44 protein-coding genes and 1 other annotated feature are annotated in these 57,671 nt (G+C 47.0%); of the genes, 9 read left to right on the plus strand and 35 right to left on the minus strand.

The genetic code is table 11. The features are described from left to right. Positions 1-129 precede the first annotated feature (129 nt). Both HNR77_RS25520 and HNR77_RS25525 read right to left on the minus strand, forming a co-directional pair. Positions 130-885, minus strand: a complete 756-nt coding sequence (locus HNR77_RS25520) for an SDR family NAD(P)-dependent oxidoreductase (protein ID WP_184190349.1) — start codon at positions 883-885, stop codon at positions 130-132. A gap of 218 nt (positions 886-1,103) precedes the next feature. After that, positions 1,104-1,574 carry a DUF6376 family protein gene (locus HNR77_RS25525; RefSeq protein ID WP_184190351.1) on the minus strand — a complete coding sequence of 157 codons (471 nt, stop codon included), beginning with the start codon at positions 1,572-1,574 and terminating at the stop codon, positions 1,104-1,106. A 139-nt stretch (positions 1,575-1,713) separates the two neighbouring features. Here HNR77_RS25525 and HNR77_RS25530 point away from each other — a divergent pair, with 139 nt between their 5' ends. After that, positions 1,714-2,682, plus strand: coding sequence for a bile acid:sodium symporter family protein (locus tag HNR77_RS25530; protein WP_184190353.1), 969 nt, complete (start codon positions 1,714-1,716; stop codon positions 2,680-2,682). Positions 2,683-2,787: 105 nt separating this feature from the next. On the opposite strand, the gene HNR77_RS25535 is transcribed toward HNR77_RS25530, so the two are convergent. From HNR77_RS25535 to HNR77_RS25555, 5 genes are all read right to left on the minus strand, one after another. Next, a complete protein-coding gene (locus HNR77_RS25535; RefSeq protein WP_260410893.1) occupies positions 2,788-3,051 on the minus strand; it encodes a hypothetical protein in 264 nt (87 codons plus the stop codon). A gap of 255 nt (positions 3,052-3,306) precedes the next feature. After that, complete coding sequence (gene asd / locus HNR77_RS25540) at positions 3,307-4,392, minus strand: aspartate-semialdehyde dehydrogenase (RefSeq protein WP_184190355.1); 1,086 nt, start codon at positions 4,390-4,392, stop codon at positions 3,307-3,309. A 168-nt stretch (positions 4,393-4,560) separates the two neighbouring features. After that, positions 4,561-4,832: a binding site (T-box leader), on the minus strand. Positions 4,833-5,116: 284 nt separating this feature from the next. After that, a complete protein-coding gene (locus HNR77_RS25545; RefSeq protein WP_184190357.1) occupies positions 5,117-5,419 on the minus strand; it encodes a hypothetical protein in 303 nt (100 codons plus the stop codon). A 140-nt stretch (positions 5,420-5,559) separates the two neighbouring features. Next, complete coding sequence (locus HNR77_RS25550) at positions 5,560-7,278, minus strand: ATP-binding cassette domain-containing protein (protein ID WP_221444002.1); 1,719 nt, start codon at positions 7,276-7,278, stop codon at positions 5,560-5,562. After that, on the minus strand, positions 7,278-8,183 hold the full coding sequence (locus HNR77_RS25555; protein ID WP_184190361.1) for an energy-coupling factor ABC transporter ATP-binding protein: 906 nt from the start codon (positions 8,181-8,183) through the stop codon (positions 7,278-7,280). The genes HNR77_RS25550 and HNR77_RS25555 overlap by 1 nt, the downstream gene beginning before the upstream one ends. A gap of 113 nt (positions 8,184-8,296) precedes the next feature. On the opposite strand from HNR77_RS25555, the gene HNR77_RS25560 reads away from it, so the two are divergent. Further along, on the plus strand, positions 8,297-8,884 hold the full coding sequence (locus HNR77_RS25560; protein ID WP_184190363.1) for a biotin transporter BioY: 588 nt from the start codon (positions 8,297-8,299) through the stop codon (positions 8,882-8,884). Between the two features lie 169 nt (positions 8,885-9,053). On the opposite strand, the gene HNR77_RS25565 is transcribed toward HNR77_RS25560, so the two are convergent. The 4 genes from HNR77_RS25565 to HNR77_RS25580 all read right to left on the minus strand — a co-directional run bounded on the left by HNR77_RS25565 (position 9,054) and on the right by HNR77_RS25580 (position 14,815). Beyond that, complete coding sequence (locus HNR77_RS25565; RefSeq protein ID WP_184190365.1) at positions 9,054-10,961, minus strand: beta-glucoside-specific PTS transporter subunit IIABC; 1,908 nt, start codon at positions 10,959-10,961, stop codon at positions 9,054-9,056. A 212-nt stretch (positions 10,962-11,173) separates the two neighbouring features. Further along, positions 11,174-12,004: a BglG family transcription antiterminator LicT gene (gene licT, locus HNR77_RS25570; RefSeq protein ID WP_184190367.1), complete on the minus strand. Its 831-nt coding sequence runs from the start codon at positions 12,002-12,004 to the stop codon at positions 11,174-11,176. A 293-nt stretch (positions 12,005-12,297) separates the two neighbouring features. Further along, positions 12,298-13,740, minus strand: coding sequence for a 6-phospho-beta-glucosidase (locus tag HNR77_RS25575; RefSeq protein WP_184190369.1), 1,443 nt, complete (start codon positions 13,738-13,740; stop codon positions 12,298-12,300). Between the two features lie 247 nt (positions 13,741-13,987). Then, the gene (locus HNR77_RS25580; protein WP_184190371.1) at positions 13,988-14,815 is read right to left on the minus strand and encodes an amidohydrolase family protein; all 828 of its coding nucleotides are present in this window, start codon (positions 14,813-14,815) and stop codon (positions 13,988-13,990) included. A 174-nt stretch (positions 14,816-14,989) separates the two neighbouring features. On the opposite strand from HNR77_RS25580, the gene HNR77_RS25585 reads away from it, so the two are divergent. Further along, positions 14,990-15,889, plus strand: a complete 900-nt coding sequence (locus HNR77_RS25585) for a manganese catalase family protein (RefSeq protein ID WP_184190373.1) — start codon at positions 14,990-14,992, stop codon at positions 15,887-15,889. A 136-nt stretch (positions 15,890-16,025) separates the two neighbouring features. Here the strand turns inward: HNR77_RS25585 and HNR77_RS25590 are convergent, their stop codons facing one another. From HNR77_RS25590 to HNR77_RS25670, 17 genes are all read right to left on the minus strand, one after another. Beyond that, on the minus strand, positions 16,026-17,990 hold the full coding sequence (locus HNR77_RS25590) for a sucrose-specific PTS transporter subunit IIBC (protein WP_184190375.1): 1,965 nt from the start codon (positions 17,988-17,990) through the stop codon (positions 16,026-16,028). Between the two features lie 24 nt (positions 17,991-18,014). Beyond that, positions 18,015-19,490: a glycoside hydrolase family 32 protein gene (locus HNR77_RS25595; RefSeq protein WP_184190377.1), complete on the minus strand. Its 1,476-nt coding sequence runs from the start codon at positions 19,488-19,490 to the stop codon at positions 18,015-18,017. 177 nt (positions 19,491-19,667) lie between these two features. Then, complete coding sequence (locus tag HNR77_RS25600; RefSeq protein WP_184190379.1) at positions 19,668-20,651, minus strand: LacI family DNA-binding transcriptional regulator; 984 nt, start codon at positions 20,649-20,651, stop codon at positions 19,668-19,670. 365 nt (positions 20,652-21,016) lie between these two features. Then, positions 21,017-22,690, minus strand: coding sequence for a ribonuclease J (locus HNR77_RS25605; RefSeq protein ID WP_184190381.1), 1,674 nt, complete (start codon positions 22,688-22,690; stop codon positions 21,017-21,019). Between the two features lie 181 nt (positions 22,691-22,871). Then, a complete protein-coding gene (gene rhaA, locus HNR77_RS25610; protein ID WP_184190383.1) occupies positions 22,872-24,131 on the minus strand; it encodes an L-rhamnose isomerase in 1,260 nt (419 codons plus the stop codon). A 14-nt stretch (positions 24,132-24,145) separates the two neighbouring features. Then, positions 24,146-26,215, minus strand: a complete 2,070-nt coding sequence (locus tag HNR77_RS25615) for a bifunctional aldolase/short-chain dehydrogenase (protein ID WP_184190385.1) — start codon at positions 26,213-26,215, stop codon at positions 24,146-24,148. A 246-nt stretch (positions 26,216-26,461) separates the two neighbouring features. Then, positions 26,462-27,418 (minus strand): glycoside hydrolase family 5 protein, encoded by a 957-nt coding sequence (locus HNR77_RS25620; protein WP_397367574.1) that lies wholly within the window; start codon positions 27,416-27,418, stop codon positions 26,462-26,464. A 120-nt stretch (positions 27,419-27,538) separates the two neighbouring features. Further along, entirely contained in the window at positions 27,539-27,769 is a 231-nt protein-coding gene (locus tag HNR77_RS25625; protein WP_184190388.1) for a hypothetical protein, read from the minus strand. Further along, complete coding sequence (locus tag HNR77_RS25630) at positions 27,769-27,939, minus strand: hypothetical protein (RefSeq protein WP_184190390.1); 171 nt, start codon at positions 27,937-27,939, stop codon at positions 27,769-27,771. Before HNR77_RS25630 ends, HNR77_RS25625 begins: the two co-directional genes overlap by 1 nt. 309 nt (positions 27,940-28,248) lie before the next feature. Further along, positions 28,249-28,959, minus strand: coding sequence for a trehalose operon repressor (treR, locus tag HNR77_RS25635; RefSeq protein ID WP_184190392.1), 711 nt, complete (start codon positions 28,957-28,959; stop codon positions 28,249-28,251). Between the two features lie 66 nt (positions 28,960-29,025). After that, positions 29,026-30,048 carry an SDR family oxidoreductase gene (locus HNR77_RS25640; protein ID WP_184190394.1) on the minus strand — a complete coding sequence of 341 codons (1,023 nt, stop codon included), beginning with the start codon at positions 30,046-30,048 and terminating at the stop codon, positions 29,026-29,028. A 99-nt stretch (positions 30,049-30,147) separates the two neighbouring features. Beyond that, complete coding sequence (locus HNR77_RS25645) at positions 30,148-30,573, minus strand: cupredoxin domain-containing protein (protein WP_111272825.1); 426 nt, start codon at positions 30,571-30,573, stop codon at positions 30,148-30,150. A gap of 199 nt (positions 30,574-30,772) precedes the next feature. Continuing rightward, positions 30,773-31,747, minus strand: a complete 975-nt coding sequence (locus HNR77_RS25650) for an EamA family transporter (RefSeq protein WP_184190396.1) — start codon at positions 31,745-31,747, stop codon at positions 30,773-30,775. A 296-nt stretch (positions 31,748-32,043) separates the two neighbouring features. Beyond that, positions 32,044-34,257, minus strand: coding sequence for a DEAD/DEAH box helicase (locus HNR77_RS25655; protein ID WP_184190398.1), 2,214 nt, complete (start codon positions 34,255-34,257; stop codon positions 32,044-32,046). Continuing rightward, entirely contained in the window at positions 34,254-35,642 is a 1,389-nt protein-coding gene (locus tag HNR77_RS25660; RefSeq protein ID WP_311768673.1) for an ATP-binding protein, read from the minus strand. Before HNR77_RS25660 ends, HNR77_RS25655 begins: the two co-directional genes overlap by 4 nt. 2 nt (positions 35,643-35,644) lie before the next feature. Next, positions 35,645-37,309 (minus strand): TerB N-terminal domain-containing protein, encoded by a 1,665-nt coding sequence (locus HNR77_RS25665; protein ID WP_184190400.1) that lies wholly within the window; start codon positions 37,307-37,309, stop codon positions 35,645-35,647. A gap of 212 nt (positions 37,310-37,521) precedes the next feature. Next, positions 37,522-38,118 carry a biliverdin-producing heme oxygenase gene (locus tag HNR77_RS25670; protein WP_184190402.1) on the minus strand — a complete coding sequence of 199 codons (597 nt, stop codon included), beginning with the start codon at positions 38,116-38,118 and terminating at the stop codon, positions 37,522-37,524. Between the two features lie 327 nt (positions 38,119-38,445). Here HNR77_RS25670 and HNR77_RS25675 point away from each other — a divergent pair, with 327 nt between their 5' ends. The 4 genes from HNR77_RS25675 to HNR77_RS25690 all read left to right on the plus strand — a co-directional run bounded on the left by HNR77_RS25675 (position 38,446) and on the right by HNR77_RS25690 (position 42,088). Next, on the plus strand, positions 38,446-39,273 hold the full coding sequence (locus tag HNR77_RS25675; protein ID WP_184190404.1) for a Nif3-like dinuclear metal center hexameric protein: 828 nt from the start codon (positions 38,446-38,448) through the stop codon (positions 39,271-39,273). A gap of 1,147 nt (positions 39,274-40,420) precedes the next feature. Then, the gene (locus HNR77_RS25680) at positions 40,421-40,846 is read left to right on the plus strand and encodes a DMT family transporter (RefSeq protein WP_184190406.1); all 426 of its coding nucleotides are present in this window, start codon (positions 40,421-40,423) and stop codon (positions 40,844-40,846) included. Between the two features lie 28 nt (positions 40,847-40,874). Then, positions 40,875-41,573: a Crp/Fnr family transcriptional regulator gene (locus tag HNR77_RS25685; RefSeq protein ID WP_184190408.1), complete on the plus strand. Its 699-nt coding sequence runs from the start codon at positions 40,875-40,877 to the stop codon at positions 41,571-41,573. Between the two features lie 20 nt (positions 41,574-41,593). Continuing rightward, complete coding sequence (locus HNR77_RS25690; protein WP_184190433.1) at positions 41,594-42,088, plus strand: DMT family transporter; 495 nt, start codon at positions 41,594-41,596, stop codon at positions 42,086-42,088. Positions 42,089-42,460: 372 nt separating this feature from the next. Here the strand turns inward: HNR77_RS25690 and HNR77_RS25695 are convergent, their stop codons facing one another. Beyond that, positions 42,461-42,958 (minus strand): SMI1/KNR4 family protein, encoded by a 498-nt coding sequence (locus HNR77_RS25695; protein ID WP_184190410.1) that lies wholly within the window; start codon positions 42,956-42,958, stop codon positions 42,461-42,463. Positions 42,959-43,022: 64 nt separating this feature from the next. After that, complete coding sequence (locus HNR77_RS25700; protein WP_184190412.1) at positions 43,023-43,982, minus strand: HNH endonuclease signature motif containing protein; 960 nt, start codon at positions 43,980-43,982, stop codon at positions 43,023-43,025. A gap of 299 nt (positions 43,983-44,281) precedes the next feature. Between HNR77_RS25700 and HNR77_RS25705 the strand changes: the two genes are divergently transcribed. Both HNR77_RS25705 and HNR77_RS30860 read left to right on the plus strand, forming a co-directional pair. Continuing rightward, on the plus strand, positions 44,282-44,524 hold the full coding sequence (locus HNR77_RS25705; protein WP_184190414.1) for a DUF3841 domain-containing protein: 243 nt from the start codon (positions 44,282-44,284) through the stop codon (positions 44,522-44,524). Positions 44,525-44,534: 10 nt separating this feature from the next. Beyond that, entirely contained in the window at positions 44,535-44,633 is a 99-nt protein-coding gene (locus HNR77_RS30860; protein WP_483874556.1) for a hypothetical protein, read from the plus strand. A gap of 918 nt (positions 44,634-45,551) precedes the next feature. On the opposite strand, the gene HNR77_RS25715 is transcribed toward HNR77_RS30860, so the two are convergent. The 5 genes from HNR77_RS25715 to HNR77_RS25735 all read right to left on the minus strand — a co-directional run bounded on the left by HNR77_RS25715 (position 45,552) and on the right by HNR77_RS25735 (position 57,646). Further along, complete coding sequence (locus HNR77_RS25715; protein WP_145403727.1) at positions 45,552-46,268, minus strand: YebC/PmpR family DNA-binding transcriptional regulator; 717 nt, start codon at positions 46,266-46,268, stop codon at positions 45,552-45,554. Between the two features lie 193 nt (positions 46,269-46,461). Next, positions 46,462-48,183 carry an assimilatory sulfite reductase (NADPH) hemoprotein subunit gene (cysI, locus tag HNR77_RS25720; protein ID WP_184190416.1) on the minus strand — a complete coding sequence of 574 codons (1,722 nt, stop codon included), beginning with the start codon at positions 48,181-48,183 and terminating at the stop codon, positions 46,462-46,464. Between the two features lie 53 nt (positions 48,184-48,236). Beyond that, positions 48,237-50,081: an assimilatory sulfite reductase (NADPH) flavoprotein subunit gene (locus HNR77_RS25725; RefSeq protein ID WP_184190418.1), complete on the minus strand. Its 1,845-nt coding sequence runs from the start codon at positions 50,079-50,081 to the stop codon at positions 48,237-48,239. Between the two features lie 342 nt (positions 50,082-50,423). Next, positions 50,424-55,706 (minus strand): fibronectin type III domain-containing protein, encoded by a 5,283-nt coding sequence (locus HNR77_RS25730; protein WP_184190420.1) that lies wholly within the window; start codon positions 55,704-55,706, stop codon positions 50,424-50,426. A 383-nt stretch (positions 55,707-56,089) separates the two neighbouring features. Further along, positions 56,090-57,646, minus strand: a complete 1,557-nt coding sequence (locus HNR77_RS25735; protein ID WP_184190422.1) for an ABC-F family ATP-binding cassette domain-containing protein — start codon at positions 57,644-57,646, stop codon at positions 56,090-56,092. Between the last annotated feature and the right edge of the window lie 25 nt (positions 57,647-57,671).

The following is a 57,671-nucleotide window of genomic DNA, read 5'->3' on the forward strand; positions in this document are numbered from 1 at the left end:
AAGAAGACATTCGTTCCGAAATTCGGTACGAATGTCTTCTTTTCTGTAAACTAAATAACATCTGTAGAAAAACTGCTAGTTCTTCAGTGGCCTCTGCATACCCCCGTGCCTTTTTGTATTTCATCACATTTATTTTGTTTTGAAGCTGAGAAAACCATCATCCACAGCTACCGTTGTGCCATTCATCGCACTCGCAGCATCACTGAACAAAAACGTAACTACACTTGCCACTTTTTCGGGCTGAATCAATTCTCCGCGCATGTGCTGGGTTGCCAGTGCGTCCTTCATCGCCTTGTCATTGCCTAATATCGGAGTTTCAATGAAGCCAGGCGTAACCCCGAGAACACGAATGCCATGCTCAGCCAATTCCAGTGCTCCAGATTTGGACATCATGACCACCGCTGCCTTCGCAGCATTGTAGTTGAAGCTGCCCACAGCTGCCACACTTCCGTAGATCGAAGCCGTGTTCACAATCGTACCCTGCACTTTCAGTTCTACCATTTTCTTCGCACCATAATACATGCCGTAGTATACGCTGTGCTGATCAACATCAATAACTTTGTGATACGATTCCGGGTCCATCTCCAGAAACGGCTTTACAAGCCCGATGCCTGCATTATTGAAAATGCCGTTGAATGTGCCATAGGTCTCCACAGTCCAGTCAATCAACGCTTTGATCTCGTCGCCTTTGGATACATCAACTTTATAAGCTCCGGCCTTACCACCATTTGCTTCAATCTGAGCTGCAACCTGTTTGGCACCATCTTCGTTAAAATCCGCGACAACGATCGTCGCCCCTTGTGCAGCCAGCTGCAATGCTGTTTCTTTTCCGATCCCGCTTGCTCCACCCGTGATAATAATGACTTTCCCTGTATGTTCGGACATAACATTGATCTCCTTTGCTGTATAATTTCGATGTAAGGTGAGTAAAAGTTAGGTTATAACTTTTATATATTTAATCATACTAATCTGTCTTTCTTTTGTCAATCCGTGAGCCTTGTCCATGATTTGTAGTTTTTGTTTTTATGGAGTAATTATACAAAGAAAGACGAGCACTCGCTCCGCAAGCTTACTCGTCTTGTTGTATTTATCATTTAAACAAACTATTCACTTTGCAAACCGCTGAGCGGTTCCTTCAAGCTATTAATGTTATTGATTAATTCAGGAATACCTGTCTTTTGCCAGTTCTCTGCGGTGAACCCCTGCTCTGCAATAGTTGTTTCGAACTGATCGACAACTTCGGTAAGCTGGTTATTATAACTCACCAGATTCTCATGGATGTTCTGACCTATTGCAGGGGCATTCAATTGTGAGAATTCCGCTGCTTCCATCTGAATCAAGTCAATCTTTGCTTGAATCTGATCCGTTACATCCGGATTGTTGATCGCATCCGCTGCAAGCTGCTGCAAATCCGTTCCGGCTGTTGATACCTGTTCTATATAATCGGTCGCGCCACTTACATAATTCAAACTTTGATTCGTCTGCTCTACGATTGAACACGCTGAGATCATAAGCACACTGGATGCAACAACTGCGGTCATGACAAGTTTATGTTTTTCTCTTCGCCTGGGCATGATCATCTCCCTCTCCACACTAAGAATGATGGTTGCACGTTTATGATACTTGCTTCCAGGACGCAATTGCAAATGTGTCTGCACGCCACAGCATAACGATGTATAATAGGAGAATCACACAATAAAGGGATGTCATCATATGCTTCAAGCCTTGAATCAACGCTTGAACCGCATCATGCCACTGATTACCCCCAGCAGTATCATCATTGGTGTATTATGCGGCAGTTATTTATCTTCGTACACGTTTTTGTCCCCCTGGCTGTTTGCTTTCATGACGTTTGCAGGCAGTATCAGTCTAAGCGTACGGGATTTTGTGAATGTGCTGAAGAGGCCTTTGCCTTTGTTTATTTGCTTGCTGATCCTGCATCTGGCTATGCCGCTTGTAGCGCTGGGCATGGGGCATCTGGTATTTCCAGCGGATGCCTACACGATTACAGGCCTTGTTCTCGCTGCGGTCATTCCCACTGGAATTAGCAGCTTTATATGGGTGAGCATCTACCGAGGTAATATTGCCCTTACGCTTTCTATTATTCTTATTGATACCTTACTTGCTCCTTTTGTTGTACCCGGCGTGTTATCATTGCTTGTAGGTACAAGTGTTTCCCTTGACATTGGGGCCATGATGAGCAGTCTGTTCTGGATGATTGTGTTTCCATCCCTTCTGGGGATGCTTCTGAATGAGTGGACCAAAGGTGGCATCGTGCCTGTATGGGGGCCACGGCTGAATCCGTTATCCAAGCTGTTCATGGCTTCTGTTGTGGCGATCAACGGCTCGGTTGTCGCACCATATCTGGCTGACTTCAACTTGAAACTGGCAGGTCTGGCTGTAATAATTGTCTTTCTGGCTTCCTTCGGTTATGCTTTGAGTTATTTCATTGCGAAGTGGCTCGGCTGGAATGAAGCGGACCAGGTCGCCCTTGTTTTTAATGGGGGGATGCGCAACATTAGCGCTGGCGCTGTACTCGCAGTCACTTATTTTCCACCGCCTGTTGCCGTGCCTGTTGTGCTTGGCATGGTATTTCAACAGATGCTAGCGTCCCTTTCAGGCTACTTGCTTGGTCGACGTTCTCAGCTTTTGCGCAATACGGATAAAACTTCAGCAGCATGACCGTGCCATAATGATATTAGAAAACGCCGACCCAATGGGTTCGGCGTTTTTGGTTTACTTCTCTTGCTATTAGAGCTATAAGTTAAGGTGTTACTTAGGTAAACCTTAATAGTTTAATCTTGAAATTTCTGATGAGATGCCTAGAGCGATCAATAAGATATAAAAAACGATTACGATAAGTCCCCACATCAATGATGCTTTTGCAAAGTTTGCCTTGGATGGGTTTGAACCGCCGAAAGCCCAGACAAATAACATAATCAGGTTAACGAGCGGGATCATCAAAAGAAACAATGTAAGCATCCAACTTCCAAAGCTAACAGACGGTATAGCTGGTTTTTTATGTATTGCTTGATTAGGAGCTGCTTGCATAAACTTGAGGTCCTCCTTTCTGTTTGTTTTTTGTAAAAGCTATGAGTTGGTTTTTCCATTCAAAAAAACACAGAATGAATTGCCCTTAGTAAAAATACCCTATATTTCTGTAATTTTCAATGCAATATTTTCCATGTTTTCAATTCTGCGAATTCTTTTTGCGTTAGGCATATAACCAACGAAAGAAGCCGACAAAATGTCGGCTTCTTTAACTAAGCTTATATCGTTGATACCACAGCTTCAGGAAATATTATGTTATTTCGGTTGAATATATCCTTCAGCTTTGAGCAATTCAGCGATCAGCACTGCACCGCCTGCAGCTCCGCGAAGTGTGTTATGGGACAGCCCCACAAATTTGTAATCATAGAGTGAATCTTCGCGCAGTCGGCCTGTGGATACACCCATTCCGCGTTCGATGTCACGATCCAACCTCGTCTGTGGTCTGTTCTCTTCTTCAAAATACGTAATGAACTGTTTCGGTGCGCTTGGCAGCGCCAGCTCCTGCGGACGACCTTTGAACTGCTGCCAGCGTTCGAGAATTTCATCCTTGCTCGGTTTTTTCTCAAAGTTCACAAATACCGTCGCCAGATGTCCATCGGTTACCGGTACGCGAATACATTGTGTTGTAATCAATGGTGCAGATGCTTTGACAATCTGGTTATTTTCTACACTTCCCCAGATGCGAAGCGGCTCCTGCTCACTTTTCTCTTCCTCACCGCCGATGTAAGGGATAACGTTATCCAGCATTTCAGGCCAGTCCGTGAAGTTTTTGCCCGCACCAGAGATCGCTTGATACGTGGAAGCAACAACCTGTGTCGGATTAAACTCACGCAAAGCGTGCAGTGCAGGCACGTAACTCTGGATCGAGCAATTCGGTTTCACCGCAATAAAACCAGTTGAGGTGCCCAGCCGTTTTCTTTGAGCTTCAATCACAGCCAGGTGACCCGGGTTAATCTCAGGAATAACCATCGGTACGTCAGCTGTCCAGCGATGAGCCGAGTTATTGGATACAACAGGCGTGCCTGTTTTGGCGTAAGCCTCTTCCAGCGCCTGAATTTCATCTTTTTTCATATCCACCGCGCAGAAAATAAAATCAACCTGGCTCGCAAATGCTTCAACCTGGGATGCATCCTGCACGACAATATTTTTCACCGGCTCTGGAATCGGAACCGCAAGCTTCCATCTTCCTTGCACAGATTCTTCATACGTTTTACCTGCCGAATTGGCACTTGCTGAAATCGCGGTTACTTCAAACCATGGATGTTGATCCAGCAGGTCTACAAAGCGCTGACCCACCATTCCTGTTCCTCCGACAATACCGACTTTTAATTTTGCTGACATGGAATCATCATTTCCTTTCGGTTTAAGTTAGCTCATCTCTTGTTGTCATCGTACATGGGATACTGGAAGCTTGCTTTCATTCCCCTATCATTCACACTATTCAGGCCACTCCAAAGCGTGTAATCACAGCTCTGAAAAACCAAAAAATCCCATCCCCAAGACCAAAGTCTCAGGGACGAGATTGAACACTCGTGGTACCACCCAGATTCGCAAATATGTCACCATATCTGCCTCTTCAAGTATGTGAAGGATGACAGTTTCATCCGTTTTATACTCTAGCTCTATAACAGGAGCGCCTGTCACACCATCCTCCAGGAAAGCGGATTCCGATGTGCTGCTCAGAGTCTTTATTCGATAAAAGTTTCTTTGCCCCTTTTCAGCTGCCGGAGCTCTCTGATGAAAGAATGATTTTTATCTACTCGTCTCGTCTTCGCATTTGATATTGCGATTATAATATCAAAGTTCCAGTACGGAAGTAAACAGTTTTTTTTAATTTGCTGTAATTGGATATATTACAAAAATGAAGTTAGTCCTTCTTTTGCTATAAATTCATCATTCGTTAATCCAAACAAAAGCAGGTCATGGTACCTGCCATCGGTATACACAACTTGACGCCGCACACATCCAATTATACCCAAAAAGTTAAAACCAGAATAGCCTCCGTGCGGAATATTTCCGCCGAAGGCTGTTTATCGTTGACGCTTGTTTCAAATATGAAGAAACATCATTCCATTTTCCCAGGATACTGAGGTTCATGCACATCATCTGGCACCGTTTCATCAAAAACATCCTGACCCGGATAATCCCGCACCTCTCCCTCATGCAGCTCATGATTCTCATAATCGAAACGGTGTGCGGTTCTTTGATCCATCCGCCATGGGGAGCTCTTGCCAAGAGATTCAGATAACAAGGATGAGCCGTAGGGGCCCTCCGGGAACTCCTCAAGAGTAATATCATTTCGCTGCGATTCCACGGTGGATACGTCCGAATACTCCTGCCTGTCCTCCTGCACAAACTTTTCCTTCATCATTCGTCCCTCCTGATCGTCTTGGGATGATCAACGCATCTTTAAGATGAGCGAAACAGAAAGACCTTATGCATTTTTCTTGGAAAACACTGCGTTTCAAGTGCCGATTCATCACTGAATCTGCACCTTTATCCGCGCTGCTAGAACCATCGCATAGATACAAGCAGAGCAAAAACCAGCAGACCGATGATGCCTATTCGCGTATCCCGCCTGCTCCAGACCAGAAGAGAGGAACGAGCGCCTAGCGCAGCGTTTTCTCTCACCTTGCGCATCTCCATGGCAATGGTCATGTCCTCTGCACGCTGGAACAAGGCCATAAGCAGTGGAATGATCAAGGGCCCCAGATCGCGTATGCGTACGGTATTCGGCTTCAAAGCCGCTTTCCCGCGCGATCTTACAATCAGAGAAAACCGCTGCCACTCACTCCAGATCATTGGAATGAATCTGAAAATCAAAGAGACAGCCAGCGCAAACGAAGCGACAGGCAGTTTAATTTTCCGGCCATAGGCAAACACCCAGTTAAGACCCTCAACCATGCGTCCATAAGGTGTTGTTAACGAGAACCACAGGCTTGCCAGGGTTACGATGAACAGACGATACAGGTTCAGCAGCGTGACCTCGGCTTGAATCCATGAAAAGCCGAGCTGAATCCCCCCTTCATCCGTCGATAGTGTGCTGCCCGATAATGCTGTGGACAGGACAAAAAACAGGACGAGCGGTTTCATCAGCTTGATGCATCCCGTTAACATCTGACGGGGCAGCACAGCTAAAGCACCTGCCACCGGAATCAAGGTTAAGGTCAGGCCAAGCCAGTCCTTCTGAAGCATCGCTGCGGTCACGAGCAAGACGTACAACACCCATTTTAGACGCGGGTCGAGCACGCTATATGCTTCGTTAGAAGGAACAGATGCAGCAGTTGATTGTTGAAATTGGGCAGAATCATCATAAGCAGGTGTGGCTTCTGGCATTTCTTTCGCATCATACGTATGTTCAGCACCTGCTGCCTTCTGCCCCCCTGAACGAATAATGGCTTCAGCCATCTCTTCTGCCGTCATCGCTGGATAAGGGAAATCGATCCCGGCCGCTCGCAGCTGCTCTGCAAGGCGCATTGAAGGAGGCAAACCCATTCCAGCTTGCAGCAGCAGCTCAGGGTGTGTGTGCAATTCCAGCGGCGTAACATCCGCAATCAAGCGACCTCCTTTTAACAAAAGCACTCGGTCTGCATACGGCAGAAACGTATCCAGATCATGTGTAGCAATAATTGCCGCACCACCCGACATACGTTGCTTATCGAGAGAATCGAGCAGCAGCTTCATGCTTTGTGCCTCAAGGCCGGCGCTGGGTTCATCCAGCAGCATCCAGTCCGGTTTGGTTACATGACCAAGCGCCAGTCCCAGTCTTCGCTTCTCACCACCACTGAGGGCAAAGGGCGAACGCTCCAGGTGAAAACGCCGCTCCCCTTGATCCCCACGAGGCGGGTCCCACTGCGCCAAAGAATCTTCAATCCGCTGCTCACGGTCGGCTTCATTCAGACGATAAGGACGCAGCGAGTACAGCATCTCCCGCTTGATATCACGCGCAAACAATTGCTGCTCCGGGAATTGAAACACAAGCCCCGTCTGAAGCAGCACCGATTGAGGCACCCTCCCATCACGCCACATCGGTTCGCCTTCCAGCCGAATAACACCGGAATCCGGCGTTCTCAGACCAGCCATGGTCTGCAGCAGTGTTGTCTTGCCTGAGCCAGTGCAGCCCAAGAGAAGCGTAACCTCACCACGTCTCAGCGTGACTGTAATCTGATCCAGCAGTGTGCGCTTGTTCTCACCCGGGACTCGCACGCAAATATTCTTCAGCTCCATCACCAGCGCGCAACCTCCCTGGCCAGCTGCTCAGGCCTTAAAGGCGCAGCATGCTGCAGCTTCCCCTGCCGCTTCAGGATCAGGCATGTCTTGACCGTGAAAGGCGGCTCCAGTCCCAGCTGCTCACAAGGGGATTGCACCCCTTTTTGCTGCAAGGCATCGCCTCGTGTCCCGGTTTCTTCTGATACTCCTGCACCAGTTTCTTCTGATAGATGTTTCTCGTTTCTTTCTGATAATGGATAAAAAAATGACATCGGTGTGTCGTCATAGACACATCGTCCTTTATTCATAGCCATGATTCGATCACTTAGCGTTGCTTCCTCCAGATGATGCGTAATCCAGATTACTGCTGTGCCATTGCTCGTTACGGTCTGAACAATATGCTCCAAGCGGTCTCTTGCATCAGGATCAAGCATAGCCGCAGGCTCATCCATAATCAGCACATCCGGCCTGGCCGCAAGTGCTGTTGCAATATTTAGCAGCTGCTTCTGTCCACCGGATAATTGTGCAATGGCTGCAGCTGGCGGATGATGAAGTCCGACAATTTGCATTGCTTCCCTACTGCGGTTCTCCTTCTCCAGACTGGATATATGTAAATGCGATAATGCAAAATGGAATTCTTCTTCAATCGTGTCCCCCAGCACCTGTGCATCAGGCTGCTGTAATACCCCGCGAATGATCAGATTCTCCGGAACATTTCGTTCGCCACTAGACAAGGGCATGAAGCCCAGCAGTATGCCGGCAAGGGTGCTTTTCCCGCTCCCGTTCGCACCGACGATACTTAACCATTCCCCTGCTTTAAGTGCAAGCGAGACCCCGTCCAGCGCCTTCTTCACCTCACTGCCTTCAACAGTGTAGTGTACATGTACGTTTTTTAATGAAATGATAGGCAGCTTATCTTGCATTTCAAAATTAGTCCTTTCGCGATCTGAATTTATGTGATAATATGCTAATCGTTAACCAACAAAATAAAAAAGGTTAACAATAATTTTATCAAAATCGAAAGGATTGTACAAACATGAAATTATCTTTGCGAGGCATTGTATTCAGTGCGCTCATGGCAGCCATTCTTGTTATTTTTGGATACATAAGCATTCCTCTTGGATTCTCCCCTGTGCCGATTACGCTGCAAACGTTGGCAGTGATGTTAGCTGGCGGACTGCTTGGGCCACTTTACGGTTTTCTCAGCATTGCCCTAGTCGTCGTGCTGACAGGTCTTGGTTTTCCTCTCCTGCACGGGACCGGAGGACTGGGTGTTCTACTCGGGCCTACAGGAGGCTATGTTGTCATATGGCCATTCTCAGCTTTGCTGATCGGTTTGCTGCTCTCCAAGGTACAGGTTCGTGGTTTTAAAGGTTATTTTCTTGCTTTTATCATCATTGAAATATTTGGTTCCCTATTAAATTATGTCACGGGTGTTCCATGGCTTGCTTACCGCTTCAGCATGTCCTTGTCGGATGCGATGATTCAAGGCTTCTATCCTTATATTATCGGTGATCTGATCAAAGCTGTTTTCGCCACGATCATCATCGCTCCTATTCGCATCGTATACCCGCCTCAGCGTCTGACAAGTCCTATGCATTCCAATGTGATTAAGATGAACTAGTCTCTATCACCCCCTTCAGAATGTCTGGCCAGATCAGCACAGAAAACCGCCAAAGCTGGCCTTTGGCGGTTTTTCTGTATTTTCATTACGTTGTCTTTATTAAGCGTTCATTATTTTATCTTTATTGAGCTTTCATTACTTTATCTTTATCACGTTGCCCTCAGCCTGCTCAGGAACCGTAAATTTTCAGCAGCAGATCCTTGCTGCCCACCTGTCCTGAAGCTTGCGGAATGACATCATTGTAGTCCGCGGAGTTTGTTACGATGATAGGGGTTACCGTATGATAACCTGCGGCTTTAATTTGTTCAATGTCAAATTCGAGCAGCAGATCCCCCGCCTTCACTCGGTCTCCTTCCTCGATGTAAGAGATAAAATGCTGTCCATCCAGCTTGACCGTGTCCACACCTACATGTACCAGAATTTCGGCACCCGAATCGGAAACGACAGCAAGTGCATGTTTCTTCTTGAAAGCAACGGTTACTGTACCATCAAAGGGAGCCACAACACGACCTGTGGATGGCTCGATCGCAATCCCTTTTCCCATAGCGCCAGAAGCAAACGCCGGATCTGGAACTTCAGCCAAATCAACAATTGTACCTTCGATTGGACTTAACACTTCTTGATCTGTTTTGGAGGCTGCTTGAGCCGATGGCTTGGAATCCTCTTTGCTTGGTGCAGTCCCGGCAGTTTGACCTGCGTTAGCTTCTGTCTTCGTGTCCTCATCATCCACAGGATCTTTGAAGCCCATGATATACGTCAGAACAGCAGAAACGATAAAGGACGCTGCGATACCCATAATCAGTCCAGGGAAGCCTTGCCCACCCGGTCCGTAGAAGATTGGCAGTGTCAGCAGTCCCGGTGCACCCGAAGCGAATGCCTGTGTCCCTGCCTGACCGATAATTGCACCACCGACAGCACCACCGATAACACCAGCAATAAATGGACGTTTCAGCGGCAGCGTTACACCATAAATTGCCGGTTCAGTAATGCCGAACAACGCTGTAAGTGTAGATGACCCGGCAAGTGTTTTCAGTTTTTTGTTTTTCGTTCTGAGCATAACCCCGAACGCTGCTCCCGTCTGAGCAAAGACCGAAGCCGTTGCTGCCGGTTTTACACCGTCCTTGCCGTATACAGCAATGTTGTTGATGAAAACAGGGACCAAGCCCCAGTGTACGCCGAAAATAACGAGCAGCTGCCAGCTTGCACCCATCACAGCTCCGGCGAGCAGTGGACTGAATCCAAATGCAGCGACCATTGCAGACGCAATGCCGTTACCTACATATACACCAAATGGTCCAAATACAAGCAGCGTGAGCGGAACCATAATGACAAGCAAAAATAAAGGGGTCACAAAGTTTTTAATACTATCATGAAGCAGTTTGTTAAAAAACTTCTCCAGCTTGCTCATCACAATAACCGCCAGAATAATCGGTATAACGGTAGACGAATAGTTCATGAGCACAACGGGAATTCCGAAGAAGTCCGTAGGTGTGCCGTCTGTCTTCAGTTGAATGATTGTTGGATAGATTAATGCTCCTGCAATCGTTAATGCAACGAACATATTTCCCTGGAATTTACGTGCCGTTGTAACCGCTAACAGGAGCGGCAGGAAATAGAACAAGCTGTCTGCTGCTGCATACAGAATGATATAGGTCGTGTCTGTTTTCTCCAGCCAACTCATATTGTTCGCGATCAAAAGCAAACCTTTTAATATACCGGCTCCAGCCATAACACCAAGCAGCGGTGCAAAAATACTCGATATGACGTCAATGATGCCGCCCAGGCCTTTCACCTTTTTGCTGCTCTTCTCTTTACTCGAAGAATCGTCCAGAATATGACTGATCTGACCAATCGCCTGATATACTTCAGGTACTTTATTTCCCACAACAACCTGGAATTGTCCGCCGTTTTCCTTAACGGCAATAACACCCTCTGTTTTCTCCAGACCCGCTTTGTCGGCCTTGGAATCATCCTTTAATACAAACCGCAGCCTTGTTGCACAGTGAACGAGTGACTCCACATTTTTCTCACCGCCGACCCGCGCTACAATCTCTCTGGCCAGTTTCTCTTGACTCATGATATGCCCTCCTACTTTTTGTCCAACAGGCACTTTACCGATTTTTTTGCACACAAAAAACCTAAGCCTGGCGCAGATGGACACAAAGGTTCCAACATGCACATGACTTAGGTTTTGCCTGCATAACCAGTAACAATCCCAGTTAAATCGTATTCAAATTCCTGTTATACACATAATATTATAATATAACCAATTATGTCAATCATTAATTGTTATCGATTCACGACACGTTCAATGTGTACGGTCAGATACAATTTCTCCTCATTGGTCAGCTCATGATCGTATTCCTTGTTAACAAACATGGCTATTTTTTCTACACATGCAGCAGCTTCAGGATGTTTCTCCTTGATCATATCGTAGAAATGATCGTAATCTTTATCATAGTGTGTGCCGTTCAGCACACGCTGCGAGAAAAATTTCAAATGTGTAATGAAGCGGAAGTAGCTTAGCGACTCCTCATCAAATTCCATTTTAAAATGATACTTCGCGATATTAATAATCTGCTGGATAAACTTCGTCATATTCATCGTAGTGATGACTTCTTCATTCATCTCCGCATTGACGATATGCAGTGCAATAAAGGCAGCTTCATCCGGCGGAAGTTCGATCTGCATGCGCTTGTTAATTTCTTCAATCGTACGCAGTCCCAGCCCGAATTCGGCCTTGTACAGCTGTTTGATCTCCCACATTAACGCATTTTTGATCTCGATGCCTTCATGATAACGCTCTATTGCGAAATTAATATGATCCGTCAAGGATACATAGATGTTCTCATTCAGCTTACGTCCGAGGCTGTCACGTGCGTGTGAGATCATCTCCTCTACGATTTCAACCAGTTCCATCGGAACCTCGCGCAGCAGCATTTTGAAATTATCGGATGTCTGTTTGTTTTTCAAGGCAAATACTTTCTGAATGCGGGTCTCGTCTACTTTATCTCCCGGCTTTTTCTTAAAGGCAATCCCACGTCCCATCACTACAAGCTCTGCCCCGTCGGCCTGATAGATGCTGATGACGTTGTTGTTGATAACCTTCGCTATTCTCAATGCAATCCCCCCGTCACGTTCCACTCTCTAGTCGCGCTGATACATCTATTTCATGGGCATAACAAAAAAACCTGGAGCATCACAAAATAAACAAGACATGACCGTCTGCTTCTTTTGGTGCTCAGGTTTTGCCTACGTGTGATGTAGTAACAATCCCAGAAACGATATATTTGCGTCAAGTATACCTTGAACAGCAATCGATGTCAACGCTTTCAAGGAGCAGACATCAGGAAGTTACATGAATGCATGCAACTTCTGATGTTGAGAAACACACGGATGCTTCTCCTCGCAGACTATTCGTCTCCAAGATTTGTGCCACGGGAGGCAATAACATTTTTGTACCATTCGAAGCTTTTCTTTTTCAACCTGGTCAGCTCTCCCTTGCCTTCGTTGTCCCGATCTACATAGATATAGCCGTAACGTTTTCTCATTTCGCCGGAAGATGCGCTGACGATGTCAATCGGCCCCCAGCTCGTATAACCAATGATGTTACAGCCGTCCTGAATGGCTTCACCCATCTCCGCAACATGGCGTTTCAGATAATCAATGCGGTATGAATCATCAATCTCTCCTGCAGCATTGATTTCATCATGAGCACCAAAACCGTTCTCCACCACAAACAGCGGTTTCTGATAGCGGTCATGAAGCTGGTTTGCCGTAATACGGAAACCTTTGGGATCAACCGTCCACCCCCACTCCGATTTTGTCAGGTATGGATTGGCTATGGAGCCGAACACGTTGCCACTCGTCATATTTTTGTTCACTTCAGGGTCAGTACTGGTTGTCCGACTTGAATAATAACTAAATCCGATATAGTCCACCGTATGGTTTCGCAAAATGTCGGCATCCTGCGGCTCCATTACGATATTCAGATGGTTGTCCTTAAAGAAACGTTTGGCATATCCCGGATATTCTCCGTGTGACTGCACATCAATGAAGAAGTAGGACTCACGATCCTTCTCCATTCCCTGGAAGACATCCTCCGGGTTACATGTGTACGGATAGAAGCTTCCTGCAGCAAGCATACAACCAATCATGGCGTCCGGGATGATCTCATGACAGGCTTTAACGGCAAGCGCACTTGCAACCAGCTGATGATGCGCCGCTTGATACTGGATTTCCTTGATGTTATCCCCTTCGTTAAAGGCCAGTCCTGCTCCCAGGAATGGAAGATGAAGCAGCATGTTGATCTCGTTAAACGTCATCCAGTATTTCACCTTGTCTTTGTAACGGGCAAATACCGTTTTGGCATAGGTCTCAAACAGCTTCACCAATTCACGACTTCTCCAGCTGCCGTATTTCTCAATCAGATGTACAGGCACATCAAAGTGAGCCAACGTTACAACCGGCTGGATGCCATGTTTCAACAGCTCATCAAACAGGTCATCGTAAAATTGCAATCCTGCTTCATTCGGCTGCGCGTCCTCGCCTGTCGGGAAAATTCGTGCCCAAGCAATGGACACACGTAAAGCTTTGAAGCCCATCTCTGCAAACAGGGCAATATCCTCACGGTATCTGTGGTAGAAATCAATGGCCTCATGGGATGGGTAGAACTCATTTTCAAGCGGTGTGAAGGCAGGAACATGACCTTTCATAATGTTTCTGCGCTTCTCTCCAGTTGGCAAAAGATCAACAATGCTCAGCCCTTTGCCATCCTCAAGGTATGCCCCTTCTGCCTGGTTGGCTGCAATAGCTCCTCCCCACAGAAAATGCTCAGGAAATTGAAATGTCGTCATCTGTATTCTCCTTTCAAATATATCATGCAATGATCCGCCCAGTCTCTGCCGTCCAGCTGAATCACTGGGTAAATAGAAAAAACCCGAACCAGCCTGCATACACGATGACGTGTATCACAAGCCAGCTCAGGTTATGCCCGTATTCGGTAACATTCCCAGACAACATTATGCGGATTGGGTAAAACTTTACCAAGAAACAGGAAATCTGTCAACAGCACAAGTCATATTCTGACGGTGTAGTTCTTTTTTACAGACGATAAAAAGCTGCACAATTTTCACCGAAAATCTTCTGCTGCTCTGCTGCTGACAATGTATGAACATGCGTCTGAAGCACATTAAACACTTGACTATAAGTGCCCGCTACTGTGCATACAGGCCAGTCGGAACCATACATGACCCGGTCTGTTCCAAATGCCTGCAGAACCGTATCGAGATAAGTTGTAAAATCTTCTTGTGTCCACGTATTCCAGTCTGCTTCGGTCACCATTCCGGACAATTTGCAATATACATTCGGATGCACTGCAATCGCTTCCATAGCTTCTTTCCATGGAGTTTGAATACCGCCCTTGATATCAGGTTTAGCCAGATGATCAATGACAAAACGCTGCCTTGGAAACTTCTGTACCAGCTCTGCAGCATACGGCAGCTGTTCCTTGGATACGAGCAGATCATAAGCCAGATTATACTGCTCAAGAAGTGCGATTCCACGCTGGAAATCCTCCCGCAGTACAAACTTTACATCCGGCTCATCCTGAATGACATGACGTACGCCTTTCAGCCAAGGGTTAGCCGCAACTTTTTCCAGCTGAGCAGCAGCTTCCTCCGAGCACAGATCCACCCATCCGACAACCCCCCGAATGAACTCATGTTGATCCGCCAGCTCCAGCAGCCACTCGGTTTCTTCCAGACTTTGACGGGCTTGTACAGCTACACAACCCGTTATTCCGGCCTCCGTAAGAATGGGCTCCAGATCTTCCGGCAGAAACGATCGTTTGATCACACGCATCTCTTCACCAATCCACCCGTAATCACGGATGTTGTAATTCCAGAAATGTTGATGTGCATCCAGCTTCATGATATGTACCTCCTAATGTATCTCACGCTGTTGTAGGATGTTATCCCTTATCTAAATATAATTCATATTCAACGTGCAAGCACCAATTACTGAAAGAATTACGGCAAAACATTGAATAACGTACAAGTCAACCTTCATACCTTTACATGAATGAAAATTGAGGGGGACTTTAACATGTTTAAACGTGTGGATCGTCTTGCCATTGAACTGCCCATATCCAAAAATCCGGACCCCAACGGTGCCAGTGCGGTACAGGAGCTGTTAGGCGGAAAATTCGGGGAAATGTCAACGCTGAACAATTACATGTACCAGTCATTTAACTTCAGAGGCAGATCCAAGCTGCGTCCGTTCTACGATATTGTCGCCAGTATTACAGCCGAAGAGTTCGGCCATGTCGAGCTTGTGGCCAACACCATTAATCTGATGCTTGAAGGCTCGACGTCTCCAGGTGCACCAGACACTACACCGCTCCGTATAGGCAAGGATGCACGCATGACCTCCCATTTTATTGAATCCGCGCAAACAGCACTGCCCTATGATTCCATGGGAAGACCTTGGGATGGCTCGAATGTGTTCAGCAGCGGCAATCTGATTCTTGATCTGCTGCATAACTTTTTTCTGGAGTGCGGGGCAAGAACACACAAAATGAGAGTTTATGAGATGACTGACAACAATACCGCTCGTGAGATGACAGGTTATCTGCTTGTGCGCGGTGGCGTACATATTCTTGCCTATGCCAGAGCGCTGGAGATTGCAACAGGGGTAGACGTGACCAAGCTGATTCCGATCCCCAATCTGGACAACAAAGCCTTTGAAACCACACGCAAATGGGAAGCGATGGGTGAGCAGCGCCGGTTGTATACGTTCAGTGACAAGGATTATCAGCAGATCGCCCAAATATGGAAAGGCACACATCCGACCGACGGCGGCAAGCTGGAGGCTTTCGCGGGTTTACCTGGTTACGGAGGACCCATCCCCGAGCTGCCTGACCTGCCGGAGGAATTCGCGCCCGGTATATCCCCGGAGGATTTTCTACAGATCGCAGAACGCCTGAAACGAAATGCAGGACTCTAGATGACAAAGAAAAGGAAAACGACCGGAGTATACCTCCAATCGTTTTCCTTATTTCTATTGTATCTCAGCTAGGACTGATGGATTGATGCAGTTCTCAAGTATGATATTTCCAATTACAATCGAAATCGCAAGATTGTTATTGCGGCTCAGTTAACTCTACGACGAGCACCGTTTTCCTATTTGCGTTAACATGTCCTCTTGATACCGCTCTCACCGAAGAAATCAAGTCGTTGCCGTTCGGGATCAGGACAGGTGTAATCAGCGGCAGGCCGGCATTCTGAATCATATCTCTGTCAAATTCAATTAATAGCTGTCCCTCAACCACAGAATCTCCGCTTTTCACATGAGCAACAAACCCATTACCTTTCAGTCCAACTGTGTTAATGCCAATATGAATCAATAGCTGGATACCTGTGGCATGCTCTAAAATAACAGCATGTTTGCTTTTATCCATAACATGGGCTACAACTCCGTCAAACGGAGCATACACCTTGCCATCAGAAGGGTGAATGGCTAGGCCCTCTCCCATATGTTTTTCCGAAAATGCAGGGTCAGGCACCTGCTCCAGATCAACAACAGTTCCATGCATGGGCGAGGCAATCTCCAGCTGTTTAACGTTGGGACGAGATGCAGGAATAGCCGATGACAATGTCGTTTCAGATGGAATTGTTTGGTTTGCAACCGGAGAATCGTTACCCGTAGTCTCTCCCTCTGTAGCAGATTGATCTTTATAACCAAAGAACCAGGTCAGTGCAAAAGCAATGGCCATCGCTGTTACATTCGCTACGATATACAGAGGCAGCTGACTATTCAGGTACAGCAGAGTTCCCGGAATGACCGTGACAGCCATGCCTGTTCCTTGCAGATGGAATAATGATGCGATAAAACCGCCCACTGCGCCACCGATCAGACCCATAACAAACGGTTTCATATATCGCAGATTCACACCAAAAATCGCTGGTTCCGTAATCCCGAGAAAAGCAGATAAGGAAGACGGCAGAGCAAGCGCTTTGAGCTTCATATTTTTTGTTTTCAGACCAACAGCAAGACATGCCGCTCCTTGCGCAGCCATAGCACACGTAATGATTGCGTTGAACGGGTTAAATCCCGTTTTCTCCAGCAGTTGAATTTCCAAGAAGTTAAAGATATGATGTACACCCGTAACCACGATAATCTGATGCAAAAATCCGATAATAATGCCCGCTATGCCGAAAGGCAAATCCAGCACGGCTGTTGTGCCATGCAGCACCCATTCTTCAAGCGAATGAAATACGGGACCGATCGCAAACAGTCCGAGTGTAATCATAACTGTTAGCGTAATAAATGGCGTCAGAATCAGATCCAATGCCTCAGGCACACGTCTGCGCAGCATTTTTTCGAACTTGGCACCGATCAAACCTACGAAAAATGCTGGCAGGACCGAGCCTTGATATCCCACAACGGGGATAAATCCGAACATATGCAGGGGCTGTGCCGAACCATCGGCTACAGCATATGCGTTCGGCAGTGCTGGATTCACCAGCATCAGGCCGAGCACGATCCCGAGAACCGGGCTTCCCCCGAATACGCGGAATGCAGACCAGGCTACGAGTGCAGGCAAGAAGGCAAAGGCTGTATCCGTAAGTATCTGCGTAAAAAGCAGGAAGTTTGGCGATATATCATCAGGAGTTGCACCAAACCAGGCCAGAATTTCATTTTGCGTGAGCAAACCGCGCAGGCCCATGAACAGCCCGGTTGCGACAAGCACGGGAATGATCGGAACAAAGACATCACCAAACGTGCGAATAGCACGCTGGAACGCATTGCCTTCCTTTTTCCCCTGACTCTTCACATCTTCCTTCAATGTTCCTTCGATGCCAAGCTTCTCAACCTCTTCGAAGATGCGATTCACTGTGCCTGTACCGAAGATGATCTGATACTGCCCGGAATTGAAAAAGGCACCCTTGACCTTGTCGATATTCTCGACCTTCTTCTGATCAATCTGCTGTTTATCTTTCACCATAATGCGAAGCCGTGTTGCACAGTGTGCAAACGAAGCAATATTATGCTTTCCGCCGATCGCTTCAATAACTTCCTGCGCAATTCGCTGATTGTCGGACATACTGTATCATTCCTCTCCGTTCATCTAATAATTCCACTTCATTGCTGTGAAATCGGCACTTCCGCCGTATGCAAAAAATCGAATAGCTGTACTGTCACGACTTGGAAAAATCCGGCTGGTAAACACCTCTTGTCCGTCGTTGACGAATAGTTCAACCGAGGATGAATCAACAAACATCCGCAGTTTAATGACATCTGCCTCCAACGCACATTGACGAATGGTTCCATTGGCTTCGGACAGAGCTGCTCCCGATTGACTGCGATCCAATATAAGCTTGTGCTGCAAACGATCATACTGAATGACCGTTTTTTCTGTGGCGCTCGCCCGGAATTCGATACCAGCGTGTTCTGCACCCTTCAAACTAATCTCACATTCAAGCTCATACGTGATGCCATGAAAATTCGCGACTGCCTTACACTCATCGTCAAGGGTAAGCTTCGCCTCCATTCCCTGTTTTTCTCTGCGAAGCTGTTCCATTTCCGCAACAGGTCGCTGGATGAGCTTGTTACCTTGAACGGACAGTTGCCGCGGTATCGTTAAACAGTGCGCCCAGCCGCTGTCGTCGGTGGGATACACGAGATCAGGAAGCCCCATCCACGCAACCAGAATTCGTCTGCCATCCGGCGAATGCATCGTTTGTGGAGCATAAAAATCAAAGCCGCGATCCAGCTCTTGAAATGGGCTATGATTAAAAACTCCCGTTGCCAGATCCAGGGGGTCTCCCATGAGGTACCCGGATTGATAGATATTCTGAAATTGATCTCCTACAGCCTGAATGCCTTGTGGTGAGAAGATCAGCACCCCTTGCCCATCCAGTTCCATGTAGTCCGGGCATTCCCACATGTAACCGAAGGAAGGCAGTGCTGTAATGATCTCACCGAGAAACTGCCAATGTTTCAAATCTGCGGAGCAATAGAGCACTGTACAACCAGTCTCATCTGTGCGCTGAGCCCCTATGACACAATAATAAACATCTCCATGCAGCCATACCTTGGGGTCTCGGAAATGCTCCGTATATCCAGGGGGCACTTCAGAAATGACCGGCTGCTCGTATTTGGTGACTACATGCTGCTCATCCATAACCGCCAAGCACTGATACGGATGTCTGATCCAATTTTCATCACGGGTATTGCCCGTGTAGATCAGGTTCAACCTGCCGTCCTTCTCTACCGCACTGCCTGAATATGCGCCATGAGAGTCATACGGGCTTCCTGGTTCAATAGCAACACCAATATTCTCCCAATGGACCAAATCGCGTGAGCGTGTATGATACCAATATTTCATCCCGTGTTCTGTACCGAGAGGAAACCATTGATAAAAAAGGTGATAATAACCCTCGTAATAAGAAAATCCGTTAGGATCATTAAGCAGGCCAGTGACAGGCTGAATATGGTAACTTTGTCTCCAGGGACATGCTGCAATCCGCTTCTCAAGCTTTGCTATTTCTCCTGGCTCGGCCTGATCAATCCGTCGATAGAGCTGCGCTCTAGTCATTTTCATAAGTCATCTCAATCTCCATTCATGCTGCAAAAATCATAAGTCTCTCTCCAGAGGAACCGGTTCCAATATAAACAAAAAAATAATTCCATGCCCCCGCTTTCCGCTATCCTTTGTTTTAGTTTCAAATTCAAACAATGGATTGGAACCGGTTCGATGGAATTATCATAAAGGATCATTTTATATTTTGTCAACGCTTTCTCGGGAAATCAGCTCAACATCCAGAATCGTCTTCTGCCTTACGCTCTGCCCTTCTACAAGCTGACTAATGTGGGCTGCGGCAAGCTTTCCTGCCTGCGAATAATGATATTTCACGGTGGTCAGTGTTGGATGAATCATCTCCGTAATATCATAGTCGCCAAACCCCGTTACCGATAAATGCTGCGGAATAGAAATGTTCCGGGAAAATGCCGTTTTCATCACACCCATTGCAATATTGTCTGTTGCCGCCACAATTAGCGTGGGCATGCTTGCTTCCAGAATGGTCTGTGCTGTAACAACTGCTTCTGACATCTTAAAGCTGGTCTCGTAATATCTGACCTTACAGTCGCTGCACTCGGCTACAGCGCGTTGAAATCCGCGTTTGCGATGAATACCTACAGCCTGGTCTTTCTCGCTAACTCCAAGGTACACAATATCCCGGTGTCCCTGTTCAATTACATGTTTCCCCATGACATAACCCGCCTGATCATCGTTATGAATCAGACTGTGCAGCAGTTCATGCTGCTGTCCCACAAGCAATACCGGAATTTGAATGTCCTCAATAGCCTTCAGATGAGCATCGGTGATCTCAGCAGCCAGCAGAATAATTCCTGACACCTTTTGTCTGGCAAAATCATAAATGGCATCAATTTCGCGCTGCATATCCTGACTCGTATTGGCAATAAGCATCTGATATTGGAGCCCTCTCAGCTCCTCGTCAATGCCAATCAACGTCTGGGAGGTTGCATACGAATCCAGACGTGGAACAACCGTTCCGATAATGCTTGTCTTTTTCGCTTTAAGACTGCGCGCAAACGTATTCGGAACATAATTATATTGTTTAATGATACGCTCTATTTTCTGACGGGTATTCTCACTAACCGAGCCGCCGTTCAGGAAACGCGACACCGTGCTCTTCGCCACACCCGCCATCTGAGCAATATCGGCAATGGTTTTATTCATAAAGAAACTCCTCTGGGTCTAAATAAGTTGCACTAAAGATAATTTACACGGGCACTTCGATGACAGAATAACCTTCCAATCGCTGTTATCCCCAGATTTTTTGGATTCCTTCTTTAAGGGGAAAATCCGGTGATAAAGGCGACCGCTCCGCTTTTACAGGTTTTTTCTGTCCTCTCCGTTTCTGTGTAAATGATTAGTCCAACTTATTTATAAAATCGTACTTCTAAGTATTATACCTCGAATTATAGTCCTCAGCGAACATAACAACATTATAGCAACATAAACTTTCCCACACCAAAAAGCCCGGCACACGCAGAGATTCACACAGAAGTGTGTTCCAATGCGCACCGGGCTTGATCAACTTGTCAAACCTCAATAATAATCGGCAGGATCATCGGTCTGCGCTTCGTTTGCGCGTAAATATAATGACCGATCTCGTCCTTCAGCTTGCGTTTGATCACATTCCACTGATTCACGCCAGCCCCCGTCAATTCTTCCATCCGGCTGACAACCCGCTCATGAAGTTCTTTCATGAATTGCTCCGAATCCTTCACAAACACAAACCCTCTTGAAATAATCTCGGGGGGAGCGACCATCTGCTTCTCTGTTTTGCTGAGTGTAGTGACGATGACCAGCATACCGTCCGAAGACAGCTGCCTGCGATCCCTGAGTACAATGTTGCCCACGTCACCGATCAGCAGCCCATCAACCAGACTGTTGCCTGATGGGATCTTGGGACCTGATGAAGCGACCCCTTCCCCGTACTCAACCATTTCTCCGTTATTCACAATGAAGACATGACTTTGCTCAATACCGACAGATTCAGCAAGCAGCCTGTGCTGATACAGCATACGGAACTCGCCATGAATCGGAACGAGATAATCCGGTTTCATCAAGGTGAGCATCAGCTTCAGCTCCTCCTGACTGCCGTGCCCTGACACATGCATGCCCGCTGCTCCACTGGAGCCATAGATGACACGTGCCCCCAGTACATACAGGTTGTCAATCACATGGGCCAGGTTTCGTTCATTCCCAGGTATAGCTCCCGCAGCAATAATCACGGTATCTCCGGATTCAATGCTGACTTGTGGATGTTTGCCAGCAGCAAGACGGGACAACGCCGCCATCGCTTCACCCTGGCTTCCCGTACATAACACAACAACCTGCTCGCGCGGGAATTGTCCTGAATCCGCTGCCTCAATTAACAGCCCGTCTGGAACATCCAGATATCCCAGTTCACTTGCCACACTCACCACGTTAATCATACTTCGTCCCAGCAGCGCCAGCTTGCGTCCAGTCTGAAAGGCGGCATTCACAACCTGCTGCACTCTGCTGATATTCGAAGCAAAGGTAGAGATAAATACTTTTTGCTTGGCCCGAATAAACGCATCGAGAATGTGATCTCCGACCACACGCTCCGAAGGGGTAAAGCCTGGTCTTTCCGCATTGGTGCTCTCCGAGAGAAGCACGTGCACTCCCTGCTTGCCAATCTCGGCCATCCGATGCAAGTCAGGAAATGGACCATTCACAGGAGACATGTCGAATTTGAAATCCCCGGTATGTACCACATTTCCCGCAGGTGTCTGAAAAAAAATCCCGAGACAATCCGGAATGCTGTGACTCGTTGCAAAGAAAGAAACCTCTATACTGCCCAGCGTCAGCCGGGAATTCGCATCAATGGTGTGCAGGTCTGTCTGGCGCAGCAGGTTGTGCTCTCTCAGCTTCAACTCAATCAGACCACGTGTCAGTCTGGAGGCGTACACGGGAATATTCATTTGTTTTAACAGGTAAGGTATCCCGCCGGTATGGTCTTCATGTCCGTGCGTAACAACCAGAGCCCTCACTTTATCGACATTTTCGAGCAGATACGTAACATCCGGAATGATCAGATCAATACCCGGCATCGTCTCGTCAGGGAATTTGGAACCGCAGTCAATGACAATAATGTCCTGATCGTACTGGATCAAATACATGTTTTTTCCGATTTCGTTCACGCCGCCAAGTGCAGCGACATACAGCTTGTTATGTGCCAGCTTCAAAATGCATTCATCCTCCCTAACATCGCGTTCCTCGATTTCTTGTCTCTCTCTAATCTCAATTCTTGTCTATCCCTAGTATGGAAAGAAACGCTTTGGTTATGCACAAGTAAGTAGGTATGCCAAAAAACCACATACGGAAGTTTTCATTCCGCAGTGGCTTATCAGTTAACTTACATAACATTTATGCTCTTTGCAAAAGTATGTCCTGCTCATACGATTTGACTTCCTTAATCCACTGTTCACGAACAGGCACACCCTGCTGGGCACAATAATAGTCCCACACCGCACCGAACGGATAAGATTTGAATTCTTCCGTCAGCGCAAGGCGTGTCGTATAATCGCCCTCCAGCTCCGCCTGTTTCAGTGCATCCACTGGCTCCAGCATCGCCCGCAGCAGGGCCTTGATCGTATTGCGCGTACCGACAACCCATGCCGCTACACGGTTAATGCTGGCATCAAAAAAGTCCAGTCCGATGTGTGTCGTACCCAGCAGCTCATGACGTACCAGCTCACGGGCAATTTCAAGCAATTCATCGTCCATGATCACGACATGGTCACTATCCCAGCGCATCGGCCGGCTGACATGCAGCAGAATGCCACTCGTAAATAAAGCCAAAGAGGAAAGCTTGCCCGATATCACTTCTGTTGGATGGAAATGCCCTGCATCCAGGCATATTAAAGTGTTATTTTGCAAGCCGTAGCCCATATAAAACTCATGTGAGCCTACAACGTAAGCCTCTGAACCAAGACCAAACAGCTTGCTCTCCACCGCATCCAAATTGTGCTCCGGATTCAGCGGTTCCGCAAATACTTCGTCCAGTGAGTCCTTCAGACGTTTGCGCGGTGACATGCGGTCTACCGGGTTATCCTTGAAGCCGTCCGGTATCCAGACATTGGTCACACAGGTTTGACCCAATTGTTCGCCGAAGTATGCGCCGATTTTCCGTGAAGCTTTACAATGATCGATCCAGAATTGGCGAATCTCCGGGTCAGGGTGACTGAGCGTGAAGCCATCGCTTGATTTTTCATGGGAAAAACAAGTCGGGTTAAAGTCCAGTCCAAGTCCGTGCTCTTTCGCCCACTTTACCCAGTTCTCGTAATGCCGCGGCTCGATCTGATCCAGTTCCACGTGTTCATCTGTGTCGGCGTAGATCGCGTGCAGATTCACTTTATGTTTACCCGGAATGAGTGCAAAAGCCTGCTCCAGGTCGGCACGAAGCTCCGCAGGCGTTGTTGCTGCACCCGGATATTGTCCCGTAACCGATATGCCGCCAGTCAACTCCCCTTCCTGGTTCAGAAAACCTTTGACATCGTCTCCTTGCCAGCAGTGCACGGAGACTTTAATATCTGCCAGCTTGCTCAGTACATCATCTGTATTGATGCCATGCTGTGCATATAAAGCCTTTGCCGCTTGATACGCTTGTTCCACCTGATTATGCATTCGTCAAACCTCCCTTAACGTGTAAATGCTGCCGGTACACCACCATCAACGGTCAGCATACAACCTGTCGTTTTCTCTGATTTCGATGAAGCGAAGAAGGCAATACCTTCTGCGATATCTCTCGGGTAGATGTTAACGAGCAGCGTTGTGCGTTTACGATAATATTCTTCCAGTTGATCCGGCTCAATGCCGTAGGCAGCGGCCCGTTCGTTTCTCCATGAGCCGTTCCAGATCGCTGATCCTTGTAAAATCGCATCCGGTAGAATCGTGTTAACCCGAATGCCATATTCTCCGCCTTCTGCTGCTATGCAGCGTGCCAGATGTGCTTCAAGTGCTTTGGCCGAGCTGTAAGCAGAAGCACTTTTTCCTGCATATACCGAGTTTTTGGAGCCGATGAAGACCATGCTGCCACCGATGCCCTGCTCCTTCATCAGTTTGAACGCTTCACGAGCAACCAGGAAATAACCGGTGCCCAGCACGCTGATGTTCAGGTTCCATTCCTTGAGTGATGTTTCGTCAAAAGGACTGGACGTGGCAAGACCTGCATTGTTCACAATGATGTCTACACCACCGTATTGCAAAGCGCTTTCAGCATATGCAGCCTGTACTGCTTCCTCATCCGTAACGTCCATCTTGAGTGCAAATGCACGATTGGCACCATATTGATCGTTAATTTCCTGTGCGACCTTCTGCGCACCCTCCAGATTAAGATCTGCAAGCACCACATGTGCACCTTCCGAAACCAGTTTGCGTGCTGTTTCACTGCCAATACCGCCTGCGCCGCCCGTAATAAACGCCACCTTACGTGAAAACTCTGTCTCTGCCGGAGCCAGTGACAATTTGTACAGCTCCAGCGGCCAGTACTCCACATTGTAAGATTCGTTGGCACTGAGTGAAACAAATTTGCCGAGGCTTGTCGCTCCGCGCATAACCGCTATTGCCCGATGGTACAACGCACCGCTGACTTGTGAAAGCGCCCAGCTCTTGCCCGTATTAATCATACCTACGCCCGGAATGAGAATAACGCGAGGGGCCGCTTCAAACATCACGTCGCCTTCGTTCTTGTTATCTTCAAAATATTGCTTGTACTGCTCCTTGTACGCAGCAATGCCTTCCGCAAGTTTCACTTTCAGTCCATCAATATCATCTGCATTCGGCGACCAGTCAATAAAGAGTGGTACCACTTTGGTATGCACCAGATGATCCGGGCAGGCTGCACCCACCTGGGACAATTGAGCCGAATCCGCTCCACCTGCAAAAGCAAGCACATCATCCTGATCGTCAAAAGACAAAATCATCTTTTTGCTGTCCGACACCGCTCCGCGAATGACAGGCATTACCCTTGCTGCAATCTGACGACGTGTTTCTGCCGGAAGTGCCGGATGTTTAACGCCGCCAAACAGCTCAGCTTCATTCACACGTGCCTCAATAAAGGCTTCCGCTTCATTAATAATTTTGATCGTCTGTGCGTAACAAGCCTCAGAGGTTTCCCCCCATGTGACCAGACCGTGCTTCTCCATAAGTACAAGCTCGGCATTCGGATTCGCGAATACGCTTTCAGCAATCATCTTGGAGAGAGTGAAGCCCGGACGGACATAAGGAACCCATACAAAACGATCACCGTATATTTCACGTGCCAGCTCTTTTCCGTTATCTGCACAACATAAGCTGATGATTGCATCCGGGTGAGTGTGGTCCACATGTTTGTATGGAAGGAACGCATGCAGCAGCGTTTCAATGGAGGCACGCGGATGTTTGGCATCAATCATGCAATGTCCAAGGTATTCCACCATCTCTTCATCAGACATCGAGTCACGTTCCATAAGAGGGCCGATATCCTCAAGTGCCAGTCCGGTAAAATGCTTGGCTTCCATGGAAGCCAGATCTGAGCCGCTTCCCTTCACGTACATCACTTCGACATCACGCCCGCGAAAATCCTTCACCGTTGTTTTGACAGAAGTATTGCCACCATAAATATTGCACACCCGGCGATCCGTTCCGATCAGATTGGAACGATAAACCAACTGCTCAAGTCCTGTTTTTTTCTCAGCTGCCTGCGCTTCATTCCATAAACTCTGTACCATTTGTTCCCCTCCGATAATGTTTGTTTTCTTCCTTATTCGAGTGTATCATCTTTGTTTTATTTTGAAAACAAAAACTTTTGTTTGTAAACGGAAATATTCAAAGAAATAAACAAAACAAAAATCAAAATCACTGTTCCAACCGATAATGTGTAAAACAAAAAACAGGACAAAGCACCGTAACCTCTGCCTTGTCCTGTTCTATGTGAGTCGAATTTACTTTCATTTCGCCCCATTCGAATGACGTACTTAGAATATTCCTGCTTTTTGGGACGTGTTTTTGATTCCGTATGTGTCGTTAACTACCGTATTACCGTAACTGGTCAAGCTGCCGTTTGGACCAGTAGCCAGATCAAGGTATCCCAGACCGGAGCTATTGCCATACCACGACCAGGCCAGCCAGCCTACTTCCTTCTCCTGCCCATATCTCATAATTGCATGTTCATCTACGTCACCATTAGTGTGATAACCACCGAACTCACCAATAATTAACGCAAGCCCTTTATTGAGTACATTTTCCATGTTTGTTTTGACTGTGGCTGCATCCTTGCCTGCATACTCATACATGTGTATGGAAAATACCGTATTTTTCATGGAATCAGCTGCAAATACACTTTGACCATAATCCACAATCGATTGCGGATATTGTCCCCAGCCTGCCGCATCAACAATCAGTGTATTTTTAATTCCTGCGTTTCTGAGCTTTGGAATGGCTTTTTTATACCCTTCTGCCCATGCACTGCCGTTCCAGGTTCCATACCATTCATTCGCAATATTTACGATGACTCGATCCTCTTTGCCGATCAAAGCCTCTTTCATGCTGATCCAGTAATTTACTGTGGCATCCAGGGATTCATAATCATCCTTGCCTGTTGCATCATGAACTTCAAGCACAGCAATCATTTTATTCTGATTGACCACATTAATAACGTTTTTAACCGAATTCAAATCATCCTTGGAATATAACACTCCGTTGGACAGAACGATCCGCACCGTATTGGCTCCTGTTTTGGCTATTGCAGGAATAGCTGTGTTCAGATCATTTTTGAACCAGGAATGCCCGTGATTCACTCCCCTCATGACAAAAGGCTTGCCCGTCGAATCATACAATTTGTTCCCGCTAACATAGAAGCCAGATGCAGCAGATACCTTAGGTGCCCCGCTTGCCAGGGACATGAACATGAGAGCAGCAATCAAAGCAAACATTGTACACTTTTTCAGTTGCAGCATTCGTTTTCAACCTCCTGTTATTGTAAATGAACATCAAAATAAACTTTATGCAGGCACCTAAGCATTCTGCACTGTACTGTATGAGCTATATCTTATTCAGAACAGCTTCAAGGCTACCCGATCATGCGGAACGATGCGAATCTGCTGGAACCTGCCCAGCTCTACACCGTGAAATCGCTCCACGTAGGCCTGATTCACATAGTGCTCGGTCGTTTCCTTCCGAAGAGGTGTAATCAACAGCCGCAGGGCGTGACTATGCAGCAGATGCCGTGATTGTTTCAAACCGATTTTCCACGGCTGTCCGTACTGATTGTGTTTCGGCAACATCAAGCAAGGTGATCGCTTCTTCCCACATACCGCACTCCGCATAATCCGCAGTGATGTGCAGTGATGTGCAGATAATTGTGGACATCCCCCCGCATAATTGTACCGTAGGTTGGAATGTCTCTCTGCTCTTCCCATACGCGAACCTTCAATCCTGCAGAAACCTGTTCCAATTTACGCTCACTCCTTGCCTCGTAATAGGTTGATCATACGCTGGCACCAGCAAGTGTAACATTGACATTCAGCGGTTCTTCATGGACGATCTTCGGATTGTTACGCTCCGTTATGGAAACAATTCAAAACATGACAGAACACGATGGAAGAACATTCTAACGTTGTGATGTGATAATACAGAGTTGCAAAACATCGTAACAGACAAAGAGAGCACCCTTCACTGCTGGATGCGGTGACAAGGTACTCTCTTCTTTACATGCAGAATTGATGGAATCAGCCCAGGTACAATTTCTATTGGGTTGCCATGTTTATTTACGTCTTGCAAAATCCACAAATATAAACTTGTCCGGCCTATGCCGTGATTCGGTATACTGGAACTGGCTGGTGTCCTCAAGATAGACCTGGCTTCTGACAACAACAACATTATGAAAGCCTTCCAGATCCAGCAGCTCCCGGTCCTCAGCCGTCGGCTCCTCTACCAGAATTTCTTTTTTGGCGTAGGAGATCGACAACCCCAGTCCCTGCTCAATATATTCATAGATGGAATCTTGACAGATATCCTCATCAAGCCCGGGGATTAAACGCTGGCTGATGTAATCCTTGTCCAGAATAACCTGCTCCCCGTCCACCTTACGAACACGATTAATCTGCCAGACTTGCTGCTGCTGAGCAAAGCCCGTCTTTTGGCTCAATGTCTGATCTACCGCTTGTTCTCTGAAAAGTTTTACAACGGTTTGGGCACGGTGTCCCATCTTCTGCGCCAATTCTTTAAAGCTGACCAGGCCCGATACGGGAAAATCAATTTTGCGTATGTCCAGCACAATGGAGCCTTTCCCCTGAATCTTCTGAATATAGCCTTCCTCATACAGCATCTTGAGCGCTTTACGTATCGTTTCTCTGGAAGTTTGATATCGTTCTGACAGATCCAGCTCCGATTGAAGCAGTGTGCCCGCCTCAATCTCTCCATTCCGAATACGTTCCGCAATATCTTCGTATATTCGGATAAATTTATTGTTCATTTTTCATCACCATAGCTCATTACCCTTTTTATCATATTGGCAACCTGTAATCTCGTTCAATGACTCCTACTTCTCATTTCTGATTTTGACCAAAGCTTCGTCAAGAACACCTATTACTCTATCACACCATTGATCAAACTCAGGATCATCAATCTGTAATTCAGGGTGCTCCATGATGTGCTTGATTGTGCTGCGAATCCCTTGATCCGCCCTCGTAGTTGCTACAAATTCAGGCACGAGCCGTTTCAGCTTGCTGTTGTCAAATACAACCGTATTGGCCTTATCTCCAAGCAAACCGCCTCGCAAGTCCAAATCGCTGCTGGCCGCCAAAAACTCGGAAGGCACATGAACGGCATGCAGCTTGACGCCAAGCGCGTCCGCAATAATCTCATGAATCTGGTTCCAGGTGACAGACTCATCCGAGGTGATATGTACAGCTTCACCAATGGCATGAATGTTGCCCATCAATCCGATAAAACCTTTGGCAAAATCGGTATTATGTGTAATCGTCCATAACGATGTACCATCACCGTGAATGATCACCGGTTTATTTTCCAGCATACGCTTGAGGACCTGCCAGCTGCCCTTCGCACCATGCACGCCAAGCGGCACCGATTGGTTGCCATACGTATGGCTCGGACGAACAATCGTTACAGGAAAGCCTTCGTCCCGGTACAATTTCAACAGATAGTCTTCACATGCAATTTTGTATCGGGAGTATTCCCAGAATGGATTGCTTAAAGTCGTGCCTTCAGTGATTCTGTAGTCTGATAGCGGTGTCTGATATGCTGATGCAGAGCTGATGAAAATGAACTGCCTGGTTTTGTCTTTGAACAAACGATAGTCTCTCTCCAGCTGAGATGGTGCAAAAGCAATAAAGTCTGCCACAACATCAAATTCAAGATCGGCAATCAGTTCGGCTACTCGACTCTCATCATTAATGTCAGCCTGAAGGACCCGGACTTCTGCGGGCAATTCATCGTTATGGTTCCCACGGTTGATCAAATACAGTTCGCAGCCCTGCTTCGCAAGCATCTCTGTAATTGCCGTGCTTATGGTGCCTGTGCCTCCAATAAATAACGCTTTCATTTCTGCACCTCCAGATCAATTTGCATCCACGTTCATGATAGCATGCACGACAAAAAGGAGCAAAGTCCGTTAGAACGAACTCTGCTCCTGCTATACAAATTATATCACCTTGATCGTTCCGTAAATCATATACATACCGCAGTGAAGTTCGTATTCTCCCGGCTTGACGTTCTGATCCACTGTGTAATAATTGTCTCCCTTTTGCATATACAGGTCCATGCCTAATTTCTCTGCAGCAACCGATTTGACATGTGTCACGCTCCGGGTCAGAATGAAATTGATTTTCGTAGGCACCCCGGATTTTACCTCAATGACATTAGGCTCGAATCCATCGTTGCTTACGTTAACATCAATAACTTCATATCCTTTCAAATCCTCTGGTGTCTCGGCTTGAGCAGTCACTGCTTTGCCTGATCCCGGGGATACGTCTTTACCCATGAAATATACAAAAAATGATCCAAGCAGGGCAACCACGGCTACACCCAAAGTTAATAAAGGCCATGCTTTCTTAAACCAGCTATTCATATGAACACTCCTTATTGCGTTGTCCCATCTTCATTTGTGAGGTGGATGGATGTACTTTACAAGCATACCCCATTCACTGCTTATTGAAAATGACCCCTCCGGGCTATTCCCTGACTAACCTGTGAACAAAATGAGAAAAGGCCTGATTTCTCAGGCCCTTTATGACATTATGCATGGACAGCAGGTTCCAGCAACTCACTCAGGAATATAAAGGACGGCTCTGGCTCTGGCTTCGTCTCATTCGCATTTTATACAATTCTGGCAGAGCGACACCGATTAAAACGATGACCACACCGATCCACTGCAATCCGCTCACATGCTCATGCAGCACGATCGAAGATAACAGCACCGCAACCGGAAGCTCCACCGCGCCCAGAATGCCAGCCATATCTCCACCGATATGCGGCACTCCGATCGCAAACAGAACAGGTGGGATAAATGCGCCGAAGAATCCCAGCAGCAATCCGAACACAAGCAGCTGACTCCAGATCAAGCCGTTGAAGAGAAAGGTCGGCGGGAACAGTATACATAACAGGATCAAGCCCCCTGTAACCATCCAGGCACTGCGAAATGCCGGGTGTGCAGAAGGTACGGCTTTGCCGCTAAAGAGCACAAACAAGGAATAACTGACCGCAGCCATTAGGCCAAGAGCAATACCAAGGCCGCTGAATTCACCAAGCCCCTGCTCCAGAAAACCTGCGGCGAGCAATGTCCCGCCAAACAAAATGAGAAGTGTCAGGAACGTCACTTTATCCGGGCGCTGACGTTTGCTGATCGCCTGAATCAGTACACTGATCCACGTAAATTGAAAGAGCAGAATAATTGCTAGTGAGGCAGGTATATAACGCAACGATTGATAATAAACAAGACCGGTAATCACGGTTGGTGTACCTGCCGCCATCAGCAGCAGACGCTGCTTCCAGGTCAAACGCGTAAACACGGTCGAAGCTGACGCTGACGCCGCGTTTCCGTTACGCTGTAAACCGCGCTTGGTTCTGCGTCCAGCTCTGAAACGAGTGTATAATGCCAGCATCCAGGATAGAATAAAGCCGGTAATCAGCTGAGTACCCACCACTTCGCCAAGCTGGTATCCTTGACCATAAGCGAGCACAACAATCGTGGAAAGGATACCGTAACTCATCGCTCCTGCCAGGACAGACAAATAATATTTCATGATTCAATAAACCTCCTGATGATCCAAAATACGTCCCGAATTCGGGTTTAAGTAAGGTCACAATGATACATCTGTCAAATTGTCAAACGCAAAAAATCCTAACTCCGTGCAAGGAATACGTTGATTCCCTGGCATCGTAGTTAGGAAGTATAGGCTTCCCGTAGAGACCCTCGCCCTGTGTACACTTTCGGCCTGCGAGGTTATACGAAATGAAATATGCAATTTGAGATATCACTCATGTGACGACTTTTCATATATTACATGCGGAGTGAGATTGTGTCAACCCCATTTCAATTTTATTTCAAATTTGAGTTTTCCCACTCCAGTGTAGTCTGCAGCCCTGCTTTTAACCCTTCCAGATCCAGCCCGTCCACGGCAAAAGCATCCCGAATCAAGGATGGTGCGATAAACTCGTCATACTTGCCAAGATAAGGCGCTTCGTCCTCCGCTAACAGTGCAGAAGCGTCTTGCGCCATACGGCATTCACTCATCATCTCGGCTAACAACGTGCGTTCATCCACTTTGCCCGAAACGACAAAATAATATGGCTCCATCGGCACGACCGAACGCAAAGCCAGCCTTTCCGCCAGATTATGCTTCATCAGCCGTTCCAGCGTACGGAACGCCTTGCTGCCTACCCACGGCAATACATACATGGAATCCCCGCCTGCCGGAATGACAACCTGCTTGAGCAAGCCGCTCTCTCGTGCAAGGCGTCTTGCCCGTTCCAGCCGATTGACGGCTTGGGGAGACAGATAAGGGTAGATGACCGAATCGGACAGCACCTCACGCATTTTTTGAACAACAGCGGTATGAATATCTCCCCCTGCCCCAAGCCACAGCGTATCGACCTTGCCTTTGGCCGGCTTCACATACACAGCCTTATGCTTGTGATCCACCTCTTCGACCTTCCACAGCTTGCCTGCAAGCGAGAAGCAGTACCCCGGTGGCGGAACCGTTGTGATGGACCCGATCTCCTCCGAGCCGTTCAGCACTTTATGCTCTTCATCATCCTTAAACACGGCATAAAAGCGATAGTTGTTCACAATCTTTTCGCCTGTGAGTCCGATAATCAGCGTCTGCTCCTCGGTCCACTGCAGATGGTCTGTCTCAATCAGATAATTGAGGAAGGCTTGATATTGATCGGGTGTAATCTCTGAAAATGGTGCCAGGCTGAGAATGGCTGCGGCAAGTTCTCTGGGTTCCGCTTCCCCCATGCTTTTCAGCATGCTCATGGTCTGATGATACAGGACACCAATCGGCATCCTCCGAGCCTCCAGCGGCTCTACCCATTTGGTTCTGACATACAGCTCAATGACAGCAATGGCGCGCATTAACGTCCATGGCATACGAGCAGGAAGCTGCGCCTCCTCGTCCTCTTCCTCGGGGCAGACAAAAAGCATCTCCGATGCCATGTCATCACGCCTCCCTGATCGGCCAAGCCGCTGTACAAAGCTCGATGCGCTGTAAGGTGCCCCCAGCTGAACCACCCGCTCCAATTCTCCCAGATCGATCCCGAGTTCAAGCGTCACTGTCGCTGCTGCAACAGCCGGACCTGTACCCGTGCGCAGTGCCGCTTCCGTTTCTTCTCTCAGCATGGCCGAGATGCTTCCATGGTGCACATGGAACACATCACGCTCCTCTCTTCGCGCAGCGACTCGTCGCATCTCCAGAATCGTCACTTCCGCATCGGTTCGGCTGTTGGTGAAGATCAGTGCTTTTTTACGATGTGTGCTCTCATATATAAAGTCATAATAGGCTTTACGCGCATGATGCAGCTGCTCGGCCTGTTCCTCGTTCTGTGCATCCGGGAATGAAAAATGCTCTACCCGCAGCCTCAGCTTGCGACCGCCGGGTGAAGATACAACATCCACGCCTTGCCGTGTTCCCGCAGCCAGCCAGGCGGTAGCTGTATCATAATCACTCAATGTGGCCGATAGCCCTACTCTGCGCGGAGCACAGCCAGCCATACGTTCAATCCGGGCCAGCTGACTCAGCACCTGGATGCCCCGATCTGCTCCCATAAAGGCATGTACCTCATCAATGATGACATAACGCAGATCGTGAAAAAGAGCTGGAATGGCATTCGGCCGATTCATCAGCAATCCCTCCAGCGACTCGGGTGTAATCTGCAGCACCCCTGACGGATTTTTCATCAGCTTGGTTTTCTCCGCCTGAGGTACATCTCCATGCCAATGCCAGACTGGAATATGACCTTCGGACAACAGGTCTTTCAGACGTTCAAACTGGTCATTAATCAGTGCTTTCAAGGGTCCAATATAGAGAATTCCCACCGACTTGGAGGGCTGGTCATACAGCTCGGTTAATGCAGGAAAAAAAGCAGCCTCCGTCTTGCCAGAAGCCGTACCTGCCGCAATCAGCATATGATGTGAGGTATGAAAGCAAATATTGCACGCCTCAATCTGGGCAGGACGCAGGGCTTCCCATCTTTTTTTATATATAAACTCCTGCACAAACGGGGCCAGTCTGTAGAATGGATTGTCACTCATAGCTCAAACTCCGCCAGAAAATCATCCAGGTCGTCCCCTTCGGTTGAACCCGATTTTCCCTGCATGGAAGCTTTGGCCTGTGCTGTTCGCTCACCGAGCAGCTGCTCATACGTCACTTCCGGATTCTGATGCAGCGTATGCAGCACATCCATAAAGTCACGCACCACTTCCCGTGTTGTCAAAAGCTCATCTGCTCCCAGGCGATTCACCGCCATTTGCATAAAATCAACTAATTGTTCATCGCTCAAGCTCGCTGTATACGCAAAATGAAGCGCATGGATCTGGCGCAGCTTCTGCAATAAAATCAAAATCTCTTCATGCGACAGCATTGCCAGCTTTAGGATAGGTCCGGTATAATTGGCATACGCACTGGCTGCATAACGACCGTCAACAAGTCTTGAACGAAGGGCTTCGTAGCTGTATAAGCCGCGACGTTCATCCTCTACAAACTGAGGTGTTCCCCCCACAAAAATACCCAGATGCTCTGCTTTGCCCTGCATCGTATCGTTAAACATGGTCAGCAGCTTCTCGTAATTGCTTTGGCGTGATACGCTATTTGTAATTTTATACAGGTTCACCGCTTCGTCGATGAAAAGCAGCAGTCCCTTGTAACCGATACGTGCCGTAAATTCAGACCACAATTTGAAGTAGTCGTACCAGTTATCGTCATCAATAATGACGCCGACAGACAGCTCCTTTTTCGCCTCCGTTTTGGTCGCATATTCCCCCCGAAGCCAGCGGAGTGCTGACTGCTTCTGGTCATCGTCCGCATGTTTGTAACCATTCCAGTACGCTGCCAGCACCTTCGCAAAATCAAAACCGTGAACCAGATTCTGCATCTCACCTGCCACCATATAAATCTGCTTTTCCACCTCTAATGTCAGGGCAGGGTCATCCGGGCGCAAATTCAGAGCATTCATCGTCGTCTGCTGCAAACCTGCAATCCATTTTTGCAAAATAGGCTCCAGCGCGCCTCCGTCCGGACGTGTGCGGGTAGATAGACGCGTCATCAGTTCACGATACGTGGCCAGTCCCTGACCTTTTGTGCCGACAAGCCTGCGCTCCGGGGATAAATCCGCATCCGCAACAACAAATTCACGATCCATCGCATAGTTGCGAATCATCTGTAAAAGAAAGCTTTTACCGCTTCCATATCGGCCTGTTATCAGCTTGAACGCAGCACCGCCTTCAGCGATATTTTCCAAATCCCGCAGGATCGCCTCCACTTCCGGCTTACGTCCCACAGCAATCTGCTCCAGCCCGATTCGTGGAACAACCCCTGCCGTTAAAGAGTTAACAAGTGCGGTGGTCAAGCGTCTGGGAATTTTAATTGCCGACTGTCCATTTTCCGAAAAATTCAGGTTGCCCGTTTTATGTTCTGTCACAGTTAACACCTCTTCACATGTTCAAATACATCCATATACTCAGGAGCAATCCGATCTCCGTCTATGAGCAGATCACCAATCGTCTCCATTGCAATATCATTGATTTCATCCAGTAAAAGCGCGGGCATTGTTCCTGTTTCATTCGCCAGACGCATCAGCTCGGCATCTACATGATCACCAAGCAGCACTTGAACAGCCTTCACATGCCTCGGCTCCAGCTGCCCGGCAAAATCATGCCATTCTTGCTGCAAGCTGGCTGAAGCGGACTCGTCCCATTCCAGTTCAATCTTCGCTGAAGCTGTATCTTCCCGCAGGAATTGTTCCTCTGACTCTACAGAGGATTTTGCTGCGAGCAGTTCGTTCATCTCTGCTGCTTCAATTGAGATTGTGGCTGCTGTGCTCGCTTGTTCCCGGCTCTTGCCATCTTGTTGCTCCGTGAACCTCGGCGCTGCAGGCATCTGCTCTTGGTATGGTTCAATCGTTTCAGACTCTGCAGCAGCTTCGGAAGCAGAATCAAACCCGGATTGCTCCGTTTCCTCAATCGTCAGTGCCTTGCGGACATACTCACTGTCCTCCTGCAAGGAGGCTAGCTTTGCTGTATCAATCTGAATTACGGGTGCTGGTGCTGTCTCCGTTTGTTCAAGCGCATACGCTTTCTCTATGTACCGCTCAATCACACGGGCAAGCTCAGGTTCCAAGGTTTTGCCACGCAATCGACCTCTGAAGCCCAACAGCTCTCGAAGCTTATTCTCTGTACAGCGATATATTCTCGTTAACCGCTGCACAAAATCCGTTTGTTCACCAAGCGGAAAATAAGTAAACGAAACAGACCTGCCATAGATGGACTCGTCATACACCGCTTTGCGAAACAGCGTACGCTCCATCGTCTGCTCAGCCCCCCGGCTTATCTCCGGCAGCAGTCCATGCGGCTGCGTTCGCTTCATATAGGAATGCGCTACAGCCATGACCTGGGGAATGTATCGTTTCATCACTGCTTTGCCGCCGTCCCGATAAAACGTGTTAAGCGAGATATCATAGTCATAATATCGCTGCAGCATCTCCAGCGTGAGATCAGAAGCATTTTCTTCCATAATCCGCTGTAATTCATTGTCCAGCAATGGTGCAGGCAAATAACCGCCAGCGAGCAGCATGACCTCATGCAGCCGCGGCTGAAGCTCGTGCACGAGCACAAAATCGACTATCCACTCCTGCATATACGCATCTAACTGAGGCAGCCGTTCACGATAATGAATCCACAGCCGCTTTAATTGCTCGTAACCCTGCTCGGGATGCAGCCAGCCTATGCCATTGATCAATTCATAGATATGCACAAACAGATACGAGAGATCGACATCAAGGTAATTTCCCTGACGCACCTCTGTTCTCCAGTACCAATACCAGCGGAGCTGCGCATCATTCATCACGCCATAAGTCGGCCAGTAGCTCATAAACGGAACAGACAACGTCTCTTCTCCTGTGACCTCTGCAAGCCTTATTGCTTCTTCCACAAATCGCTTCTCCGAGGACAAAACAGCACCAGTCTGTATGCGTGCTTCACGACTATGGTTCGCCAGGGAAGAGCGATCGGGGATGCGAACGGACGCAGGCTCTATATCTTCACTTATATCTATTTCCATGAATTCCAGCTGTTCAGAATGATCTCTCATCGGAATGGAACCCACCTCTTTCACAACAAAATACGAACACGTGTATCCATACGCATCATTATAACACTTGTCTGTCCTCTGTGCGCAGCAAATTGATACATTCTTTTCACACCAAAAAAGAAGGCATGTCTGCCCTCTTCCATGACTGATCCACCCTCTAATGTTACAGGCGACATATGCATTTTTCTTGATATGCCGTGCGGTCTTCTCACTTATCGTTCAGTATTAATCCACTGATCCAGCAGGCGAAACGTCTCCGAAGCCGTGTGCACAACGCTATCATGATCTTCCGGTGTCAGAACGGTTTCCTGAAGTAACTGCATAAACTCGCTCCATCTTGCTCGCGTCTCCGTGCCATAGGCATTGAAGTATTGCAGTCCACGATCTGCTTCAATCGGCAAAAATTGCGTCAAACGTTTGGTCAGAATTTGCCCTCCATTCGTTGAGCCTTCAATGACATACATATACCCGAACAGTCGTGCCGGGGTAGATATATCGGGAAGCTCCGTGCAGCGTGGAAGCTGGCTGATCTGCTCCTCGTCTGCTCCAAGATGAAGCAAATCCTGCTCAAGTAGGCTCGCTTTACCTCTCACAGCCATATCAAGTCCTGTCTCTGCCCAGAACGGCTGCATAACAGCCTGCTCCTCCAGCGGCTTCAGGAACCCGTAAAATTTCTCAAGGTATTTTTTATATTGGTCCATCGTTATCGTGCGATCCATCATTGCTTTCGCGTAAGCATTCTGTTCCACTTGTCTATGGTAATGTGCTGTCTCCTGCTTCAGACGTTCCATAATAGTAGCTGCTGTCATATCTAGGCTCCCCTTTCCTTCTGTGATTCTTCACTGCTTGAACTATGGATTCGGAGTTATGGAGTTAGACTTGATTAATCTAAGACTCTATCGTAAGTATACTTTCTCCCGTACTGGAAAACTAGATAAGTTGAACTAAAGATTTTACACACATCACTCCGATGACAGAATAACCTGGAGAGTAGCGGTTATCCCCAGATTTTTTCGATTCCTTTTTCCAAAGCAACATAACTACGAATCAGATTAGCTGATATATCACTGGTTTTTATATGTAAAAATGGTACACTAACGCTATATCCTTATATTGAAGGAAGGAAGCTGACGCACATGACGGATCAATTATCACCCGAGAAATCCAAAGAACCTCAGGTACAAGATGTTATACTGCATCTCACACAAGACATTACACTGCTCGAAAACACGGTGGACCAGCTCATCACAGGATCAGCAGATCAAGTCATTACGGGTATTGTTGTAACATTCATGCCCACACAGCATGTCATTGAACAGGCCATTCAGCAGGGAGCCAACCTGATCATTGCGCATGAGTCCCCTTTTTACAATCATCATAGTGCTACAGATTGGCTTGCAGCCGACCCCGTTTATACGTACAAAAGAAACATGATTGATCAAGCAGGCATTGCAATCTTTCGCTGCCATGATATTATTCATCGCTACAACCCGGATGGAATTACAGAAGGTCTTATATCCGATCTTGGGTGGAATACATACGTGAGTCAGCGTACATCAGAGACGGATGTTGTTTCATTTCCCGAGGAAATGACCGTTCGAGCTGTCGCGCAGCAGTTGAAGGAGCAGCTTGGCTTAGAATATGTTCGCATTGCGGGGAACCATGAAACCGTTTGCAGACGTGCGGCTGTCCTGGTTGGATTCCGTGGCAACGGGCATGTCACGATTCCTCTAGTGCAGAACGAGCATATTGATCTGATTATTGCAGGCGAAGGATTTGAGTGGGAGACACCTGAATATATTCGTGATGCGATGCAGCAGGGCACATCAAAAGCTCTGATCATGGTGGGTCACGCCGAAAGTGAGGCACCGGGAATGAAGCTATTGGCAGACAGACTGGCTGCAGCGTTCCCAGTGGTTGAGGTTTCTTTTGTAAAGGAGCGCCCGGTGTTCGAGGTGATTTGATATAAACGTGCTGCCCACGACAGCGTTTTTGTTCTAACGATCTCAGATGAGCTTATTTGGGGGATTCAGCGCCTTTTGGAAATGTAACGATTCCCAGGAGCCTTATTTTGCTGAAAACACATAATATACGCCTAATTCACCATCGAATTACTCAAATAAGCTTTCCTCGGATCGTTAGAATATAAAACGGTGTAATATCGCCACAATAGCGTTTCTGGGAATCGTTAGAATTTACTGCTTCCCCCTCTCCTCCTTATTAGTGTTTACGCATACATATTCACATCTCACATTCTTCCCTCATAAATACTCTCACCTTACTTATACTCACTTCTTACTTACTCACTTACCTTTTACTTACTCCTTACTTACATTCCTTTCATATTTATACTCAGTATCTCAGTTGTGCCCCTTACCTAGTTGCTTGCCCAGTTGCTTACTTACTTTGTTGCACCCAATTACCTACTGGCGTACTCATATTCTCACCCTCCCTGACGCTAACTTCCTTACTCACCCACTTTCTCCTCCTAACCTACTCACTTCCTTTCGACTGCTAACCTACTGTCTCTTCCTTTGTTTGCTCCTTCTTTACATCACCTCCTTGCCCTAACTCACATGCCATATTTTCTCATCTAACTCACGTTCTCTTTTCTCATGATACCTCACGTCCCAAATGCCCATACGCCACGCCAGCTCACTTTCATCTCACGCGACCTAACTTTTCTTCTCACACGACCTAGCTTTCCATCTACTCTCAAGCTGCTCACCTCGCATCCACGCTCACTCTTCCTCATTTCGCACCTACCTACACTCACACTTCCTAAAACTAGCTTTAGCTCCCGTCTGTCTACCTACATCACTAACTCCTTGCTCTCCCCTGCTCTCCCTCCTTCCTTATTCGTATGAACTCATACATACTCCATCCTTCCCTCATACTTACTCTCCTGATAACTGTCAGCTATTTCAACATGCATTGCTTCATCCCGGCATTTCACACACATTTCCCACCTTTCGTCTGGTTTTTGCCAGAGCTTTATTGTACGCTAAATGCTGTGAATTTCAGATTCAGGACATTTGTCCTTGGCTAATATGATGAATTTATCTTTTAATAGAATTCGAAGTCATGTAACGAAGGAGCGTACGAAAAAGGATGAGAGGAATTATATTTGCCGTGCTTGGCGGAGCCTGCATTACACTGCAAGGGGTTGCTAACGCCAGAATCAGTACAGATATAGGTACATGGCAAGCCGCAACCATTACTCAATTGACGGGTTTTATCCTTGCAGCGATCATTTTGATGTTTGTGCGGGATACCCATTTACAGGGAATTAAACAGGTCAAACCGATGTATCTTGCTGGCGGAGCATTCGGAGCCGTCATTATTTTCAGCGAAGTCACAGCGATTCAGCAGATCGGCGTGACCTTCACAATCTCGGCGCTGTTAATTGCACAATTGTTTTTGACGTTTTTGATCGACAGCAACGGATGGTTTGGCGTACTTAAGCAAAAGATGAAACTGCCGCAATTCATTGGCATTGCGTTAATGATCACCGGTGTCATCATTATGAAGCTGTAAATCCGAAGGAACGCAGGGGTGAAACCATATGGAAGAAACTCAACATTCTCAACAAATCATGCACTATTTGCAGCAATATCAACTGGAGACGGTCTTTCACGAGAACCTGCGTCCACATATGACCCTATGTCAATTTGATAAATGCGAGCTGATTTGCCGCGAGGGCGAAGCATCTGAATACTTATACGTGCTGGTTGAGGGGAAAATCAAAATTTTCACCACCTCTCCGCAGGACAAAACACTGGTGCTCTGTTTCAAAACACCACTCGAGGTGGTCGGGGATATCGAATACGTTCGTGAAAGCAACACGGTGAACACTGTTCAAGCGGTGTCGCCTGTTGTTATGCTGCGCATTCATTACCGCTGGCTCACCGAGCTTGCCAGTGATTATGCACCTTTACTGCAATTTTTGTTAAAAATCATCTCACACAAGTTTTACATTGATTCGAACTTCTCCAATTTTAATCTGATGTACCCGGTGGAGGTCCGTTTAGCCAGTTATTTGCTTTCGATCTCAACGGATGAAGGCGGCACGGTCATACATGAGGAACTGGATGCCTTTAACCTGACGGACATAGCCAACCTGATCGGAACCAGCTATCGACATTTGAATCGGGTGATACAGAAGCTCTGTTCAGATGGATATATTGAACGGCATCAGGGACTGATTCAGATCAAAAACCGTGCTGGCCTGCGTAACATTGCGGGTCACAACATTTATGAATAAGGAGTCTGACTATACGTATGATCATCACTGGAGTTTTACTTGCACTTCTGGCAGGTTCCCTGGTAAGTCTGCAAACGATATTTAATAGTAAAGTCAATGAACGCACAGGGTCATGGTCCACCACAACGCTGGTGCTGTTTACGGGATTTATCGCTTCTTTTCTTATCTCCATGCTTGTTGAAGGGAAAAATACATTCAGCCTGCAGCATATGCAGCCATGGTACTGGTTGAGCGGTGCAATCGGCGTTGGTGTTGTGTTCTGCCTTGTACAAGGCATGAAGCTGCTGGGCCCGACCTATGCGATATCCATCGTGTTAACCTCTCAGCTGAGCTTTGCCTTATTGTTTGATTCCATGGGCTGGCTCGGTCTGGAGCCCATTCCGTTCTCCTGGAACCAGCTGCTCGGTGTACTCGTCATTGTAGGCGGCATTGTGCTGTTCAAGTTTGGCGGGCTGAAAAAGGAATCGTCCGATTCATCGGATAAGTCACCTCACACAGTTCAGAGTGAATCCTGATGTAAAATGTATCCCATTCTTTATCACAGACACGAACTGGAAGAAGTTATCGTAGATGACTCTGGTAAGTTATCGTTCGTTTACTTAGTAAAAAAAGGAGAGTTCCTAATTATGAATTAAAGAATTTCTACTTCCCCTTATTCAAGCGCTTGGACTTCACTTCATTGACCGGCAGATAAAAACGTCTCACAGCATAACTATCTTCACACTCAAATCCAAAAAATAATCCCACCGGCGGTGTAAAATCTTGGGAACTAATTGAACTGTCAGCTAACTGCTGCCTGTCATTGCTTCGACAATTCTCATTTAATACTTGTAAAAGAACACCAGTCTTTTTTTCATAACGACTGGTGTTCTTATGGTTTGTTTAATTCATATACGATCCGTTCTCCAGTACCAAAACTTTGATCCTTGAGCAATGATAAACCGCTCTAGCCATGTTTCAAAGTTGCTATGTAAATCGCCAGAGTACTCTACAGGATTTGAACTTTCGCAAAGCAGTAAATATTCTTGATTCTCAGTGCTCCAGCGGTCTAAGTCAATTAAAATACGATCTTCTAAGATGTTCGCTATGACAATTCTCCTATCTGAAGCTTCATTATAATGTATAACATCTTGTACGGAATATAAAAAGTTTTCCCCACCATACTCAAGATGTTCAAACAAGGACGCTCCGTTGCTTTCGCGTAAGAAGTTTATGTAATCTAAAGGTAGCGAAGTTGAAAAATAATTGGTAAGCTCTTTAATTTTATCTTCAGTAGCACTTGGTTTAAATTTGTTAATAACAGTCCTTTTTCCAATAGGGGTAAGTATTTCAATTCGACCATCATTCTGATTAGAAATTTCTCTTAATGCTCTGAATACTGACATTTCATCGCTCCTTATTAAAAAACTGGCTTTATAGGGATAATACCTATAAAGCCAGTTTATCACATTAATATCCTACGAACCAAGGACTAACAATTGTTTCATGGACTCTTGCTGGAATAGGGATAATATTATCAAATGCATTAGTGCCACCAAGATTACGTGGCCTTACATGGTGTGTATGTGTCACTAATCCGTCCCAATTCCAACCGTTATTTGGAAATTTCTCGCTATATTCTTTAATATATTTATAGCGGTCATCAGAAGTCCAAGGAATCGAAGTTGTTCTTGCCCAATCTGTTCTTGATGGCTCTGCCATAGTTTTGTTAGAGTAAGGGTCATAGTGGAATGGATAAACAGTTGCATGTTTGTTGGTTAGAATTTGTCTTGTTTGTGCGCTATCTGTCCCCATGACGACACCAAGAATATTTTTTATGGTTAATTTAGCTTCACCAAAATAAAATCCTGTTTGGGATATTTTCTTCGTGCAAGTAACCGTTTTACCTTCCTTAACATTTAAGATGCCTTGAATTATTGCAGTACATGCCCCAACACTTGTTCCAGTTGTTCCACGCTGGATACCCCGATAGAGAGTATAGGTTAAATCAATCCTATTAGGCTTTGAACCTATAAATCCATTAATGCGAAATGAGAGATCAGCTTCTGCTGCACCTTCGATTGGAGTCAGTAAGACACCATATACTACACCACCTTGAGCCATAGGTGTTACTTGACTAAGTGATTCAATGGTTTCGTTTGGCTCAAGCATACGAGTGGACTGTGCTCCTGTAACTTTGTCATAGCTTAATAAGTATTGAACCTCTTCAATTTCATTTGGATTTTGTTTTTCACTTTGAACATTATTGACAACGGATGGTTCCACAAAAGCAATTTCGTTGTTCCCCAGTACGTCTAACACTACAACTTCATTGCTTACATCTTGTTCTGCATTAGCAGATAGAGGGAGTAACGTTACAATTAGAGTTACAGTGAGAAGACTTAATAGATAGTTTTTGATCTTTTTCATAATATTATGGCTCCTTCATTCAATTTACATTGATGACTGACAAGGAAAGTGTTTTCCACCTCCTTTTTTACATAATATTATAAATTTTACCATATAATAAAATAAAAAGATATAGATATTCTATTTTACTTAATATCTCAACAAAACGAAGACGTGCTTTATATATCTGTCAATATTTAATCCTTTAATTAATAAATATGGCAAAAACAACACAATTCATTTGCAGTGAAGTTAATAAATACAAATTTTTCAATTCTATACTTGGTTTTTTGTTTATTCGGGATTGATGGAGGTAATCAATGAAGTTTTGGTCTATACAAACGATAAAAGCTTGGGAAAAAGCACAGGTTAATGGTTATCTTGTAGGTAGTCCAGAACATTATATGATTCCAGAAAAATACTCATGGATGATTGAACAAATGCAAAAACGTTTGAAAAATTATGATGGATCACCACCACCTATATGGGTTTGGACTAAAAAACCTGATTTACGGCAGACATGTCATGTGAACACTGGAATTAACTCTAGAATTAGATGCTGAGGACGTATTAATTTCAGACTTTGATGACTGGCATGCAGTGTTAAATGATATGTTCAATGCAGATAATGAGGGAGAATGGGAAAGTTATCACGAAGGATATTTGATTTAAGCAGACCAAAGGATGTTTATTGGCATGGTAATCACCCTCGTTTAATTAGTACGATTAATACTCCATACCAGTGATTTGCTTGACTAAATGCATTAATCGCCTTCTTGTTTTCTTCAGTATTTCTTTTTTTTCATTCAAGAAGTCTACTGTAACGTAAGGTCTTTTTTGCATTTGTTTACAATCAACTTAAGATAGACCCTCTTCACTTATCGTTACTAGTAGTTTTCTGACCAGACAATCCACCAATCACAGCCCCTACTCCACCAGCCAGCACACCACCTACTACTACACCTCCTATTTGGCTACCTCTTGAAGTTTGAGTTAGTTGTACTTCATCCGCTACCAATTCTAATTCTAAAACATCTCTTGGTTGATTGAACGTTTCACTTCGTAATCGTTGAAAGTTATTATAAGAACTTTAGGTTCTTTCATTCACTTCAAACCTAATACTGGATTTCGCTTTTCAGCAATATACCCTTCCTCCACAATGAAGTTAAAGAATGAACGAATATTTTTTTGTATTCCATTAATGTATGACTCTGATAATCCTTTCATTTTTAAATTCATAAGGTATGCTTTGATGTGAGAGGTGTTAATCTCTTAGAAACGCCCGATTGTTGTTTCTGTACCCTTTTATAGTGCGGATACTATAATTCTTAATCTCCAAATCAAAAAGAAACTCTTTGTAAACATCTTCAAACAACATAAAAAACTCACTCCTCATATGGATTTTCCCCATACAAAAAGTGAGTTAAATACAATACAGGCTATGAAAACGTACATCATCACATGAATCACTTGGAGATAGCATGTATACCCTCGCTGAGTGACAAAATTGATGATTGCTATACATTTTTATATGCTTAACTCGGTTAGAAAGACTTTAAACCGCCGTTATCACCGCAGTCCCCTTCTCCCTTACACAAACTCCACGTTATGATACACCTGCTGCACATCTTCCAGGTCTTCGAGCGCGTCGATCAGCTTCTCGAACTGAACTTGTGCATCCGCAGGCAGTTCAATATGGTTCTGCGCCAGCATCGTCAGCTCGGCCACCGTGAACTCCGTCACGCCAGCAGCCTTGAAGGCTTCTTGTACGGCGTGGAATTGATCCGGTTCTGCGTATACGATAACCGCTTCATCTTCATCCACGATGTCACGAACGTCTACATCTGCTTCCAGCATGATTTCCAGCACTTCCTCAGCGTTTTTTCCTTCCACGCCAATGACAGCTGTCGGATCAAACATGTACGCAACGGAACCGCTGACACCCATGTTGCCTCCGTTTTTGTTAAAGGCCGAACGTACCTCAGGTGCTGTACGGTTTACGTTATTGGTAAGAGCGTCCACGATGACCATGGCACCGTTTGGTCCAAAGCCTTCGTAACGCAGCTCCTCGTAGTTCTCATCCCCGCTGCCTTTCGCTTTTTCCATGGCACGGTCAATGATCGCTTTAGGTACATTATACGTTTTGGCACGCTCCAGAACGACCTTGAGCGCACGGTTTGCTTCCGGGTCCGGTTCGCCCTTCTTGGCCGCTACATAGATCTCAACGCCGAATTTGGCGTAGACCCGGCTTGTGTTTGCATCTTTTGAAGCTTTCTTTTCTTTAATATTATTCCACTTACGACCCATATCGTTTCCGCTCACTTTCAACATGTAATCTGCTTTCTACTTTGTCATTATATCTTTTTGTGTCTGGTTCAACAAGTTCATAACTACGAAATCATGGGAATCATGACTTGCATGTTGCCATCTCTCATCCTTCATCCCGACGCACGAACAAAAAGCACTCCGTATAGGAATGCTTTGTTCAGGCAACACCAGGTTACGCGTGGAACTGTCTACCGTCCAGCACTTCAGGTACATAACCCGCACGGATTACAAAGTCCCCGAAATGCTCACCTTCATTACGCTCTTTGGCATATTGATTAATCATCGGCGTCAGAATCTCCAGAATCTCAGCTTCTCCGATATTTTCACGATACAGCTTGTTTAGACGATGGCCTGTGAAGCTGCCACCCAGGTAGAAATTGTACTTGCCCGGTGCTTTCCCGATAAAAGCAATCTCTGCCAGCATCGGTCTGGCACATCCATTCGGGCAGCCTGTCATGCGAATGACAATCTCTTCATCTCGCAGCCCTGCTTCATCCAGCACAGGCTCAAGCTTGTCAATCAGAGAAGGCAAGTATCTCTCGGACTCAGCCATAGCAAGACCGCACGTCGGGAGTGCAACACAAGCCATAGAGCTTCTGCGCAGCGCAGAATAATGAGCACCATCTGTGAGATTATATTGCTGAATCAACGCTTCGATCTTTTTCTTTTTCTGACTGCTAATGTTGCCAATGATCAGGTTCTGGTTTGCAGTCAGACGAAAATCACCGGTGTGTATTTTGGCAATTTCACGCAATCCCGTCATGAGCGGATAACCGTCCACATCCTTGACCCGACCATTCTGAATGAACAATGTGTAGTGCCATTTGCCGTTACTGCCCTTCACCCAGCCATAGCGATCTCCGTTATGTTCAAAATGATACGGACGTGCCGCTTCCAGACTCCAGCCTAAACGGCTGGTCAGCTCATCGGTAAACCATTCCAGACCGCGGTCATCCACTGTATATTTGAAACGCGCATGCTTGCGGACCGCACGATCCCCGTAGTCACGCTGGATCATCACCGTTTTTTCTGCAACATCAATCATCTGCTCTGGTGTGCAGAAGCCGATCACCTTGGATACCTGAGGATACGTTTTCGAATCCCCATGAGTCATGCCCATGCCTCCACCGACCGATACGTTGAAGCCTTGAAGTTTGCCATTCTCCACAATCGCGATAAATCCAAGATCCTGTGAGAATACATCCACATCATTGGAAGGAGGCACGGCAATCCCGATCTTGAACTTACGCGGCAGATACACTTTGCCATAGATCGGTTCAACCTCTTCATCGGATTCCTGGGAGTCGATCACTTTTTCTCCGTCCAGCCACAGCTCATGATAAGCACGAGTACGAGGGTCAAGGTGGTTGCTCACCTGGCAAGCCCATTCGTACACTTCAGCATGAACTTCGGACTGGTTCGGATTCGGGTTGCACATCACGTTACGGTTCACGTCTCCGCATGCAGCCAATGTGCTGAGCAGAGAATCGTTCACTTCACGAATTGTATTTTTGAGGTCCCATTTCAATACACCATGAAGCTGGAACGATTGACGTGTGGTCAGACGAATGGTCTGATTCGCATATTTATGAGCTACACGGTCCATCATCAGCCACTGCTCGGGTGTAACAATCCCGCCGGAAGCTCTTACACGCAGCATGAACTGGTAAGCAGGCTCCAGCTTGGATTTGTTGCGCTCGTTACGCAGATCACGATCATCCTGCATGTAGCTGCCATGATGTTTCATCAGACGGTTGTCGTCTTCTGGAATGGAGCCGGTAATGCGATCAGCCAGCGTCTCGGTGAGACTGCCGCGCAGGTAATTACTTTTGATCTTTATATCTTCCACATCGCTGTTTGTGCGCTGCGGGTTAAGTAAATTGTTATAAGCCATGCTGCTTTCTCCTCTCGTTTCTGCGGAAAATACTCCTTCGGCTCAGCCGGGGATTAATACACATCCCGCTGATAACGTTTCTCCTGCTGCAAACGCGTCATGTAGTCCGCTGCCTGCTCAGGTGACAAGCCGCCTTCCTGCTGTAGAATGGATATCAGTGCTGCATGCACATCATGAGCCATTTTTTTCTCATCGCCACAGATGTATATGCTTGCTCCTTCCTGAATCCATTGATACAATTCCTTGCTATGTTCCAGCATACGGTGCTGTACATATACCTTCTGTTCTGTATCACGTGAGAAGGCCACATCCATCTTGGTCAGCACGCCGTCTTTGAGCCAGCGCTGCCACTCCGTCTGGTACAGGAAGTCTGTAGAGAAATGCTGATCCCCATAGAACAGCCATGTTTTGCCCTCTGCACCGATCTCCTCTCGTTCACCAAGGAAAGCTCGGAATGGGGCAACCCCTGTCCCAGGTCCAACCATAATAATCGGGGTGTCCGGGTTCTCAGGCAGCTTGAAGTTGGGATTATGCTGAATATAAACAGGTAAGGTATCCCCTGCTTCAATTCGTTCAGCCAGATGTACAGAGCATACCCCGTAACGTTCTCTGCCACGTGCTTCATACCGCACTGTTCGTACAGTCAGATGAACCTCGTCCGGGAAAGCTTTGGAGCTGCTTGCAATGGAGTACAGACGTGCCGGAATCTTACGAAGCACTGCCAGAAACGGAGCCGCAGCAATACCTTTCAAAGCATAATCCTGAACCAGATCCAGCAGATCACAGCTGTTCATGACGTTACGGAATTCAGCGTCATCTGCCAGCAACGCCGCCAACCCGCTCTCCGGACTCAGCTTGGCAAGCTGCTCCACCACTGGTTTGGTTACTGCCGTAATTTCGTACTGACGCAGCAAGGCTTCATAGACAGACAGCTGGTCTCCATTTTTGTTAACAGTCACACGTTCGTCTGCGTTCCAGCCCATAGCTGCAATCAATTCGTCAACAAGACGCGGGTGATTCTCCGGGAAAACCCCCAGGCTGTCACCTGGCTCATAATCCAGATTAGACCCTTCCAGAGACAGCTCAATATGACGTGTCTCGCGGTCTGATCCACGGCCATTCAGGTTCAGATTTTCTAATATCTCTGCCTTGAACGGATTCGTACGGTTGAATTCGGATTCCCCACTGCTTACCGCAGCGGTGACAGCTTCACTGGTTACCGTTCCAGCAGCAGCAGGTGTGCTGCTGAGCGAAGCAAGGACATCATTCATCCACTCCGCAGCCGGCTCATCAAAATCAACATCACAATCAACCCGGGGAACCAGCGCTGTGCCGCCCAATTCCTGAAGCCGTTTGTCGAAATCTTTACCTGTCTGACAGAAAAACTCATATGAAGTATCTCCCAGCGCCAGGATGGAATAACGAAGCCCGTCAAGCTTAGGCGCTCGTTTGCTATTCAGGAACTCATGGAATGAAATCGCATTATCCGGCGGTTCCCCTTCACCATGTGTGCTGACTACAATCAGGAGATTTTCAATTTTTTTCAGTCCGTTCGGCTTGAAATCCCCCATAGATGACAGAGTCACCTGCAGTCCTTGTTCCTCCAGCTTTTTAGCAAGCTTCTTCGAAAGTCCAATCGAATTGCCTGTCTGAGAGCCGTATAGTACCGTAACCTCACGTGATACGGCCGGAGCACTTACAGCTGCTGCTGCCCCTGTTGCATTTTGCCCGTTCAATCCAACCAAACCTGTCGGTGCTGCTGCCACCGCTCCTGCCTGAAATGCGGCAATATATCCGCTAAGCCACAGTCTTTGTCCGTCCGTTAATGTAGGAATAAGACGATTGAGCAACTCTACCTGCTCTTGATTAAAAGGACTATTTGTCACTTGAAGTTCCACCATCTGCCACCTCACGCACTGCTTCAATTTTAATTCCTACTAAAATGATCATATTAATTTCTACTTTCAACCTAACACACCGGGGGATAAGGGTCAATTTCAATGATTTTATACCATTTATCAGTTTCTCTAATAAAGGAACAAAACGCGCTAATTTAGTGGTTTCACATATGGCAGCCTTTATTTCTATACAGACAGTATAATGAATATAACAAAGAAGCCTGCTTCAACCTGAAGCTCAGGCCAAAGCAAGCTTTTGTCTAGTTTAACGGGTACATCATAAATGAAACTATGTTGATACGAAATAGCAGGATGGATATAAAATAATAGATCGATACATCGTCACTTTTTCCAGACAAGCTTGCTCATCATGGCGTAGAGCAGTGCGGCAGATTCAGCCCGATTCGCTTCAGCCAGTGGTTTGACTTCACCATTATAACCACTTACGATGCCCAGATGTACGAGTGTTGATATGCTGTCTCTCGCATAAGAACGTATCTTGCCTTCATCTTTGAATTGAGCCAGCTCGCCTGCGGCACCCTGTTGTGTTCCTTCATCAATAATTCCACCCACCTCAAGTGCTCTCACCGTTAACACCATCATCTCCTGACGGGTGATCGTAGATTCAGGCAGAAAACGTCCATTCCCGGCTCCATCTGTAATACCAAGAGATCGCGCTACATTAATCGCATGAAAATATGGCGATTGCTCGGTTACATCCTTAAACGGATCAGCAGATGCTGCTTTTAGTCCCAACGATGATACGAGCCATTGTACAAATTGTGCACGTGTCATATCCTCTTTCGGATGCAGCTGCGTGATTCCCTCGCGATCTGCTGCATCAACCACACCTCGAACAGCGAGTGCTTCCATCGCTTTCTGTGCCCAAGGTACGTCTGTCAGATCAGCAAATGCTTCCTCCATAGGTACAACAACATACGTCTCAGTTAAAGAAGAAGATGAACCGGAAAATACAACCTCACCCCGTTTTTCATCATAATAGCTTTGTGGCAGTGGTGTTATCTCACCGTTTGGCCCGATTTGCACAGCAATGACTCTATCTGTTGCAACGTCTTTCAATGGAACATACGGCAATTGCAGTGATATCTTGTGTTTCGGCAAGAATGCTTTATCGTTCACCTTGAGCTCAAGCTGTACGCCCTGGGCTGAACCCAAGCGATCCGCAGCGGCTTGTGGCAGTGCTGCATGCACAAATCTCACAGCAATTGTGCCGTCTTGGACTCCCTCCTTCACAAGCAATTCAGCAGGAAGCTCAACCGCTCCTATCTCTGATACGATACGGAATATATCGGATGCCTTCTGTTCGAGCATTGATGAGACGGGCAGCGTTATCTCATAAGCAGACGCTTTCGGAGCCGCCTTCAGATTAAATTCAACCAGACGTGTGCCATCTCCCGTAAGCGGTGCAGCTTTCACTGCCGCTTCAATAACAGCGGAGTCCACCTTGGACTGTGCAATGCCCTTGGCATCCACGGATGGCTGCAGCTCTACGATCGCGCGATCCGCTCCTGTCTGAGGAGAAGCAAGTGATGGCCCTGTGTTACCGTTCCCTGTTTGGCCGCCGTTACTGCCCGGATTTGAAGAACTGTTTCCACCCGTACCGCCTGAGCTATTCCCTGTTCCTCCACCAGAACCGCCGCCGGAATTGCCTCCTGATCCTCCGCCTGAGTTACCTCCTGGATCAGAGCCGCCTGGTGATGTGGTACGTGCAGGCACTTTAACAGACAAAGGAATCGTTAGTGCCTTGCTTCCATCCGAGGCACGTGTAATCTCCAATTCAATGCGCACTGTCGTTTCAGTGGCTGGAAGAATAATGGTGCCATCCAGCTGTATGATCGATGGTACAGTGCTGGAATGAATGGATGCTGTGAAACCTTGCGGCAGCACAGGCAGCTTGATTTTGGAAGAAGCAGTTGTTGGCTGTTCAAGGGTTGTAATAGCTGAAGCCACCTCCGCAGCAGACTGCAGGGTCGTTGTCACGGAATACGCATCAGACAGTCCTTTAAGTGAAACACCTGCCTCGTCCAGTGCCTCGACTTTATAATAGTATGTCGTATCTTCAGTCAGCCCGGAATCTGTGTACTCCTGAAGTGCGCCAGAATAGATCCTCTCATAGGAACCCTGCTCCTGATCTGAGCGATAGAGCTTATAGCTTGCTGCGCCTGGAAGTGCATCCCATGCGAGCGTTACAGCGGAAGAATTAGCTGAAACACTGCGCAAGCCGCCGTTGCCGTATACAGGGACTGTTTGATCAGGCTTTACAATCATGATCCAGCTAATCAACGGGTCCTGAGAGGCCGTGTTGCGCACAGTGACGTCAATTTTGCCGCCCGTCACCTCTATGCCTTTATGTGCTCTGACACTTGCAGGAATATACGTAACTGCTCCTGTATTGGTACCGTTAATCAGAAAATCCGCGCGGCGTGAACTGTTTGTCCACGGATCGTTAAATCCCGCGTATACATCATATACACCATTAGGAACATCAAAATTGTAAGTCAGATCCTTGCCTTTGGGCGAGTTGCCGACATTCCCTCCGTTTAAATAACGCACAGTCGAGAAAATATCTCCCCCGCTGGAGCCAGAAGGTAATGCATCCGCACTCACGTATCCCCATGACCGCCCTTCTGCCGGAGCATACATCTGATCCACCACACCCGGATGAACCAGCGTATCTGTCATGTAATCACTCATCAGTTTGTAATCCGCCGTCTCATAACCACCACTGTTCACAAAATATAAGGTATTGTCAGGAATGACATAGACACGAACTGCCTGCGTTTTGTTGTTATATTCGGGTGTCGTGATCTGCAACGTGAGCGGCCCCGGCTTGGCAAAGTCCTCAGCAGTCATCGCCCGATGATTAATCGTCCAGACCGCTGGCGTTGACACAAGTTGATCACCATCACGCACCTTCACGGTGGAAGGCAGGGCTGGAACTTCGCCAAGCTTCACCGCCTCTGGCAGTTTATCCACAATATCTACCTTACCCATCGAATTCAGCAGATCGGGAGTCCAGCTGTCATACCACTTGATCGCAATATCCGACCCGATGCCGAATTCAATTGGCAAAAACACATACTTGGCGGCATCATTCGCAAAGTTGCCCCCGTTCCACGTATCCCCCACATAAATAAACTTGCCCTTTGCCGGGTCAACAGGGATGACCGAGGTCGCCTGTGTTCCAAACGCCTTCCCAGGGTCAGGATCACTTGAAAGTGTACGGACAAACGGATTGCTCATTGCCGACCAGGGTCCGAAGATATGGTCCGCAACGGTAACTTTATTTTCATTGGGCGCCCACCCTGTAGCCCCTGATGTTAAAATGTAATATTTGCCCTGGTATTTAAATATCGCCGGTGCTTCGCGCTGTCCACCCGGGAACACGCGCACGTAGTCAACACCATATTCCGCTTGATACACGGTATCGCGAACCGGATTGCCTTTATCGTCCGTGCGCCCTTCCTTATGCCAGCCTGTGACATCACTGTAATCATCGGTGAGCTTGGAAATATAGAGCGTCAGATTTTCCTCGCTGGAATAGATCAGATAACCTGTGCCATCCTCGTCCTTGAATAGTGTCATGTCACGAGCCATGCCCTTATCGCTTGGGAAGTAGTCCTTCTCACCTTCAGGGGCCATGTCCATCCTGTAGCTTTTCTGATATACAAAAGGCCCTGTCGGTGAGTCACTGATAGCATACCCCGCCCTCGCCTTACCATAGTTGGCATTGTTGTTATATGGGTCCTTGTCTCCATCCATATGGGCCCACATCACGTATTTCTTTGTTTTATCATTGTAAATAACCTTTGGCCGCTCGATAATCCGTCCTTTGCGAATGTCTGCCCAAATATCCACGCGATCCTCGCGCCCGGCATACAGCTCTTTAATTAGCGGGTTCGTGTCAAAATCATCCATGGACTGCAGCATCGTAAGAGCCATGCCTTCGTCAGTCCAGTTGAGCAGATCCTTGGAGGAATACACTCGTACGCCCATGGCAGGCCAGCCACCTGTATGATATTCCCCATACCAGTAGTACTTTTCTGTTTTTTCATCGTATAAGAAACCTGCGCCATGCGCATCAATCGGTTTGCCGTTCTGATCCGGCCACAGCTGACCAGGCGTTATACTTGTGCGTACTGTGGATACACCCAGCGGCACGGAAGCAGGTGTATCCTTGCCATCCACTTTGGCCTGAATCGTATAGAAGTAACCCGTGCCCATCGTCAGACCCGTATCTTGCATCGTGGTTGCATTTCCGGTATAGACTTGCTGATACGTTCCTGAAGCACTTGTTGCCCTCGACACGGTGTAGGAGACTTCCGAGCCCGGCAGTGCGTCCCACCCTAAAGAAACGGACGTATCCGTTACAGCGGAGACAGCAAAGCCTGCAGGAGAGTTGAAGCTGTACGTCTGTGCTTCCACCGTGCTATATGATGATTCACCCGCAGCATTGGTTGCGGTCACCCGATAGCTGTAACTTTTTCCGGGCACAAGCTCCTGATCGGTAAACGACAAGTCGCTGCCTTCATATATCTGTTCATATGATTCTGTTCCCTGTTCAGCCCGAGCGACTCGGTAACTCGTGGCCTTATTCACCGCATCCCAGGTTAGTTTCACACTTGTTGATGTAAGCGCTACCGCTTTCAGATTACCTGGCGCCTGAGGTGCCTCGGCCACGGTTCTGGCTTCAAGCGGAGCTGACCACTGCGACTCGGTTAACCCTCCATAGTTGTAGGCAAGCTTGTAATAATAGGTCGTATCCGAGCTCAACCCCTCGTCCACATAAGTGGATGATGTTACCTGATTTACTAGAGCGTATCCCCCTTCTCTGGTGTTTGAACGGTACAAATGGTACTCAGTTGCCCCTTCAATCTCTGGCCAATGCAGCGAAACGGAGGATGCTGTCGCTCCATCACTTGTCAGCTCAGCTTCATTCACACGCGGCGGCTCCGCAATGACCACATCATCAATATGTACGGTCTGCCACTTGTTGCGAATGCCTACGGTACCTGTAGCAATTGAAGCATCATTCAGATCAAACACCAATCGGTCCGTTCCGTTATCCACAATATAAGCACGAATCGATGTACCTGAAAGCACCACTTTGAGCGTATACCACGTATTTTTACTAAACGTATAGTCCACCGATTGCAGCGTGGTATCTGTACCATTTATTTTTTTGGTAAAAAAGAGTTTATTGTTAGGCACCTGCATTTGAAAATAGTAATAATTATTCTTGTCCTGAAAGCGTGGCAAAATGCCGGGATACCCCTTGGCTTCTCCTGTATAAAAACGCATGGATACCGTCTTGTCCGCTACGGACTCTCCGGTCGAGATGAAGCCTTCATCCGTACTGTTTTGAAAAAGAACCTGATTCGATGCTTCCGCCGGATCGGCTGTCACTTCCCAACTGCCTGAGATGACATTCCATGCAGGTGAAGCTGTATAATCTCCATCGGAAAAATCGTCTTGAATCCACGGGCTGGAACCGGGATTCGAAGCCTCATCTGCGTGGGCTCTGTTCGGGTACATGAACGGTCCTGATGATAAGAGCAGTGCAGCAGATAACAGGACTGAAATTGGCTTTTTCAGCTTATCCAATATCGATTCGCTCCTTTGCAATTTTAATGAAACCGGTTTCATTCAGGATTAAAAAAAAGACCTGCTTTTTATCTGCCAAGCGCAATCAGGTAACGTTACGGAAGTCCGTATCTTTCTTGCCCGTGTCATATCAAAACAGATTTTTTCACTCGCGTAATGTAACCGCTTTCTAAACATAGAATATCGTTTGCTTTTCAGACTGTCAACCATTCTTTTGTCCTATTTGCGCTTCACGTGGATGCGACAAAAAACGCGTATTCACTGCTGTTAGCAAGTGAAATACGCGTCCTCGTTATAATATAGCTGTTTTATAAGCTGCTTTTATTTTTGATAAGCCTACTTATACTTTTGCTGAGCTTTTTTTTGCTCAAACGCTTGCCCGATTAGAACACTTTGGTTGTCCAGGACTCACAGTTCCAGGTGTCTGTCACGACATCTCGATAAAATTCCGGTTCGTGCGAGATCAGCAGGATGCTGCCTTTGTACGCCTGCAGTGCACGCTTCAGCTCATCCTTTGCATCGACATCCAGGTGGTTTGTCGGCTCATCGAGCACCAGCAGGTTGGTTTCGTTGTTGATCAGCTTGCACAGACGTACTTTGGCTTTCTCGCCGCCGCTGAGGACAGCAACCTTGCTCTCAATGTGTTTGGTCGTAAGTCCACATTTTGCAAGAGCGGCCCGTACTTCAAACTGGGTATAGGAAGGGAACTCCTGCCAGATTTCTTCAATACAAGTATTGTAGTTCGCTTCCTTCATCTCCTGCTGAAAATAACCGATTTCAAGGTTTTCACCGCGTTGAACGCTTCCTTCCAAAGGCTGAATTTCACCCAGGATGCTGCGCATCAGTGTTGTTTTACCGATACCGTTGGCACCGACAAGTGCAATCTTCTGCCCGCGCTCCATACGAAGATCCAGCGGTCTGGACAGCGGCTCGTTATATCCGATCACAAGACCTTTGGTTTCGAATATAAGCTTGCCAGATGTTCTGGCATCACGGAAATTGAACTGTGGCTTCGGTTTTTCTTTGGCCAGTTCGATAACGTCCATCTTGTCGAGCTTTTTCTGTCTGGACATCGCCATGTTACGGGTGGCTACGCTGGCTTTGTTCCGCGCTACAAAGTCTTTCAGATCGGCAATCTCTTGCTGTTGACGCTTGTACGCCGACTCCAGCTGCTGCTTCTTCATCTCATATACTTCCTGGAAGTGGTTGTAATCACCCACATAACGGGTCAGGTCCTGATTTTCCATATGGTAGATGAGGTTGATTACGCTGTTCAGGAATGGAATATCGTGTGAGATCAGAATGAAGGCATTCTCATATTCCTGCAAATAACGCTTCAGCCATTCAATGTGCTGTTCATCCAGATAGTTGGTCGGCTCGTCCAGGAGCAGGATATCCGGTTTTTCCAGCAAAAGCTTGGCGAGCAGAACCTTGGTCCGCTGTCCCCCGCTCAGATCGTTGACGTCTTTGTCCAGACCGATATCGGTCAAGCCCAGACCACGAGCGGTTTCATCGACCTTGGCATCGATCATGTAAAAATCCTGGTTGGTCAGTGTATCCTGAATGGTACCAACGTCCTCCAGCAGCTGCTCCAGCTCTTCAGGCGTAACATCGCCCATTTTGCCATACATTTCGTTCATTTCCTGCTCCATGTCGAACAGGTACTGGAATGCACTGCGCAGTACATCGCGAATCGATTGTCCCTTGCTCAGCACCGCATGCTGGTCGAGATAACCGACACGCATCCGTTTGGACCATTCCACTTTCCCCTCGTCCGGCTGCAGCTTGCCTGTAATAATATTCATGAAGGTGGATTTACCTTCGCCATTCGCCCCGATCAGACCAATATGCTCACCCTTGAGCAGGCGGAATGACACATCGTTAAAGATAGCACGGTCACCAAAACCGTGACTTAATTTTTCTACATTTAATATACTCATTCATGGCACCTTTTCTATATAGACT

Source organism: Paenibacillus sp. JGP012 (genome assembly GCF_014203995.1).
Taxonomy (GTDB): Bacteria; Bacillota; Bacilli; order Paenibacillales; family Paenibacillaceae; genus Paenibacillus; species Paenibacillus silvae.

What these genes read in the sequence shown, in the direction of transcription:
- HNR77_RS25520 (WP_184190349.1), bottom strand. Translation starts at nt 885, where the DNA reads ATGTCCGAACATACAGGGAAAGTCATTATTATCACGGGTGGAGCAAGC.
- HNR77_RS25525 (WP_184190351.1), bottom strand. Translation starts at nt 1,574, where the DNA reads ATGCCCAGGCGAAGAGAAAAACATAAACTTGTCATGACCGCAGTTGTT.
- HNR77_RS25530 (WP_184190353.1), top strand. Translation starts at nt 1,714, where the DNA reads ATGCTTCAAGCCTTGAATCAACGCTTGAACCGCATCATGCCACTGATT.
- HNR77_RS25535 (WP_260410893.1), bottom strand. Translation starts at nt 3,051, where the DNA reads ATGCAAGCAGCTCCTAATCAAGCAATACATAAAAAACCAGCTATACCG.
- asd (WP_184190355.1), bottom strand. Translation starts at nt 4,392, where the DNA reads ATGTCAGCAAAATTAAAAGTCGGTATTGTCGGAGGAACAGGAATGGTG.
- HNR77_RS25545 (WP_184190357.1), bottom strand. Translation starts at nt 5,419, where the DNA reads ATGAAGGAAAAGTTTGTGCAGGAGGACAGGCAGGAGTATTCGGACGTA.
- HNR77_RS25550 (WP_221444002.1), bottom strand. Translation starts at nt 7,278, where the DNA reads ATGGAGCTGAAGAATATTTGCGTGCGAGTCCCGGGTGAGAACAAGCGC.
- HNR77_RS25555 (WP_184190361.1), bottom strand. Translation starts at nt 8,183, where the DNA reads ATGCAAGATAAGCTGCCTATCATTTCATTAAAAAACGTACATGTACAC.
- HNR77_RS25560 (WP_184190363.1), top strand. Translation starts at nt 8,297, where the DNA reads ATGAAATTATCTTTGCGAGGCATTGTATTCAGTGCGCTCATGGCAGCC.
- HNR77_RS25565 (WP_184190365.1), bottom strand. Translation starts at nt 10,961, where the DNA reads ATGAGTCAAGAGAAACTGGCCAGAGAGATTGTAGCGCGGGTCGGCGGT.
- HNR77_RS25575 (WP_184190369.1), bottom strand. Translation starts at nt 13,740, where the DNA reads ATGACGACATTTCAATTTCCTGAGCATTTTCTGTGGGGAGGAGCTATT.
- HNR77_RS25580 (WP_184190371.1), bottom strand. Translation starts at nt 14,815, where the DNA reads ATGAAGCTGGATGCACATCAACATTTCTGGAATTACAACATCCGTGAT.
- HNR77_RS25585 (WP_184190373.1), top strand. Translation starts at nt 14,990, where the DNA reads ATGTTTAAACGTGTGGATCGTCTTGCCATTGAACTGCCCATATCCAAA.
- HNR77_RS25590 (WP_184190375.1), bottom strand. Translation starts at nt 17,990, where the DNA reads ATGTCCGACAATCAGCGAATTGCGCAGGAAGTTATTGAAGCGATCGGC.
- HNR77_RS25595 (WP_184190377.1), bottom strand. Translation starts at nt 19,490, where the DNA reads ATGAAAATGACTAGAGCGCAGCTCTATCGACGGATTGATCAGGCCGAG.
- HNR77_RS25600 (WP_184190379.1), bottom strand. Translation starts at nt 20,651, where the DNA reads ATGAATAAAACCATTGCCGATATTGCTCAGATGGCGGGTGTGGCGAAG.
- rhaA (WP_184190383.1), bottom strand. Translation starts at nt 24,131, where the DNA reads ATGCATAATCAGGTGGAACAAGCGTATCAAGCGGCAAAGGCTTTATAT.
- HNR77_RS25615 (WP_184190385.1), bottom strand. Translation starts at nt 26,215, where the DNA reads ATGGTACAGAGTTTATGGAATGAAGCGCAGGCAGCTGAGAAAAAAACA.
- HNR77_RS25620 (WP_397367574.1), bottom strand. Translation starts at nt 27,418, where the DNA reads ATGTTTGCTTTGATTGCTGCTCTCATGTTCATGTCCCTGGCAAGCGGG.
- HNR77_RS25625 (WP_184190388.1), bottom strand. Translation starts at nt 27,769, where the DNA reads ATGTTGCCGAAACACAATCAGTACGGACAGCCGTGGAAAATCGGTTTG.
- treR (WP_184190392.1), bottom strand. Translation starts at nt 28,959, where the DNA reads ATGAACAATAAATTTATCCGAATATACGAAGATATTGCGGAACGTATT.
- HNR77_RS25640 (WP_184190394.1), bottom strand. Translation starts at nt 30,048, where the DNA reads ATGAAAGCGTTATTTATTGGAGGCACAGGCACCATAAGCACGGCAATT.
- HNR77_RS25645 (WP_111272825.1), bottom strand. Translation starts at nt 30,573, where the DNA reads ATGAATAGCTGGTTTAAGAAAGCATGGCCTTTATTAACTTTGGGTGTA.
- HNR77_RS25650 (WP_184190396.1), bottom strand. Translation starts at nt 31,747, where the DNA reads ATGAAATATTATTTGTCTGTCCTGGCAGGAGCGATGAGTTACGGTATC.
- HNR77_RS25655 (WP_184190398.1), bottom strand. Translation starts at nt 34,257, where the DNA reads ATGAGTGACAATCCATTCTACAGACTGGCCCCGTTTGTGCAGGAGTTT.
- HNR77_RS25665 (WP_184190400.1), bottom strand. Translation starts at nt 37,309, where the DNA reads ATGAGAGATCATTCTGAACAGCTGGAATTCATGGAAATAGATATAAGT.
- HNR77_RS25670 (WP_184190402.1), bottom strand. Translation starts at nt 38,118, where the DNA reads ATGACAGCAGCTACTATTATGGAACGTCTGAAGCAGGAGACAGCACAT.
- HNR77_RS25675 (WP_184190404.1), top strand. Translation starts at nt 38,446, where the DNA reads ATGACGGATCAATTATCACCCGAGAAATCCAAAGAACCTCAGGTACAA.
- HNR77_RS25680 (WP_184190406.1), top strand. Translation starts at nt 40,421, where the DNA reads ATGAGAGGAATTATATTTGCCGTGCTTGGCGGAGCCTGCATTACACTG.
- HNR77_RS25685 (WP_184190408.1), top strand. Translation starts at nt 40,875, where the DNA reads ATGGAAGAAACTCAACATTCTCAACAAATCATGCACTATTTGCAGCAA.
- HNR77_RS25695 (WP_184190410.1), bottom strand. Translation starts at nt 42,958, where the DNA reads ATGTCAGTATTCAGAGCATTAAGAGAAATTTCTAATCAGAATGATGGT.
- HNR77_RS25700 (WP_184190412.1), bottom strand. Translation starts at nt 43,982, where the DNA reads ATGAAAAAGATCAAAAACTATCTATTAAGTCTTCTCACTGTAACTCTA.
- HNR77_RS25705 (WP_184190414.1), top strand. Translation starts at nt 44,282, where the DNA reads ATGAAGTTTTGGTCTATACAAACGATAAAAGCTTGGGAAAAAGCACAG.
- HNR77_RS25715 (WP_145403727.1), bottom strand. Translation starts at nt 46,268, where the DNA reads ATGGGTCGTAAGTGGAATAATATTAAAGAAAAGAAAGCTTCAAAAGAT.
- cysI (WP_184190416.1), bottom strand. Translation starts at nt 48,183, where the DNA reads ATGGCTTATAACAATTTACTTAACCCGCAGCGCACAAACAGCGATGTG.
- HNR77_RS25735 (WP_184190422.1), bottom strand. Translation starts at nt 57,646, where the DNA reads ATGAGTATATTAAATGTAGAAAAATTAAGTCACGGTTTTGGTGACCGT.